This window comes from Paracoccus sp. SSK6, assembly GCF_039770665.1.
Lineage (GTDB): Bacteria > Pseudomonadota > Alphaproteobacteria > Rhodobacterales > Rhodobacteraceae > Paracoccus.
The window spans coordinates 1-43,921 of the sequence record NZ_JBDPNJ010000020.1 but is presented as its reverse complement, the minus strand read 5'-3'; the positions used below and the strand labels follow the sequence as shown (position 1 = coordinate 43,921).

The window sequence follows — 43,921 nt, the reverse complement described above, 5'->3', positions numbered from 1 at the left end:
CGACGATCTTCAGCCCGCCTTCGACCACATCCAGCACGCCCAGGTTGGTGATGATGCGGTCCACCACGCCCTTGCCGGTCAGGGGCAGGGTGCATTCGCGCAAGACCTTCGACTCGCCCGCCTTGTTGGTGTGGTCCATGACCACGATCACCCGGCCCACGCCGGCGACCAGATCCATCGCCCCGCCCATGCCCTTGACCAGCTTGCCGGGGATCATCCAGTTCGCCAGATCGCCGTTCTCGGCCACCTCCATCGCGCCAAGGATGGCGGCTGCGATCTTGCCGCCCCGGATCATGCCGAAGCTGGTCGCGCTGTCGAAATACGCCGTGCGGTTCAACTCGGTGATGGTCTGCTTGCCCGCGTTGATCAGGTCGGGGTCTTCCTCACCCTCGTAAGGGAACGGCCCCATCCCCAGCATCCCGTTCTCGGATTGCAGCGTGATGTCCTTGTCGCCCACATAGTTGGCGACCAGCGTCGGGATGCCGATGCCGAGGTTCACATACATGCCGTCTTCCAGCTCCTGCGCCGCCCGCGCGGCCATCTGGTTGCGGTCCCATGCCATGGCTCAGGCCTCCTCACGCTTGCGGGTCGTGCGCTGTTCGATGCGCTTCTCATGTTCGCCCTGCACGATGCGATGCACATAGATGCCGGGCAGGTGGATCATGTCGGGATCCAAGGAACCGCGCGGCACGATCTCCTCTACCTCGGCCACGCAGACGCGGCCGCACATGGCGGCGGGCGGGTTGAAGTTGCGCGCGGTCTTGCGGAACACAAGGTTGCCGGTGTCGTCGGCCTTCCAGGCCTTCACGATGGACAGATCCGCCACGATGCCGCGTTCCAGGATATAGTCCTCGCCGTCGAAGGCCTTGACCTCCTTGCCCTCGGCGATGACGGTGCCGACGCCCGTCTTGGTGTAGAAGCCGGGAATCCCGCAGCCGCCCGCGCGCATCCGTTCGGCAAGCGTCCCTTGGGGATTGAACTCCAGCTCCAGCTCGCCCGACAGGTATTGGCGCATGAATTCGGCATTCTCGCCCACATAGGAGGAGATCATCTTCCTGATCTGGCGCGTCTGCAGCAGGATCCCAAGGCCGAAGTCATCGACGCCGCAGTTGTTCGAGGCAACCGTCAAATCCTTCGTGCCCGCGTCGCGGATGGCCGCGATCAGCAGTTCCGGGATGCCGCAAAGGCCAAAGCCCCCCGCCGCGATGAACATCCCGTCATGCAGCAAGCCTTCCAAGGCCTCCGATGCACTGGCATAGACCTTTTTCATTGTCCCTCCCCAAATAACCGCTGCGGATTTGTCGCCCGCGCGCCGGGCCAAGTCAATGCGGCGGCGCAGCATGGTTGACTTTGCCACCGCCGGGCGCGATCAGGGGGCCATGAGAACCCGCAACGCTGCCTTCGCGATCTATTATCGCCCGCTGACATAGCGGGGGCAGCAGCATGTCAACCGCGCAAGGTGCGGTTGACCAGCGACATGACAACGACCTTTGCGCAAGCCCCGAAAGGTCCGTCTTATGTCCCGCCCCGAAACCCTCTCCATCATCGGCCTTGGCGCCTTTGGACAACTGATCGCCCGCCACCTGCGCCCGCACCTGGCCCTGTCCGTCTGCGATCCGCAGGTGCGGTCCAATGACCTGCCGCAGGCCGATCCGGTGCAGGCGGCCCGTGCCGACATCGTGGTTCTGGCCGTGCCCTTGCCGCAGCTTGAGGGCGTGTTGCGCGTCATTGCCCCGCATCTGCGGCCGGGAGCCCTGGTGATCGACGTGTGTTCGGTCAAGATGGAACCGGCGCGGCTGATGCTGGACCTTCTGCCCGCTTATGTAGAGATCGTCGCCAGCCATCCCCTGTTCGGCCCGGCCAGTGCGGCACACGGGCTTGCAGGCCACCGCATCGCCTGGTGCCCGCTGCGCGGAAGGGGCCACCGGCGGCTGGCGGTTTTCCTGAAGGCGCAGGGGCTGGAGGTCATCCCCACCACGCCCGATCAGCACGACCGCGAGATGGCGGTGGTGCAGGGGCTGACGCATCTGATCGCGCGCGCCCTGTCGCGGCTTGGCCCGCTGCCGCAGCGCATGGCGACCCGCAGCTTCGCGATGCTGGCCGAGGCTGCTGCCATGGTGCAGGACGATTCGCCCGAACTGCTGGCGACGATCCTGCGCGCGAATCCCCATGCGGCGGGGGTACGGTCGCGTTTCCTGGCGGAAGCCGCCGGGATCGCGGCGGAGGTTTAGGGCGGATCGATATCCATGACTGCACTGCCCTTGATCTGGCAAAGGCTATCGCCTTTGCCACACGTTAAGGGTGCCACCGGGCCGGACGGGCCTCAAAGGCCGGCGGGCGCCGGCCTCTCGTGCCCGTGGTGTGGCGCCGTCCCTGATGGAACCGACACACGCGGGCAGGGGAAGCGCAGTGCGTTTTCCGGTCCCGCCCGTTCATGGAACCGAAGTGCACCGCTTCCATATCTGCCGACTGGCGATCCACCCTAACCCTCGGCCGCCTTTTTTACGGCCTTTTTCGCGGGCGCCTTCTTCGCCGCCGGCTTCTTGGCCGCAGCCTTGGCCTTGGGCGCCGCTTTCTTCTTCGCAGGCGACTTGCCCGCCTTGGCCGCGATCAGTTCAAGCGCCTGCTCGACCGTCAGATCCTCGGGCGAGACATCGCGGGGCAGGGTGGCGTTCACCTTTTCCCATTTGACATAAGGACCATAGCGGCCATTCATCACCTGGATCGCGCCACCATCCGGGTGATCCCCAAGTTCGCGCAAGGGCGCCGCAGCCGCCGCGCGGCCGCGCGTCTGCTTGGCGGCCAGAACCTCGACCGCGCGGTTCATGCCGATGGTGAAGACCTCCTCCACGTCCGGCAGGTTCGCGTATTTCGACCCGTGCTTCACATATGGGCCGAAGCGGCCGATCCCGGCCTCGATCAACTCGCCATCCTCAGGATGAGCTCCGACGGATCGGGGCAGCGACAGCAGTTGCACCGCGCGGTCCAGATCCAGCGTCGCCGGGTTCCAGCCCTTGGGGATCGAGGCGCGGGCGGGCTTGGGATTGTCCTCGGTGGCCTCGCCACGCTGGACATAGGGGCCGAAGCGCCCGGTCTTCAGGCTGATCGGCTCGCCGTTGTCCTCTCCCAGGATGCGGTCGCCCACCGCTTCCTCGCCATCGGGGGCGGAAATCGGGCGCGTATAGCGGCATTCGGGATAGTTCGTGCAGCCGATGAAGGCCCCGCCCGACCGCGCGGTTTTCAGGTTCAGCCGCCCCTTGCCGCAAAGCGGGCATTCGCGCGGATTGCCGCCATCGGCGCGCGGAGGATAAAGGTGCGGGGCAAGCGCCTCGTCGATGGCATCCAGAACCTCGGTGATGCGCAGTTCCGACGTGCCCTCAAGCGCCTTTGAAAAATCCTTCCAGAAGCGCCCCAGAACCTCGCGCCACAGCAGGTCGCCCGCGCTGATCTCGTCCAGTTCGTTTTCCAGATCGGCCGTGAAGTCATAGCTGACGTAACGCGGGAAATACTTGGTCAAGAAGATCGTGACCAGTCGGCCCTTGTCCTCGGGGATCAGGCGGTTCTTGTCCTTGCGGACATAATCGCGGTCCTGGATCGTGGTGACGATGCTGGCATAGGTGGATGGGCGGCCGATGCCCAGTTCTTCCATCCGCTTGACCAGCGTGGCCTCGGTATAGCGGGGGGGCGGCTGAGTGAAATGCTGGCGCGCGGCGACGGCGGCCGTGTCGTTCAGCAGCAGGCCGGGTGCGGCGCGCTGGCCTGCGGGGGCAGCAGGAACCGGATCGTCCTTTTCCTTTGCCTTGGCGAACTCGGCCTCGAAGGCCTTGCCGACCAGCTTGGCGGCCTCGCCCTGCTGGATGGCGGGCAGGCGGGCGCTGTCCTCGCCGTCGTCATCGTCGCGGCCCTGGTCATAGACGCGCAAAAAGCCGTCGAACAGGATCACCTGACCGGTGGCGCGCAGGCCGACCTGATTGTCGGGGCTCGCGATCTCGACCGTGGTGCGCTCCATGCGGGCGGCTTCCATCTGGCTGGCGATGGTGCGCTTCCAGATCAGGTCGTAAAGCTTGCGCTGATCGTCCGCGCTGACCTTCAGCTTGTCGGGCGACAGCATCATGTCGGTCGGGCGGATACATTCGTGGGCTTCCTGCGCGTTCTTGGCCTTGTTCTTGTACATCCGCGGGCTTGACGGGACGTATTTGTCGCCGAACCTGGCCTTGATCGCGTCGCGCGCGGCATGGACCGCCTCGGGCGCCATGTCGATGCCGTCGGTCCGCATGTAAGTAATGAGTCCTGCCTCATAAAGCCGCTGCGCCGCCGACATGCAGGCCTTGGCGCCCATGCCCAGCTTGCGGCTGGCTTCCTGCTGCAGGGTCGAGGTCATGAAGGGCGGCCAGGGATTTCGGGTCGCGGGCTTGGCGGCCACGCTGGTGACGCGCAACGCGCGGCTGGCCACCGCGCTGATGGCCATCGCGGCCTTTTCGGCGGTCGGCAGGTCGAAGCGGTCCAGCTTCGATCCGGCCAGCGAAACCAGCGTCGCATCGTATTCCGCACCGCCCGGCGTCGCCAGGCGCGCATGGACCGACCAGTATTCGCGGGCCTTGAAGGCCTCGATCTCCATCTCCCGGTCCACGATCAGGCGCAGGCAGACCGATTGCACCCGGCCCGCCGACTTCGCCCCCGGCAGCTTGCGCCACAGGACCGGCGACAGGTTGAAGCCCACCAGGTAATCCAGCGCGCGGCGCGCCAGATAGGCATCGACCAGCGGCTGGTCGATCTGGCGGGGCTTGGCCATCGCCTCGGTCACGGCATTCTTCGTGATCGCGTTGAAGGTGACGCGGTTGACCGCCGCGCCCTTCTTCAGGGCGGGGGACAGCGCCTCCAGCAGGTGCCAGGAGATCGCCTCGCCCTCACGGTCGGGGTCGGTCGCCAGGATCAGGGTCTGGTCGTCCTTCAGGGCGTCCTTGATGGCCTTGAGGTGCTTGCGGCTGTCGGCCGCGACTTCCCATTTCATGGCGAAATCGGCGTCGGGATCGACGCTGCCGTCCTTGGGGGGCAGGTCGCGGACATGGCCGAAGCTTGCCAGCACGCGATAGTCGCCGCCGAGGTATTTCTCGATGGTCTTGGCCTTGGCCGGGGATTCCACGACGACGACGGGCATTCTTACCTCAGGGGATCTTGCGATGGGGCGGCAACATGGGTGCGGTCCCTGCCAGTGTCAACCGGGCGAAATCATCCGGCGCCTGTGCGGCCCTTACCCAAGCGCCAGCCGTCCGCCCGGCACGCGCAGCAACCTGCCCTGCAATTCCAGCGACAGGATCGCGGCACTTGCCGCCGCCGCAGGCAGGCCCAGGTCGCGGATCACGTCGTTTTCATCGGAAGGCGAGGGGCTGAGGCGCGAGAGGATCCGCGCCTCGATCTGTCCGGGCTCCACAGGCTCGGGCCGTGGGGTGGGGACGGGCACGGTCTCGGCCATGCCCGCAAGCGCTGGCTCGCGCTCCAGCGCCGCGCAGACATCGGCCGAGTTGCGCACCAGAAGCGCGCCGTCGCGGATCAACTGGTTGCAGCCCGAGGCGCGGGCGTCCATCGGATGGCCGGGCACGGCCATCACCTCGCGCCCCTGATCCAGCGCGTTCTTCGCCGTGATCAGCGTGCCCGACCGATGCGCGGCCTCGATCACGACCACGGCCAGCGACAGGCCGGACACGATCCGGTTGCGGGTGGGAAAATGCCGCGCCTGCGGTTCCGTCCCCGGCGGCTGTTCGGACACAAGCGCGCCCTTTTCCGCGATCTGCGCGGCAAGCACGGTGTTTTCGGCGGGATAGATGACATCCACGCTCCCCGCCATCACGGCGACGGTCCCGGTCGGCAGGGCGGCGTTATGGGCGGCGGTATCGATGCCCCGCGCAAGACCCGCGACAACGGTATGGCCGGCTTCCCCCAATCCCGCCGCCATGCCGCGCGCCATGCGCAAGCCCAGTGATGACGCGTTGCGCGCCCCGATCACCGCCACCGGATGCTTCGACAGCCAGGCCGGATCGCCCCGCACCCACAGGACAGGCGGCGCGCCGTCGATCTCGCGCAGCGCCGCCGGGTAAAGCGGCGAATCGCAGCGGATCAGCCGGGCGCCCGCCTTGCGGCCAGCGGCCATTTCGGCGGCGGCGACGCCTTCCGGGCAGGCTTCGTAATCGGTGATCCCCGCCGCCGCCGCGATGGAGGGCAAGGCGTCAAGCGCCGCCCGCGCGCTGCCGTGTTCGGCCAGAAGCCGGTGATAGGTCGCAGGCCCCACCCGGCGCGAGCGGATGAGGCGCAGGACGCTCAGGTCGTCGTCTTGCGCGGCGTGCCTGTCGAAATGCCCGGTATCCATGCTGCCTCCGCCTTGTGCGGGAATCAGGCTAACCGCAAAGGCATTAACAACTGGTTAGCAGCGCCTATGCCGCCGAGCCGCCCACCGTCAGCCCGCCGATCAGCAGCGTCGGCTGGCCCACGCCGACCGGCACCCATTGGCCCTGCTTGCCGCAATTGCCGATGCCGGGATCCAGCGCCATGTCATTGCCGATGGCGCGGACCTGCTGCAGCGCGGTCGCCCCGTCGCCGATCAGCGTGGCCCCCCGGATCGGGTCGCCGACCACACCATCCTTCACGCGGTAAGCCTCGGTGCAGGAAAACACGAACTTGCCGTTGGTGATGTCCACCTGGCCGCCGCCGAAGCCCACGGCATAGATGCCGTCGCGCAGATCCGCCAGGATCGCCGCCGGGTCCGCATCGCCGCCGGGCATGTAGGTGTTGGTCATGCGCGGCATCGGCGCATGGGCAAAGCTTTGGCGGCGCCCGTTGCCGGTCGGCTCCACCCCCATCAGGCGCGCGTTCTGGCGGTCCTGCATGTAGCCGACCAGGATCCCGTCCTCGATCAGCACATTGCGGGCGGGGGGCATCCCCTCGTCATCGACACTGACGCTGCCGCGCCGGTCGGGGATGGTGCCGTCATCGACCACGGTGACGCCCGGCGCCGCGACGCGCTGGCCCATCAGCCCCGCAAAGGCCGAGGCCTTCTTGCGGTTGAAATCCCCCTCCAGCCCGTGGCCCACGGCTTCGTGCAGCAGGATGCCGGGCCAGCCGGGGCCAAGCACCACGTCCATCACCCCCGCCGGGGCAGGGACCGAGCGCAGATTGACCAGGGCGATGCGCAGCGCCTCGTCCACGGCGGGTTTCCAATGCGCGGGATCCATCAGCCCGGCCAGGGACACGCGCCCGCCGCCGCCATGGCTGCCGGATTCGCGGCGGTCGTTGTTCTCCACGATCACGCTGACATTCAGCCGCGCCATGGGGCGGATGTCGGTCACCAGCCCGCCTTCGGGACGCAGGATCGCGACCTCTTGCAAGGAGGAAGCCAGCGACACCGTCGCCTGCACCACGCGGGGATCGCGGGAACGGGCGTAATCGTCGATCTGGCGCAGAAGCTCGATCCTTGTGGCGAAGGGGATGCCCTCGGCCGGATCAGTTGCCATGTACATCGGCACGACCTGCATGGGCGCCGCCTGCGCCAGGGTGCCGCCGCCCGCGCCCACGGCAAGGCGCGCGGTTTCGGCCGCGCGGCGCAGCGCGGCTTCGGAAATCTCGGTCGAATGGGCGTAGCCCGTCACCTCGCCCCGCACGGCGCGCAAGCCGAAGCCCTGTTCGGCGGTATAGCCCGAATTGCGCAGCCGCCCGTCGTCGAAGACCAGCGTTTCCGAAACCGAGCGTTCCAGGAAAAGCTCGCCATCCTCGGCCCCAGCCGTGGCATCGCGCAGGATCGCCAGGGCGCGGTCGCGGTCCAGGTGGGTGGCGAAGGGGTCGAAGGGGGTGCGGCTCATGGCGGAAGACGTCTTTCTGGCAGGGGCGGCGTGGGCCACAACTGGCACGATGCCGGGATTTTGCGCAGGCAATCTTAGGTATCACTTGCCCGTGCGGTCGAGATATGGTCATAGAGCGGGGATTGTTAAAGGAAAAGGGCCGCCTTCGGGCGCTTGCGGTCGCGCGGCCGCGTCAGGATAACGGGATGGAATGATGGCAATAGCGATGATTCGCCGTGGGGTCGCGGCAGCGTCCGGGCTTGCGACAGCGGGAATGATGGCCAGCTCTGCCTTGGCGCAGGACGTTCTGGGAGAGCTTCCGGTAATCGGCAAGCCCGAGCCGAGGGGCGTGAACTTCCAGCCCGCCGTGACCGAGATCGCGCGGGACCAGCAGTGGCTGGACCATTTCGTGCTGATCATCATCGCCGTGATCACGGCCTTTGTCTGCCTGCTGCTGCTGGCCGTGATCCTGCGCTACAACAGCCGCTCGAACCCGGTTCCGGCCAAGTTCACGCACAACACCCCGCTGGAGATCGGCTGGACCCTGGTGCCGGTGCTGATCCTGGTGACCATCGGCGCCTTCTCGTTGCCGGCGCTGTTCCGCAGCCAGGAAATGCCCGCCGATCCCGACGTGGTCATCAAGGCCATCGGCAACCAGTGGTACTGGTCCTACGAATACCCCGAAAACGGCATCAGCTTCGATTCGATCATGCTGACCAAGGAAGAGCTGGCAGACTACGGCTATTCCGAGGATGAATACCTGCTGGCCACCGATACCGCCGTGGTCGTGCCCGTCGGGAAGACGGTGCTGATGCAGATGACCGCCAATGACGTGATCCACAGCTGGACCATCCCGGCCTTCGCGATCAAGCAGGACGCCGTTCCCGGCCGGATCGCCCAGGCCTGGTTCAACGTCGAACAGGAAGGCGTCTATTTCGGACAGTGCAGCGAGTTGTGCGGCATCAACCACGCCTATATGCCGATCGTCGTGAAGGCGGTCAGCCCCGAGGTTTATGCCCAGTGGGTCGCCGAACAGGGCGGCACCCTGGAAGGCGAGGCCGCGACCGCAGCGGTGGCCGCGCCCGCAGCCGACGTGCAGGTGGCCAAGGCCGACTAAACGTTGGCCAGACCAGCGACAAAGCCAGGTAATTCGAAGACGACATGACCGACATCAACGCATATGAAGGCGCCCCCGAGGCCGAGTTCCGCGATTTCATCGCGCTTCTGAAGCCGCGGGTGATGTCGCTGGTCGTCTTCACGGCCTTTGTGGGTCTCTGGGTGGCGCCGGTCGATGTCCATCCCTTCATCGCCTTCTGCTCGGTCCTGTTCATCGCGCTTGGCGGCGGCGCCTCGGGCGCGCTGAACATGTGGTATGACGCCGATATCGACGCGGTGATGCGGCGCACCCAGAGCCGCCCCATCCCGGCGGGCCGGATCGACGGCAATGCCGCCCTGTCGCTGGGCCTGATCCTGGCGGGCTTTTCCGTGATGATGCTGGGGCTGGCGGCCAACTGGTTCGCGGCAGCCTTTCTGGCCTTCACGATCTTCTTCTATGCCGTGGTCTACACGATCTGGCTGAAACGCTCGACGCCGCAGAACATCGTCATCGGCGGCGCGGCGGGGGCCTTCCCGCCGATGATCGGCTGGGCCTGCGCCACGGGCGGGATCAGCATCGAATCGTTGCTGATGTTCGCGCTGATCTTCTTCTGGACGCCGCCGCATTTCTGGGCGCTGGCGCTGTTCATGAAGTCGGATTATCACGAAGCCAAGGTGCCGATGCTGACGGTCACGCATGGCCGCCCGGCGACCCGCCGCCATGTTTTCGCCTATACGCTGGTGCTGGCGCCCTTCGCGATCTGGCTGGGGCTGACCTCGGTCGGCGGGCCGATCTATCTCGCGGCCTCGGTGGTGCTGAACGCGCTGTTCATCCATGGCGGCTGGCAGATCCTGCGCCGATCCGAGGATGCGGCCATCGCCGATGGCTATGCGGTGGAAAAGCGCGTCTTCAAGCTGTCCCTGAACTATCTGTTCCTGCATTTCGTTGCCTTGCTGATCCAGAACTGGGTGGGGGCATGGTGATGCCGCTGCAGGCCGAACACGAAATCCACCGCCGCCGCCGGTCCCGCAATGTCGGCCTGGCCGTTGTCCTGGTCGCCTTTGTCGCACTGGTCTTCGGTCTGACGGTGGTGAAGGTCCAGCAGGGCGACATGATGGAGGCTTTCGATCACCAGCCCCGCGTGTCGGTCCTGCCGGAAGAACCCGGAACGAATGAGGCAGGCCAATGAGTCGTCAGATGTCGCGCGAGGGCAGGACCGCAGCCATGCTGGTCGGGATCCTTGTGACCATGGGGGCCTTGGCATGGGCGGCGGTTCCCTTCTATGACTGGTTCTGCCGGACGACCGGATTTGCCGGAACGACCCAGGTTGCCGCGGCAACGCCCGACCATGTCCTGAACGAAACCGTCCGTGTCCGCTTCGACGCCAATGTGGACAAGAACCTGGAATGGACCTTCCGGCCCATGCAGACCTCGATGGAGCTGAAGATCGGGGAAGACGGGCTTGCCTTCTATGAGGCGATCAACAATTCGGACGTGCCGATCACCGGCACCGCAAGCTATAACGTCGCGCCCGAGGTGGCGGGATACTACTTCAGCAAGATCGAATGCTTCTGCTTCACCGAGCAGACCTTGCAGCCCGGAGAGCGGATCGAGATGCCGGTCAGCTTCTTTGTCGATCCCGATCTGGTCAAGGACCGCGACGCAAGCTGGGTCAGGGACATCACCCTGTCCTATACCTTCCACCGGACCGAGCCGAAGCAGGCGGCGCTTGACGCCGCCCCGGCCGGTAACGTCAACTGAAGAACACGAGGAGCCGACGGGGACAGCTCATGGCGCACGCAAAGAACCACGATTACCACATCCTTCCGCCGTCGATCTGGCCCTTTGTCGCAGCGATCTCGGCCTTCCTGATGCTGTATGGCGCGGTCGGCTGGATGCACGCGGACGAGGTTCACCTCGTGGGCATTCCGGTCAGCGGGCCCTGGCTGTTCCTGATCGGCCTCGCTGGCGTCCTCTATGTGATGTACAGCTGGTGGGCCGACGTGGTCCGCGAAAGCCAGGCGGGCGATCATACCCCGGTGGTGCGGATCGGCCTGCAATACGGCTTCATCCTGTTCATCATCTCAGAGGTGATGTTCTTCGTCGCCTGGTTCTGGAACTTCATCAAGCAGGCCATGTATCCGATGGGGCCGGAAAGCCCGATCAAGGACGGCGTCTGGCCGCCCGAGGGGATCGTGACCTTCGACCCCTGGCACCTGCCTTTCATCAACACGCTGATCCTGCTGCTGTCGGGCGTGGCTGTCACCTGGGCCCACCATGCCCTGGTCCATGACAACGACCGCAAGACCACCATCAACGGTCTGATCGTCGCGGTGATCCTGGGCGTCGTCTTCTCGTTCCTTCAGGCCTATGAATACAGCCACGCGGCCTTCGGCCTGGCTGACACCGCCTATGCCGGGGCCTTCTACCTGGCGACGGGCTTTCACGGCTTCCATGTCATCATCGGGACGATCTTCCTTGCCGTCTGCCTGCTGCGCCTGCTGAACGGCCAGATGAGCCAGGAAAAGCACGTCGGCTTCGAGGCTGCGGCCTGGTACTGGCACTTCGTTGACGTGGTCTGGCTGTTCCTGTTCGCCGTGGTTTATGTCTGGGGCAGCTGAACCCCGCTTTGACTGACACGCAACGCGCGGGGACGGACCCCGCGCGTTTTTCTTTGCGACGGGCTTCATCTTCATGCGCCGCATCCTGTTTCCCCTGATCCTTGGCATCGTCGGCTGTGCCATCCTGGTCCAGCTTGGCCTGTGGCAGTTGCGCCGGATGGAGTGGAAGGAAGACATGCTGGCCCGGATCCAGGCCAGCATCGACGCGGATCCCGTGCCCTTGCCCGCCACTGTCGATCCGTCGATGAAATACCTGCCGGTGACGGTCAGCGGCACCACCACGGGGGCCGAGATCGACGTGCTGTCGGGCAGCAAGGAACAGGGCGGCGGCTATCAGATCGTGTCGCGCTTTATCACCGATGACGGCCGGGCGATCCTGCTGGACCGGGGTTTCGTGCCGCAGGAATTGCGCCATGTCGAACGCGGCCCCACGCGCCTGACGGTGCGCGGCAACCTGCACTGGCCGGACGAAAAAGGCAGCGCCACGCCCGATCCGAACCTGCAGGAAAACATCTGGTTCGCCCGCGACGTGCCCGCCATGGCCAAGGTGCTGGATACCGAACCCGTCCTGGTGGTCGCTAGCTTCGTCCAGGGCGACGCCCAGGGGGTCGAGCCGATCCCCGTCGCCATCGAGGGGATACCCAACAACCACCTGTCCTATGCCGTGCAGTGGTTCCTGATCGCGGCCACCTGGGCGGGGATGACAGTGGCCCTGATCTGGCGTATCAGGCAGCGGAAATACTGAGGGATACGTGATGCGCTACGTCTCGACACGGGGTCAGGCCCCGGTGCTGAACTTTGAAGGGGCGATGCTGTCGGGCCTTGCCCGCGACGGGGGCCTGTACCTGCCCGAGACGATCCCGGCGTTCAGCGGCCTGAACGAGCTTGACGGCCTGCCTTACGCCGAAGTGGCCTTCCGCGTCATCCGCCCCTTCACCGGCGACAGCTTCACCGACGAGGAACTGCGGGGCGCGATCGACCGTGCCTATGCGCGCATCGAACACACGGCCAAGGCGCCGCTGCGCCAGCTTGCCCCCGGCCATCACCTGCTGGAGCTGTTCCACGGGCCGACGCTGGCCTTCAAGGACTTCGCGATGCAGCTCATCGCGCAGCTGTTCGAGATCGCGTTGAAGCGGTCGGGCCAGCGGATCACCATCGTCGGCGCGACCTCGGGCGATACCGGGTCGGCCGCCATCGAAGCCTTCAAGGGCATCGACAACGTGGACGTGTTCATCATGTTCCCCCATGGCCGCGTCAGCGAAGTGCAGCGCCGCCAGATGACCACGCCTGACGCGGCGAACGTCCATGCGCTGGCCGTGACCGGGCATTTCGACGACTGCCAGGCGCGTCTGAAGGATCTGTTCAACGACCATGCCTTCCGCGACCAGGTGGGGCTTGCGGGCGTCAACAGCATCAACTGGGCGCGCGTGGTGGCGCAGATCGTCTATTACTTCACCGCCTGCGCGTCCTTGGGGATGCGCGAGACGGACTTCACCGTGCCGACCGGCAATTTCGGCGACATCTTCGCGGGGTCCATCGCGCGGGCCATGGGCCTGCCGATCCGCCGCCTGATCGTGGCGACGAACCAGAACGACATCCTGCACCGTGCGCTGACCACCGGCGAATACCGGGTCGGCACGGTCGAGCCGTCCATCAGCCCGTCCATGGACATCCAGGTCAGCTCGAACTTCGAGCGGGCGCTGTATCTGGCCTATGGCGGCGACACGGCGGCGATTTCGCAACTGATGGACGAACTGAAGGCGGGCGGCTTCACCATCAGCCAGGGCGCGCTGCAGGCCCTACGCGAACAATACCAGTCGGGCCGCGTGTCCGAGGGTGAAACGCTGGCGATGATCCGCACCATCCGCGCCGAGACGGGCGAGATCCTCTGCCCGCACAGCGCCGTGGGCGTTGCCGTCGCGCGCCAGCACCTTGAGCCCGGCGTGCCCATGGTGACGCTGGCGACCGCCCATCCGGCCAAGTTCCCCGACGCGGTGGAAGCGGCCATCGGGGTCCGCCCCCCGCTGCCGCCGCATATGGCCACCCTGTTCGACCTGCCCGAGCGGGTGACGCGGGTTGAAAACGACGTGCAGGCGCTTAAATCGCTGATCCTTGAGCGGAGAACCCAGTGAACAAAGACCCCCACCTGCAGATCACGACCCTGTCCAACGGATTGCGCATCGCCACGCGGCTGATGCCGGGCCTTCATTCCGCAGCCTTGGGCGTCTGGGTCAGCGCAGGCGGGCGCAACGAACGCAGCGAGCAGAACGGCATCGCGCATTTCCTGGAACACATGGCCTTCAAGGGCACCACGACCCGCACGGCCCTGCAGATCGCCGAGGCGATCGAGGATGTGGGCGGCTATATCAACGCCTATACCTCGCGCGATGCGACGGCCTATTACGTGCGCGTGCTGGAGGACGATGTCGATCTGGCCTTCGACGTGATGTCCGACATCGTGCTGAACCCGATCTTCGACGAACGCGAGATCGAGGTCGAGCGCGGGGTGATCCTGCAGGAAATCGGGCAGTCCATGGACACGCCCGACGACATCATCTTCGACTGGCTGCAAGAGGCGGCCTATCCCGACCAGCCGATGGGCCGCACCATCCTGGGTCCGGTCGAACGCGTCAGCCGCTTCGGGCGTGCCGATCTGGCGGGCTTTGTCGCGGAAAACTATGGCCCCGGCCAGATGATCGTGGCCGCCGCCGGGGCGGTCGATCACGACCGCATCGTGCGGCTGGCCGAACGCGCCTTCGGGCATCTGTCGCCCATTGGGCAGGCACCCAGAGAGGCCGCCCGCTGGCAGGGACTTGAGACGCGCCGGGTCAAGAAGCTGGAACAGGCCCATTTCGCGCTGGCCCTGGAAGGCCCCGGCTATCTGGCGTCCGACTTCTATGCCGCGCAGATCTTTTCGTCAGCCCTTGGCGGAGGCATGTCGTCCCGCCTGTTCCAGAAGATCCGCGAGGAGCGGGGGCTGTGCTACACGATCTTCGCGCAGTCGGGCTTCCATGACGATACCGGAATGCTGACCATCTATGCCGGGACGGGGGCCGAGGATCTGGCGGATCTCTCGACCCTGACCATCGACGAGATGAAGCGCGCGGCCTCCGACATGTCCGAGGCCGAGGTCGCCCGCGCCAAGGCGCAACTGCGCGCAAGCCTGCTGATGTCGCTGGAAAGCCCCTCGGCGCAGGCGGAACGCATGGCGCGGACGCTGGCGATCTGGGGCCGGGTGCCGGATGCCTCCGAGGTCGCCGACCGCATCGCCGCCGTCACCGTGGCCGAGGTGCGCGCCCATGCCGAAACCCTGATCGCGCAGGCCCGACCGGCGCTGGCGCTTTACGGCCCCGTCAAGGCCGCCCCCGCACGCGAGACGCTGGCCGAAAGGCTTGCCGCCTGATGTTCCTGCGCGCACGACCCGTAAGGCTGGAAACCGAACGGATCGTGCTGCGCCTGCCTGCCCACGGCGATTTCCACACCTGGGTGTCGCTGCGCCAGTCCAGCCGCGATTTTCTGACCCCGTGGGAACCCGTCTGGTCGCCCGACCACCTGTCGCGCAAAAGCTTCGTGAACCGCGTCTATTGGGCCGCGCGCGCCAGCCGGGGCGGCACCGCGCTGCCCCTGTTCCTGGTCCGCCGCGACGGCACGCTGCTGGGCGCGATCACGTTGGACAATATCCGGCGCGGCCCCGCGCAATCGGGCACCATCGGCTATTGGATCGGCCAGCCATTCGCCCGGCAGGGATACATGCGAGAGGCGATCGGCGTGTTGGTCCACTATGCCTTCACGGCCTTGGATCTGTCGCGGATCGAGGCCGCCTGCCTGCCGGAAAACGCGGCCTCTCGCGGAGTGCTGGAGAAGTCGGGCTTCAAGTATGAAGGCGTCGCGCAAAGCTATCTGCAGATCGACGGGCGCTGGCGCAACCATGTGCTTTACGCCAATCTGCGCAGCGACCGGCGCGGCCGCAGCGACGCACGCTAAGGGGAAACGATGCTGAACGACGCGACCGAGGCGCTTGCCCGCCTGCTGCCGCAAGGCGTGGTACGGGAAATCGCGCCGGCTTATCTTGAGGAACCACGCGGCCGCTTCCAGGGCCGGGCGGGGCTGATCGCCGCCCCACGCACGGTGGAGGAGGTCGCGGCCATCGTCCGCGCCTGCCACGACGCCCGCGTGCCCATCGTTCCGCGCGGCGGCGGCACGGGTCTGGTCGGCGGGCAGGTGATGCCCGACGGCGCCGTGCCCCTGCTTCTGTCGCTGGAACGGATGAACCGGGTCCGCGACATCTACCCGGAAGAAGGCGTGATCGTGGCCGAGGCGGGGGCCACCCTGCAGCAGGTGCGCGAGGCCGCGGCGGCGGTCGGGCGGCAGTTTCCGCTGGCGCTTGCCTCGCAGGGGTCCGCGCAGATCGGCGGCGTGCTGGGCACCAATGCGGGCGGCGTGAATGTGCTGCGATACGGCAATGCCCGCGCCCTGTGCCTGGGGGTCGAGGCGGTCTTGCCGCAGGGCCAGGTCATGCATGATCTGAAGCGGCTGCGGAAGGACAACACCGGCTACGACATCCGCGACCTGCTGATCGGCGCGGAAGGCACGCTGGGCATCATCACCGCCGCATCCCTGGTGCTGGCGCCCGTCCCGCCGGAAATCGGCGTTGCCATGCTGGTGGTCGAATCGCCCGAGGCCGCGCTGACCCTGCTGTCGCTGGCCCAGGCCCGGATGGCTGGGGGTGTCACGGCATTCGAGCTGATCTCGGGGCAGGGGCTGCGCTTCTTGGACGCGGCCTTCCCCGACCTGCGCCAGCCCTTCGCCGACCGCCCCGACTGGCTGGCCCTGATCGAGGTCGGCCTGCCGTCCGGCCTGTCAGCGGACGATGCGCTTGAAGGGCTGTTCACCGAGGCGGCCGAGGCCGGCCTTGTCAGCGACGGCGTGATCGCCCAATCCGGCCAGCAGGCCGCCGAGTTGTGGGCGATCCGCGAGACGATCCCCGACGCGAACCGCCATGTCGGCGCCATCGCCAGCCACGACATCAGCCTGCCCCTGTCGGAAATCGCCCGCTTCATCCGTGATGCCAGCGCCATGCTGGCAGGCATGGCCGATCTGCGGATCAACTGCTTCGGCCACCTGGGCGACGGCAACCTGCATTTCAACCTGTTCCCGGTCGAAGGGAAAACCCGCGACGCCTATGACGGGGTTCGTCGCGACCTGTCCCGCGCGGTGCACGAGATGGTCGTGGCGCGCGGCGGGTCGTTTTCGGCGGAACATGGGGTGGGACGGCTGAAAGCGGCGGAACTGGCCCGCTGGGGCGATCCCGCGCGGCTGGCCGCGATGCGGGCGATCAAGGACGCGCTGGATCCGGCGGGGATCATGAATCCGGGGGTGATTCTGGCGTAGGGTGCGTGCTTGCACGCACCACTCTCAACGGTGCGTGCAAGCACGCACCCTACGTCACGCCCCTTCAAACGCCGTCAGCGCATGAACCTCATGCCCCAAGCCTTCCAGCAGCCGCCGTCCGCCCAGATCCGGCAGGTCGATCACAAACGCACACCCGACGACCTTCGCGCCCAGGCGCTCGCACAGGCTGATCCCCGCCGCCGCCGTGCCGCCCGTCGCCAGCAGGTCGTCCACGATCAGCACCCGCTCGCCGGGCTTCAGGGCGTCGTCATGGATCTCGACCACGGCCTCGCCATATTCCAGTTGGTAGGCTTGCGAAATCACCGCGCCGGGCAGCTTGCCCTTCTTGCGGATCGGGACGAAGCCGGTGGAGAGCTGATGCGCCACGGCCCCGCCCAGGATGAAGCCGCGTGCCTCCAGCCCCGCGACCTTGTCGATCCGCGCGCCTGCATAGGGGGCCAGCAGCTGGTCGATCGCGATGCGGAAGCCGCGCGCGTCGGCAAACAGCGTGGTCACGTCGCGGAAGATGATCCCTTCATGCGGGAAGTCGGCGATGCTGCGGATATAGTCCTTGACGTTCAGGCTCATGCGGGGCGGTCCATCTGGAACAACTCGGTGACGGCGGCATAATCCTTGTAGCCGAGCCGCGCAATCCAGCCGCCTGCCGGACGCGGATCGAAGCGGCCCCCCACCACGCAATCGTCGCGGATATGCACGCCCGTGACCACGCCGAAAACGACATAGTTCGCCTCGCCCGCAAGCGGCAGCACGCGGGTCATCCGGCATTCCAGCGCAGCGGCGGCCCCGGCCACGCGCGGACAGGCGATGGTTTCGCATTCGGCGGCCCCGATCCCGGCGGCCTGGAATTCGTTGGTCCCGGCGGGCAGGGGGGCGGATGAGGCGTTCACCTGGTCGCGCAGGTCGCCGGTGGCGATGTTGACGCAGAAGACGCCTGTCTCGATGATCTGCGCCACGCTGTCCTTGGTGCCGCTGCGGTCCGCCTTGGCGCTTGTGGATGCGAACATCACTTGCGGCGGGACATAGGCCACCGCGTTGAAAAAGGAATAGGGCGCCAGGTTGTCGCCCGCCGACCCGCGCGTCGAAATCCAGCCGATGGGGCGGGGCGCGATGATCGCGTTGAAGGGGTTGTGGGGCAGCCCGTGGCCGGACTCGGGGCGGTAGAACATCGCGGGCCTCCTGTATGTGCCGGGCCAAACTGCCATCAGCGGCACGGTCCCGCAATGTCCCGCTGGCATGTTTCATCGCCGAAAAGCCCATGCTAAGGGGCCGCAAGAACCCGACAGGAGGCGCGATGTACGAGATCTGTCCCGAGACACCCGCCGACGAGCCCGAGGTCGAGGCCCTCTACGACCTGTGCTTCGCGCCGGGCCGGACCGCGCTGTCGTCGTACCGCCTGCGCGACGGCGTGCCCAAGGTGGCCGACCTGTGCCTGGTGCTGCGCGACCCAAGCGACATCCTGCTGGCCGCGATCCGCTTCTGGCCGGTGCGCGTGGCGGGCAAGCCGGTGCTGCTGCTGGGGCCGATCGCGGTCCATCCCACTGCGCAGGGCGAGGGGCTGGGGGGCCTTCTGATGCGCGACAGCCTGACCCGCGCGCGCCGTCTGGGGTGGGGCCGCGTGCTGCTGGTGGGGGATGCGCCTTACTACAGCCGCTTCGGATTTTCGCGCTTGGACGATGTGGTCATGCCGCCGCCCACGAACCCCGACCGGGTGCTGGGGCTGGAACTTCGCCCCGGCGCCTGGGTTGATGTGGCGGGGCCGGTGACGCGCGAGATATCGCCCGGCGTGCTGGAAGGCATGGCGGAAATGTCGCGCGGAACCAATGCCCTGTCGGCCTGCATCACGGTCGATCACCCGAAAGAGGATACCGATGGCGACCAATCCGCAGCTGGTGCTTCCGCCGATCAATGACCCGTCCGTCCATGCCCAGATCGACCGCCTGGCGCGGCGATACCTGGACGCGGGCGGCTTGGGGATGGAGGTCATGGCGGTCGTCGGCAACAGCGCCGAAGGCCTGATCGAGAAGCTGCCCGCCTTCGTGCGCAGCCGCATGGACCGCATCACCCGCGCGGCCCTTGGCCGGGCCTTCACGGCTGCCAGCGGTTCCCGGCGCATGGTGCGCGACCGGGGCGACTGGTTCAACCGCATGGCCTCGACCGTCAGCGGTGCGGCGGGGGGCATGGGCGGCTTTGCGGGCGCCATGATCGAACTGCCGGTGACGATCACGCTGCTGCTGCGGGCCATGCTGGACATCGCGGTGGAACACGGCCTCGACCCCGACAGCGAGGAGGTGCGGATGGAATGCCTGCGCATCTTCGCCGCCGCAGGCCCGATGGCTGAGGATGACACGACCGACCTGGGCCTCTTGGCCGCGCGCATGTCGGTGACGGGCCAGACCGTGCAGGGCCTGATCAGCCGCGTCGCGCCGCGCCTGTCGGTGTCGATGGGCCAGAAACTGGCCGCGCAGGCCGCCCCGATCTTCGGCGCGGTCGTGGGCGCCTCGATCAACTATGCCTTCACGCGCTATTACCAGGAACTGGCCCGCGTGCATTTCGGCATCATGCGCCTGTCGCACGAGACCGGCATCCCCAAGGAGGCCCTGGTCGAAGCGTTGCGCTTGTCCATCGACCGCCTAGACCACCGCAAGGCAGCGCGCTGACTTTCACTTTGGCCAAATATCCCACGGGGGTCCGGGGGTGTGAAACCCCCGGCTGCGGGACGCAAGCCGCGCTCACTCCTCCTTGGCCGCCAGTGCCAGGTCCACGACCGGCGCATCCAGATCTTCCGTTCCCAGCGGTGCCGAGGGCCGCGCCAGCCGCGCCTTCGTGACCCAGAACAGCCGTTCCTGCGCGCGGGTGATGGCGACATAGGCGAGGCGCTTCCACAGGGGGATCCCGGCCTCGGTCCGGTTCGACCACGCGGCGGCGCTGATGTCGGGGGCAAAGACCTGCACCTCGGGCCATTGCGACCCTTGGGACTTGTGGATCGTCACAGCCGCGCCGTGCAGGAAGGTCGCGCCCATGCGGGCGGCGAAGGGGATGAAGGGTTCATCCTCGTCCGGCAGTTCGATCTTGACGATGCTTGCGGCCGAGAGGCGCGGATCCTCGGCCCCGATGACATGCAGACGGGAAAAGCCCGGCTTGCGGCCGGGCCCCAGATAGACGACCTGCGCGCCCTTGATCAGCCCGCGCGCTTCCAGGTCGATGCGCTTCTTGCGGTGCTTCAGCGGCAGTTCCAGCCCGTCGCAGATCAGCGGCTCGCCCGGCAGCAGCGCGTCGCCCGGCGCGCCATAGGCGGCGCGGAAGGCCTGGATCAGCCGGATGCGCGTGGCATTGCGCCAGACCAGGACGGGGCTGCGGGCCATCAGGTCGCTTTCCACCCGTTCCGCCCAGACAACGCGATCATCGCGGCGGGCGGCGGCGCGGACCATGCTTTCGAAACCATCGAAGGTCAGGCTGTCATCGGCAAGCGCATGGGCCAGATCCAGGATCGGGCTGTCATCAGCCTGACGATGGATGCGGTTCAGGATCAGCCGCTGCGACGGTGCCAGCTTCTCGAATACCATCTCGCCCGATTGGCCGACGGGGGCCAACTGGGCCGGATCGCCGAACAGGACCAGGATCGGGAAGATCTCGCGCAGATCCTCGAACTGCTTTTCGTCCAGCATCGAGGCCTCGTCGATCAGCCCCACGTCCAAGGCATCCTCTCGCCGTTTCCAGCCACGGATAAAGTCCGACCCGCGCAACCCCGCCGCAGCCAGCGCGCCGGGGATCGAGGCATGCTGGTCGAAGAAAGCCTTGGCCCGGTCAAGTGCTGCATCCGTCATGCCCTCGACCGCAGGCCGGTCGCCGCTGCCGGTCAGCCATTCCGCCAGCTTTTCATATTCGGGATCATAGACGGGCGTATACAGGATCCGGTGGATCGTGGTCGCGGGCACGCCGCGCATCCGCAGCACGAAGGCCGCCTTGTTCGTCGGCGCCAGGATCGCCACGCTGCGCCGGTCCTTGCGGCGGCGGCCCTCGTAATCGCCGCTGACGACCTCGACCCCCGCGCCGCGCAGGGCCTTGGTGATCTGCGACAGAAGCAGCGTCTTGCCCGAACCCGCCTTGCCGATCACCGCCATGACGCGGCCCTTGCCAGGCTGGGGGGGCTGCACTTCCTCGGCGATCAGGTCGATGCCGGCGGCGCCAAAGGCCTCGGCCAGGGCGTCCCAGGCATCGGCCTGGTCGGGGGACAGGGTGGGGGCTGGGGCGGTCATGGCCATCCCTTACCGCGCCATGCGGCGATTGCCCATGCAACTTTTTCGGCCCCCGTGCGTGTAGGGGGATCAGCCGAAAGGAACGCCGATGATCGAGCTGTTCTTTGTCACCTGCCTGATTGCCGATCCGCAACGCTGCTCTGAGCACAGCCTGTTGTTCGAACAGCGAAACGGCCTGTTCACCTGCATGCTGTGGGGCCAGAACGAACTGGCGCGATGGGTGGCCGCCCATCCGAAGGATCAGGTCGTGGAATGGAAATGCCGCCTGCCGAAGACAGGCGACACGCAGATTTGAACGTCTTGCGCCGGCCTAGCCGCGGCGCGCCTCCAAGGCATCCTCGAAGGTGCGCAGGCCCGTGGTGGGCGCCTGGACCAGCACGGACATGTTACCCGGCTTGTGCTGGTTCTTCATCATTTTCACATGCGCGGCCGGGATTTCGGCCCAGGGGAAGACCTCGGACATGCAGGGATCGAGGCGGCGTTCCAGCATCAGCCTGTTGGCGGCGCTGGCCTGCTTCAGATGCGCGAAATGCGATCCTTGGATGCGCTTCTGGTGCATCCACAGATAGCGCACGTCGAAGGTGCAGTTGAAGCCTGTGGTACCCGCGCAGATCACCACCATGCCGCCCTTCTTGCAGACGAAGGTGCTGACGGGGAAGGTCGCCTCGCCCGGATGCTCAAAAACGATATCGACGTTGTTGCCCTTGCCGGTGATGTCCCAGATGGCCTTGCCGAACTTGCGGACCTCGTTGAACCACTCCTTGTACTCGGGGGTGTTCACGGTGGGCAACTGGCCCCAGCAGTTGAATTCCTTGCGGTTGATCACGCCCTTGGCGCCCAGGCCCATCACGAAGTCGCGCTTGTCTTCCTCGCTGATGACGCCAATGGCATTGCCGCCCGCCGCGTTGATCAGCTGGATGGCATAGGATCCCAGACCACCCGAAGCGCCCCAGACCAGCACGTTCATGCCGGGCTTCAACTCATGCGGTTCATGCCCGAACAGCATCCGGTACGCGGTGGCCAGCGTCAGCGTATAGCAGGCCGATTCCTCCCAGGTCAGGTGCTTGGGGCGGGGCATCAGTTGCTGCGATTGCACACGCGTGAACTGCGCGAAGCTGCCGTCCGGGGTCTCGTATCCCCAGATGCGCTGCGTGGGCGAATACATCGGGTCGCCGCCGTTGCATTCCTCGTCGTCGCTGTCGTCCTGGTTGCAGTGGATGACAACCTCATCCCCCACCTTCCAGCGCCGGACCTTGTCGCCCACGGCCCAGACAATGCCCGAAGCGTCCGATCCCGCGATGTGATAGGGCTGCTTGTGCACGTCGAACATACTGATCGGCACGCCAAGCCCGGCCCAGATGCCGTTGTAGTTGACGCCCGCCGCCATCACCAGGACCAGCACCTCGTTGCTGTCGATGCTGGGCGTGTCCACGACCTCAAGCTGCATGGCCTTGTCGGGTTCGCCCTGGCGTTCGCGCCGGATCGCCCAAGCGTGCATCTTCGCGGGCACATGGCCCAGGGGCGGCATCTCGCCAATGTCATACAGATCCTTCACGGGCGCGTCGTAAGGAGCGATCGAGGAGGGGGAGTCGAGGGCCATCAGCTTCTCCTTCACATCTGCTGCGGCGCAGAATCGCCGCGTGGCTGTCCCAAGTGGTAGGAAGAGATGCGCAACATTGCAACAACTATGATGCATGAATCGTAATAAAATGTCCGAAAGTCGCAGGCTGGTGCTGCGCTGCGGCGAATTGACGACGCATGTTTGTTTCGATATTGGTTAACTGACAGAAAGATTGTTGCGAGGCGCCTTATGGCCGAGAAGGACAAACCCTGGCTGTTCCGCACCTATGCGGGCCATTCGACGGCCGAGAAATCGAACGCGCTCTATCGTGGCAACCTAGCCAAGGGGCAGACCGGACTGTCAGTGGCTTTCGACCTGCCCACGCAGACCGGATATGACAGCGACCATATCCTGGCGCGGGGCGAGGTCGGCAAGGTTGGCGTGCCGATCTGTCACCTGGGCGACATGCGGGCTCTGTTCGACCAGATCCCGCTGGAGCAGATGAACACCTCGATGACGATCAACGCGACGGCGCCTTGGCTTCTGTCGCTCTATATCGCCGTGGCCGAGGAGCAGGGCGCGGACATTTCCAGGCTGCAGGGGACGGTGCAGAACGACCTCATCAAGGAATACCTGTCGCGCGGCACCTATATCTGTCCGCCGAAGCCGTCCCTGGCGATGATCACGGACGTGGCGGCCTATACGCGGCAGCACCTGCCCAAGTGGAACCCGATGAACGTCTGTTCCTATCACCTGCAGGAAGCCGGCGCGACGCCGCAGCAGGAACTGGCCTATGCCTTGGCGACCGCCATCGCCGTGCTGGACGACCTGAAGAACAAGGTCCCTCCCGAAGGCTTCCCCGAGATGGTCGGCCGCATCAGCTTCTTCGTGAACGCGGGCATCCGCTTTGTCACCGAGATGTGCAAGATGCGCGCCTTTGCCGAGCTGTGGGACGAGATCACGCGCGACCGCTATGGCATCGCAGAGGAGCGGTATCGCCGCTTCCGCTATGGGGTGCAGGTCAACAGCCTGGGGCTGACCGAGCAGCAGCCGGAAAACAACGTCTACCGCATCCTGCTAGAGATGCTGGCGGTCACGCTGTCGAAGAACGCGCGGGCGCGGGCGGTGCAGCTGCCCGCCTGGAACGAGGCACTTGGCCTGCCCCGTCCCTGGGACCAGCAATGGTCGCTGCGGATGCAACAGATCCTGGCCTATGAGACTGACCTGCTGGAATATGGCGACCTGTTCGACGGCAACCCGGTGATCGCCGCCCGGGTCGAGGAGTTGAAGCAGGGCGCGCGCGACGAATTGCGCCTGCTGGACGAGATGGGCGGGGCGATTGCCGCCATCGACTACATGAAGGCGCGGCTGGTCGAATCGAATGCCGAGCGTCTGGGCAGAATCGAAACGAACGAAACGGTCGTTGTCGGCGTGAACCGCTGGCAGGGAGGCGAGGACTCGCCGCTGACCGCCGGGGACGGCGGGATCATGGTGGTCGATCCGGCGGTGGAGCAGGACCAGATCGCCCGGCTGCGCGCCTGGCGCGAGGGCCGCGACGAGGGCGCGGTGCAGCTTGCGCTTGGCGCGCTGCGGGATGCGGCGCAGCGGGGCGAGAACGTAATGCCTTATTCCATTGCGGCGGCCAAGGCGGGGGCCACGACCGGCGAATGGGCGGGTGTCATGCGGCAGGTTCATGGCGAATATCGCGGCCCGACCGGGGTGTCCTCAAGCCCGTCGAACCGCACCGAAGGGCTGGAGGAGATCCGCGAGGCCGTGGATGCCGTCAGCGCCCGTCTGGGCCGCCGGTTGAAATTCGTCGTCGGCAAGCCCGGTCTGGACGGCCATTCCAATGGCGCCGAACAGATCGCCTTCCGCGCCCGCGATTGCGGCATGGACATCACCTATGAAGGGATCCGCCTGACGCCCGAGCAGATCGTGGCGCGCGCACAGGAAGAAGACGCCCATGTCATCGGGTTGTCGATCCTGTCGGGCAGCCACCTGCCGCTGATCGAGGATGTGATGACCCGCATCCGCGCAGCGGGGCTGGGCCATGTCCCGGTGATCGTGGGCGGGATCATCCCCGACGAGGACGCGGCACGGCTGCGCGCCCTGGGCGTGGCGCGGGTCTATACGCCCAAGGATTTCCAGTTGAACACGATCATGATGGATATCGTGGCCCTGGTGGAACCCAGCGTCGAGGCGGCGTGACGCCACCCTTTTCACCTTTGTCCAAATATCCCGGGGAGTCCCGCAGGGACGGGGGCAGCGCCCCTATCCTATGCCGCAAAAGAAAACGCCGCCCAGTCGGGGCGGCGTTTCACAAATCTGGCAGAGGCGATCAGAAGCCCAGGCCCGCGTATTTCGACTTGAACTTCGACACGCGGCCGCCGGTGTCCATCAGCTTGGCCGAGCCGCCGGTCCAGGCGGGGTGCGAGGTGGGGTCGATGTCCAGCGCCATGGTCGCGCCTTCCGAACCCCAGGTCGAACGGGTCTGGTAGGTGGTGCCATCGGTCATCTTGATCTCGATGGTGTGGTAATCGGGGTGGATGTCTTTTTTCATCGGTTGAACCCTCAGGCTTTCGCGTCGGACAGCGGACGGTAGTTGGTTTTCTCGACGATCCGGGCCGACTTGCCGCGACGGTCGCGCAGGTAATACAGCTTGGCGCGGCGGACCTTGCCGCGGCGCACGACCTCGATCGAGTCGATGTTGGTCGCATAGAGCGGGAACACGCGTTCCACGCCTTCGCCGAAGCTGATCTTGCGCACGGTGAAGCTGGCGGCCAGCGTGGCGCCGCCCTTGCGCGAGATGCAGACGCCTTCATACATCTGCACGCGGGTGCGGGTGCCCTCGGTCACCTTGTAGCCGACGCGCACGGTGTCGCCGGCCTTGAAATCCGGGATGGTCTTGCCGAGCTGGGCAATTTGCTCGGCTTCGAGTTCTGCGATCAGGTTCATCGCCTGGGTTCCTTGTCATGCTCGCGGTAGCTCCGCGATTGGTCTGATGCGCCCGAGAGCTGTCGGTCCTTTGCCGGGTCCATACCGTCCTGGTATGCCCGCCACAGGTCGGGGCGGCGTTCCTTGGTCAGCCTTTCGGCTTCACCGGCCCTCCAACGATGAATGGCCGCGTGATTGCCGGACAGCAGAACCTCCGGTATCTCGCGGCCTTCCCACTGGGCGGGCTTCGTGAACTGGGGGGCCTCAAGAAGCCCCCTGTTGCCGATGGAAAAGGATTCCTCGGCCAGAGAGTCGTGATTCCCCAGCACGCGCGGTATAAGCCGGACCGTCGCGTCGATCAAGACCTGAGCCGCGATCTCTCCGCCCGTCAGGACATAGTCGCCGATGCTGATTTCCTCGATATCATGGGCGTCCAGGACACGCTGGTCCACGCCCTCGAACCGGCCGCAGATCAGGGTGACGCCATTGCCCTGCGCCAGGTCGCGGGCGCGGGCCTGGGTCAGCGGCGCACCACGCGGGGACATGTAGATCACTGGGCGCGGCAGGCCCTGGCGGGCCTCGCGCAGGGCCGCGTCCATCACGTCGGCGCGGATCACCATGCCCGCGCCGCCGCCCGCGGGCGTGTCATCGACATTGCGGTGCCTGCCGATGCCGAAGTCGCGCAGGGGGATGGTGCGCAGGTTCCACAATCCCTGTTGCAGCGCCTTGCCGGTCAGCGACAGGCCCAGGATGCCGGGGAAGGCCTCGGGGAACAGGGTGACGATGCTGGCGGTCCAGGCGCCCTGCACCTGCGGTTCCGCCATCAACTCGCGCGGGCGCAGGCTGGCGGTGATGGACAGCCGGCCGTGGGATTTCGGCGTGTCACTCATCGGATGCCGGGGGGTCGGCCACGATGCGTCTTGCCGTCAGATCGACGGTCGGGACCGCCGCACGGGTGAAAGGCAGCAGCAGCACGTCCTTGCTGCCCACGATTTCCAAGATGTCGCCCGCGCCGTGGTCAAAGATTGCGCGGACCCGGCCCAAGACGACGCCGCCGGTATCGACGACCTCCAACCCGATCAGGTCGGCGTGGTAGAATTCATCATCGGGCAGCGAGGGCAGGGCAGACCGGGGCGCCCAGAGGGTGGCGCCCTTCAGCGCCTCGGCATCCTCGCGCGTGGCGACGCCCGACAGGCGCGCGCCAAGGCCGCCGGTGACGGGGCGGGTCAGGCGAATGGTGAAGTTGCGCTTGCCGTCCTCGGTCGTCAGGGGACCGTAGGTCGCGATATCCGCAGGCTCGGCGCAGAAGCTTTTCAGCCGCACCTCGCCCTGGACCCCGAAGGCCCCGGCGATCGCGCCCACGCAGATGCGGTCTTGTGACATGCGGCCCCCTTCAGACGAAAAGGGCGGGGTTGCCCCCGCCCGGTCGGTTTACTCGGCCTCGGCCGGAGCGGCGGCTTTCGCGGCCTTTTCCTCGGCGCGCTTCTTGGCCTTCGCGCCGGGCTCGGCCTTCTTCATGTTGGCGCGGGTGGCCTTTTCACGGACACCGGCGGCTTCCAGGAAGCGGGCCACGCGGTCGGTCGGCTGGGCGCCGTGGTCCAGCCAGTGCTTGGCGCGGTCCAGATCCAGCTTGATGCGGTCTTCGCTGTCTTTCGCCAGCAGCGGGTTGTAGGTGCCCAGCTTTTCCAGGAAGCGGCCGTCGCGCGGCATGCGCGAATCGGACACGACGATGGCATAGTGCGGGCGCTTCTTGCTGCCGCCACGGGCCAGACGGATTTTCGTTGCCATTGGGTTTCTCCTTGTAATGGCGGGTTTGGCGGGGATCCCGCCGTCAGGATTGGAAGGTTTCGTGGTGCCGGATGACTTCGGCGATCACGAAGTTCAGGAATTTGCGCGCGAATTCCGGGTCCAGGTCGGCCTCGCGCGCGAGGCGTTCCAGCCGCTCGATCTGCTGCGCCTCGCGGGCAGGATCGGACGGCGGAAGGTCGTGTTCGGCCTTGAGGCGGCCGACGGATTGGGTGTGCTTGAAGCGTTCGGCCAGCGTATAGACCAGGATCGCGTCCAGCCGGTCGATGCTGGCACGGTGGTCGCGCAGCAGCGCGGCGGCGCGAGCGACGGGATCATTCACGGCGTCCATCATTTCTTTCCGAACAGGCCCGACAAGCCGCCGGGCAGCCCGGCCTTGCCCAGTTGCCCGCCCAGGCCGCGCGGATCCTGCAGCATCTTCTGCGCTTCGGCCATTTTCGCCGGATCGAAGTTTTCCAGGTCGGGCAGTCCGCCGCCCTTGCCGGTCATGGCGCGCATGGCCTGCTTCAGCATCCCGCCCTTGCCCATCTTTCCCAGCTTCTTCATCGTGTCGGCCATCTGCTTCTGCATCTTCAGAAGCTTGTTCAGTTCCGACACGTCCATGCCCGCGCCCGCCGCGATCCGCTTCTTGCGGCTGGCCTGCAGCATGTCGGGATTGGCGCGTTCCTTTTTCGTCATCGAATTGATCAGCGCGATCTGCCGGGCGATGGCGCGGTCGTCCATGCCGGCAGCCTCGGCCTGCTTGGCCATCTTGGCCATGCCGGGCATCATGCCCATGATGGACTGCATGCCCCCCATCTTCTGCATTTGCTCAAGCTGGCCCCGAAGGTCGTTCATGTTGAACAGACCCTTCTGGAACCGCTTCATCATGCGCTCGGCCTGCTCGACCTCCAGCACCTGCTGGGCCTTTTCCACCAGGGCCACGATGTCGCCCATGCCGAGGATGCGGCCCGCGACGCGCTGCGCGTCGAAGGTTTCCAGGGCGTCCATCTTTTCGCCAAGGCCGACGAAGCGGATCGGCTTGCCGGTAATGGCGCGCATCGACAGGGCCGCGCCGCCGCGTCCGTCGCCGTCCATCCGGGTCAGCACCACGCCCGAGACGCCGACCTTCGCGTCGAACTCGGTCGCGACGTTCACCGCGTCCTGGCCGGTCAGGCCATCGACGACCAGCAGCGTTTCGCGCGGCTGGGCGATGTCGCGGACGGCCTGAACCTCGTCCATCAACTGCTGGTCGATGTGCAACCGGCCGGCGGTGTCGAGCATCACCACGTCATAGCCGCCAAGGCTGGCCTGCTGTTTCGCACGCTGCGCGATCTGGGTGGCGGTCTGGCCCGGCACGATAGGCAGGGTATCGACGCCGATCTGGCTGCCCAGGATCGCCAGCTGCTCCATGGCAGCGGGGCGGTTGGTGTCCAGCGAGGCCATCAACACGCGCTTCTTCTCGCGCTCCTTGAGGCGCAGGGCCAGTTTCGCGGTGGTGGTGGTCTTGCCCGAGCCTTGCAGGCCCACCATCAGGATCGGCGCGGGCGGGTTGTCGATGCGCAGGCTTTCGGGCGCGTCATCGCCCTGCAGGATCTTGATGAGTTCATCATGGACGATCTTGACGACCTGCTGGCCAGGCGTGATCGACTTGGTGACGGCGGACCCGGTGGCCTTCTGCGTGACCGATTTCACGAAGTTGCGCGCCACCGGCAGGGAAACGTCAGCTTCCAGCAGGGCCACGCGGACCTCGCGCATGGCGGCGGTCACGTCGTCCTCGGTCAGCGCGCCCTGCTTGGTCAGCCGGTCGAAGACGCCGCCCAAACGGTCGGAAAGGTTCTCGAACATCGCCGGGCCTCCTTCGGTCCAAAACAGGTTTGCCCCCGTGGGCGCGACGCGCTGACGGGGGGCGATCCCCGCCCAAGGCAGGGACCGGAAGGCCAATCCTTCCGGGAATCGTGGCTCACATAGGCAAAACCGGCGTCTGAGTCAACGCGGCATCGCCGTTTGCGGGTCAGCCCCTTCTGGTGCCGATCGGCAGCGGCAGGGTAATGCTGGGCATGTTCATGTCGGGGGTGAAGGCCGGGATGCCCTTGATACGGCTGAAATGGCGAATGAAGGCGGTATCCATGGCAGAGCTTCCGCTGGATTCCAGGATCTGCACGTTCGTCACGCTTCCATCGCGCGCAATGGTGATCGCCAGCGTGGTGGAATGAGGCCGGTTGCCCCCAGTGGTGTGCAGCGCGGAATCCGAGCGGCGCAGCGCGCGGCGGAAGTGCTGAAAAGTCTGTTCCGCCCAGTCGCGCGCGTTCCGGGGGCCTGTCTCCGCGAGGCGTCCGAACGATGACTGCGCCTGAACGGGCGCCGTCATGGAGCCTGCAACAACAAACAAAATTGCAAAGGCGGCAAGAAATCTTGAAAACATGGTCATATCCGTTTCGGTGTCAGAACCTTACAGGATACCTATAGCCAATCTGAAAATCGCCGCCACGCGTTAAATCATTAAGATTACAAGCAAGGCCGACGCTGTGTCAGCCTTGCAATCTGGCGTGCCTTACGCCGCCAGCTTTTCCAGCGCGTCCTGTGCGCGGGCCAGGCCCGCCTCGCGGTCCATCGCCAGGCGGTCTGCGGCGACGAAGTCCACATCCGTGATGCCCAGGAAGCCCAGGATGAAGCGGACATAGCCCGAGGCGTGGTCCAGATCCGACCCCATGGGCGTGCCTGCCGCGCTGTAGGCGACGATGGCGCGCTTGCCCTTCAGCAGGCCTTCGGGGCCTTCGGCGGTATAGCGGAAGCTCTTGCCCGCCCGCGCGATCTGGTCCAGCCAGTTCTTCAACTGCGCGGTCAGGGTGAAGTTATAGATCGGCAGGCCGATCACCAGCACATCCGCCGCCTGGACCTCGGCCAGATAGGCGTCGGAAATATCGATCAGGCGCTGCTGGTCGGCGGTGGGGTTTTCCGGCATCAGGCGGACGGCCTTGAACCAGTCGGTGTCGATGGCGGGCACGCCGTCGTTCAGGTCGCGATAGGTCACCGTCGCGTCGGGGTTGGCAGCGGTCAGTTTCGCCACGATGTCGGCGGTCAGCTTGCGCGAGACCGAGGCCTCGCCGGTGATGGCGCTGTCGATATGCAGGATGTTCATAGGTCGGTCCATTCGGGTTATTCGTTGATGATGATTTAGGTCTATGCATTGCCGAACGGAAGGGCGATAAACGCGCAATATCTGTGCGGGGATGCACATGAGCATCGACAGTTGGGACGATCTTCGCATCGCGCTGGCCGTGGCGCGCAGCGGCACCGTCAGCGCCGCAGCCGAAGCCTTGGGCGTCCACCACGCCACCGTCATCCGCCGCATCGACGGGCTTGAGGCGCAGCTTGGCGTCAAGCTGTTCCAGCGCCATCCGCGCGGCTATGCCCTGACCGAAGCAGGGCAGGCCATGCTGAAGGTCGCGGGGGAGGCCGACGAACGCTTTGCCCAACTGGCATCCCGGATCGCGGGCGGGGGCGACCGGATCGAGGGGGAACTGGTCGTCACGTCCTTGCCCGACCTGTCCGATGTGGTCATGCCCCGGCTGATCCGGCTGATGCGCCAGCATCCAGGGCTGCGGCTGAATTACGTCACCGACGTGCGCCTGTTCCGCCTGGACGCGGGCGAGGCGCATGTGGCGATCCGCGCGGGCAGCCAGCCGACGGAACCGGATTACGTGGTCCGGTCCATGGGTGCCGTGCGGCAGGCGATCTATGCCGCGCCCGCCTATCTTGCGGCGCATGGGACCGTGACGGACATCGACGGCCATCCCCTGGCCCTGCCGGGGCCGCAGGCGCGCAATGCGCCGCTGATGGTCTGGCTGCGCGGCCGGATCCGGCCGGACCAGGCCGTCATCACCGCCAATGACGATGCCGCGCGCGAGGCCGCGATCCGCGCGGGCCTTGCCATCGGCCCCCTGTCGCCATCCCGCGCCGAAGGCCTGATCGAGGTCATGGCCCTGCCCGAATGGGATTCGCGGCTGTGGCTGGTCACCCATGTCGATCTGCACCGCACGCCCAAGGTGCAGGCGGCGGTCGCGGCGCTGCGGGGCGACTGATCCCCCTTCACTCTGTGCAGGCCCTCGGCCAAGGTATGCGGCAGGAGGAACCCCATGACCCATCCCATCAGCCGCTTTCCGGTGCCCGATCTTGCAGCCCTGCCCGACGACATGCGCGACGCCATCGACAAGGTCGCCGAAAAATCCGGCTTCGTGCCGAACGTCTTTCTGGCGCTGGCGCATCGGCCCGACGAATTCCGCGCCTTCTTCGCCTATCACCAGGCGCTGATGGAAAAGGACACCGGCCTGTCCAAGGCCGAACGCGAAATGATCGTGGTGGCCGTCAGCGGCATCAACAACTGCCAGTATTGCGTGGTGGCCCATGGCGCGATCCTGCGGATCCGGGCCAAGGATCCGCTGATTGCCGACCAGGTCGCGGTCAACTGGCGCAAGGCGGATCTGACGGACCGGCAGCGGGCGATGCTGGCCTATGCCGAAAAGGTGACGGTCGCGGCCTATCAGATCGGGGACGCGGATCATCAGGCGCTGCGCGACGCGGGCTTTGACGCGGATGAAATCTGGGACATCGGCGCCATCGCGGCCTTCTTCGGCATGTCGAACCGGATGGCCAATGCCGGGGATTTCCGTGCCAATGACGAATTCTACATGCTGGGCCGCCAGGCGCCGGATTTCCCGTGAACCGGACCGAGGCGCTGCGCGGCCATGCCGCGATGGGGCTGTTTTCGGCGCTTGTGGCGGGGTCGTTCTCGCTGGGCGTCCGGGCCGCGAACCTGATTGACCCGGCGGCGATCACCGTCGCCCGCTTCATCATCGCGGCGGGCGTGCTGGCGGGCATCGCGGCTCTGGTGCCCGGCCGCGGCAGGTCGCGCGCGCTGCTGGAGGCACCCTGGCGGTACCTGCTGCTGGGTGGGGCCTTCGCAGGCTATTTCGTGCTGATGTTCGAAGGGCTGAAGACCGCCCCCGCTGTGTCGGCAAGCGCGGTCTTCACGCTGACCCCGATCATGGCGGCGGGCTTTGGCTGGCTGCTTCTGCGCCAGCGGATGACCGGCCATCTGGCGGCGGCTCTGGCGCTTGGCGGGGCAGGGGCGCTGTGGGTGATCTTTCGCGGCGACCTGGCCGCCCTGACGCGGATGGAGATCGGACGCGGCGAGGGGATCTATCTTGTCGGCTGCGCGCTGCACGCCCTTTATACGCCGCTGGTCCGCAGGCTGAACCGGGGCGAGGGGCCGCTGATCTCGTCGCTGGGCACGCTGGTCGCGGGCGGAATCCTGACGGCGGTCTGGGGATGGGGCGCGTTGACGGCGACGGCCTGGGGGGCGCTGCCCGCGATCGTCTGGATCACCGTCTTCTATGTCGCGGTCTTCGCCAGTGCGTGCTCTACGATGCTGGTGCAATATGCGGCGCTGCGCCTGCCGTCGGCCAAGGTCATGGCCTATACCTATCTGACGCCCCTTTGGGTGATCGGGCTGGAGGCCGCGCTGGGCAGGGGCATGCCCGGCATCGCGGTTCTGCCGGGGATGCTGGCGATCCTGGGCGCGCTGGCGCTGCTGCTGGGTGGGGACGAGCCTGCGCGGTCTAGCTCACCCGTCCGCTGATCCGGGCCCAGAGGCTGCGGGCGGCGGGTTTCGGCGTGACGGGATGGCCGGTCAGCACGCGGCCGCCCGCCTCGACGCTGACGCGGCCATCGGGCAGGCGGGACACCACCGGCCCCTGCGCCTGCTGGCGGGCGCCGATGGCGATGGTGGCATAGCCCGGTTCGCGCCGATGATTGGGCAGGTCGTCCAGCCACAAGGCCGCCGGGCTGACGATGGCAGAGGCCGGGGGCAGCGCAAGGCCGGTGATGAAGTTGGGCGTCATGGTCTTTCCTCCCTTCGCCATGTGCTGGCCTTGGGACCATTAGGACAGATGCAGGCTTTTCGCGCAAGAAAAAACGACTTTAAAGGTCGTGATTGATTTCGGCGGATGGACAAGGCGGCGGGCGGGGCAGCAAGGCATCGGCGGCCGGCGTTCTGACAGCGGGCGCTTTCCTTCATGGTCTCGCCCCGCTACGGTCCCGCGCGGGAAAGACCGGCAAGGGGCGGCTTCGTGGCGCATATCATCGTTGTGGGCAACGAAAAGGGTGGCTCGGGCAAGTCCACCACCTCGATGCATGTGGCGACTGCCCTGGTCCGCATGGGCCATCGCGTGGGCGGGCTGGATCTGGACGTGCGCCAGCGCAGCTTTGGCCGCTATCTGGAAAACCGCGCCCATTTTGCGCAGCGCGAAGGGCTGGACCTGCCCATGCCCGTCATCGGCACCATGGGCGAGGGCAGCGATCCCCTGTCCCCCGCCCTGACCGCGCTGGAGGCCACCTGCGACTTCATCCTGCTGGACTGCCCCGGTTCGCACACGAAGCTGAGCCAGATGGCCCATACGCTGGCCGACACGCTGATCACGCCGATGAACGACAGCTTCGTCGATTTCGACCTGCTGGCGCGGCTGTCGCCCGAGGGCAAGATCCTGGGCCCGTCGATCTATGCCGAGATGGTCTGGTCGGCGCGGCAGATGCGCGCGCAGGCGGGCGCGGGGCCGATCGACTGGCTGGTGCTGCGCAACCGCTTGGGGACGCAGGCCATGCACAACAAGCGCAAGGTGGGCGGCGCGTTGCAGTCGCTGTCGAAACGCATCGGCTTTCGCGTGGCGCCGGGATTCTCGGAACGCGTCATCTTCCGCGAACTGTTCCCGCGCGGCCTGACCCTGCTGGACCTGAAGGACATCGGCACCGAACAGCTGTCCATGTCCAACATCGCCGCGCGGCAGGAGTTGCGCGACCTGATCGCGGAACTGAACCTGCCGGGCGTCGCGGTCAACTTCTAGGCAAGCCTTTCCGCCGCGCATTGTTGGCGGGGGCTTCAGCAATTATGTTGCCCCGCAGGTCATCATGGCAGGCTGTCCCATGCGCATCCTTTCCGTTCTGCTTGTCGCATTCGCCTTGCCGCTGACCGCATCGGCGAACGAGCCCGCGACCGCCTCCGAAGCACCCGCGCGGGTCGCGCCATCCGTGACTGTCGAACCCGCTGCCCGGTCCGAGGTGCAGGCCCGCGTTCCGGTTTCGGGCACAATTGTCGCCCGGCAGGAGGTGCAGGTCTTTCCGCAGGTGTCGGGCCATGAGATCACCGAAATCCTGGCCGAGGCGGGCGACAGCGTGACCAAAGGCCAGGTGCTGGCGCGGCTGTCCACCGACACGCTGTCAGCGCTGCTGGAACAGGCCCGCGCCGAATACCTGCGGGCCGAGGCGGGCGTGGGGCAGGCGCAAAGCACCATTGACAGCGCCGATGCGCTTCTGAAGCAGGCACGGACGACCCTGCAGCGGGTGCGGCAGTTGCGCGAGGCGGGCACGGCCGCGCAATCCGCCCTGGACGACGCCATCGCGGCCGAGGCGAATGCCCGCGCGCAGGCGGCCTCGGCCGCCGACGGGCTGGCCGTGGCCCGCGCCGCGCTGGCCCAGGCCGAAGCCGCGCGGCGCATTGCCGAACTGAACCTGGACCACGCCGAGATCACCGCTCCGGTCGCGGGCGTCATTGTCGCGCGCAATGCGGAATTGGGCGCACTGGCGGGGGGCGGCGCCGATCCGCTGTTCACCCTGCTGGCCGATGGCGCGGTGGAAATGTCGGCCGAGGTGATCGAAACGGCGCTTGCCAGCCTGGAGGTCGGCGATCCGGCGGAAATCACCGTGGCGGGGGTGGGTCCGATGGCGGGACAGGTGCGGCTGGTCCCGGCCTCGGTCGATCCGGTGACGCGGCTGGGGGTCATGCGCATCTCGCTGGATGCCAAGGGCATCCGAACCGGGCAATTCGCCAGCGGCTGGGTCATCACCGACCGGCGGCAGGCCGTCACCGTCCCCGCATCGGCGGTCCTGGCGGATGACAGCGGAGAGCGTGTGCAGGTCGTCAAGAACGGCGTGGTCGAAACCCGCCCGGTCCGCGCGGGGCTGCTGTGGAACGGGCGGCGCGAAATCATCGAAGGCGTGACGCCGGGCGAACAGGTCATCGCGCGGTCGGGCGCCTTCTTCCGCACCGGCGACCAGGTGCGCCCGGTCGCAGCCGAAGGGGCGGGGCCATGAACTTTTCCACCCTGTCGATCCGCCACCCGGTCCCGCCCATCGCCGTCTTCCTGGTGCTGGTGATCGTCGGGCTGTTCAGCTTCAATCGCCTGCCGGTCACGGCCATGCCGAACATCGACCTGCCCATCGTGCAGGTCACCATCGACCAGCCGGGCGCGGCGCCGTCCGAACTGACCAGCCAGGTCATCCAGCCGGTCGAGGACAGCATCGCATCCGTCACCGGGGTGCGGCACCAGACATCGACCGCGACGGACAGCACGGCGCAGATCGTGGTCGAGTTCGAGCTGGAAACCGACAGCGACCGGGCCGTGAACGACATCAAGGACGCGGTGTCCAACGTCCGCCAGCAACTGCCCGAAAGCATCAGCGAGCCGCTGGTGCGGCGGCTGGACGTGACCGGAATGCCGATTCTGACCTATGCCGTCAGCGACCCGACCCAATCCATCGAAGCGCTGTCGAAATTCGTGGACGACGTGATCGGGCGAGAGCTTTCGACCGTCCCCGGCGTCGGCAAGACCACCCGCATCGGCGGGGCCGCACGCGAGATCAAGGTGGAACTCGACCCCGACCGGCTGCTGGCCCATGGCCTGACGGCGGCGGATGTGTCGAACCAGCTTCGCGCGCGCAACATCGACCTGGGTGGCGGGCGCGGCGATCTGGCGGGGCGCGAATATTCGATCCGCACGCTGGGGGCCGCCGACAGCGTGGACCAGCTTGCCGGGGCGCCGATCTCCATTGCCGAGGGCCGGACGATCCGGCTGGACCAGCTTGGCCGCGTGATCGATGGCCCCGCCGAGGAACGCAGCTTCGCCCTGCTGGACGGCCAGCCGGTCGTGGCCTTCGGCATCTATCGCACGACCGGCGCATCCGACCTGGGCGCGGGCGACGACGCCAAGGAACGGCTGGCCCGGATCGCCGAGCGGTTTCCGAACGTGCAGATCACCCTGATCGACGACGCTACCACCTATACCGAGGCCAGCTATCACAGCGCCATGGACACGCTGTATGAAGGCGCGGCGCTGGCGGTGGTGGTGGTCTTCCTGTTCCTGCGCAACTGGCGCGCCACGCTGGTCGCCGCCGTGGCGCTGCCCCTGTCGATCATCCCGACCTTCTTCGTCATGCAGTGGCTGGGCTTCACCCTGAACGGCATCAGCCTGCTGGGCATCACGCTGGTCACCGGCATCCTGGTCGATGACGCCATCGTCGAGATCGAGAACATCGTCCGCCATATCGGCATGGGCGTGCCCCCCTATGAGGCCAGCGAGGAAGCCGCGAACGAGATCGGGCTGACGGTGATCGCGATCAGCTTCTCCATCGTCGCGGTCTTCGCGCCGGTCAGCTTCATGGGCGGCATTCCGGGGCAGTATTTCAAGCAGTTCGGGCTGACGGTCGCGGTCTCGGTGCTGTTCTCGCTGCTGGTGGCGCGGATCATTACGCCGATGATGGCGGCCTATCTGATGCGCGGCACGGTGCATGGCACGGAACAGCGCGACGGGTTTGTCATGCGCGGGTTGATGCGCGTCGTGGGCTGGACCCTGCGCCATCGCGGGCTGACGCTGCTGACGGGGCTGGGGATCTTCGCCGGGTCCATCTATTCCGCGACGCTGCTGCCGACCGAGTTCATCCCCGCATCGGACATCGGCCGCAGCCAGATCGAGGTCGAACTGCCCCCCGGCGCCACCATCGACAATACCGAGGATGCCGCCCGCCGCCTGTCCGCCCGGATCGACGAGGTGCCCGAGGTGCAATCGGTCTTCGTCTATAGCGACGGGTCCGACGTGACCGAGGCGCGGGTGATGATAAATTACGGCAAGAAGGAAACCCGCGAACGGTCGCAATTCGTGCTGGAGGAGGAGTTGAAGCAACGCCTGTCCGGCACGCCCGACATGCGCATCAACTTCCAGAACGAGAACGGCCAGAACGACCTGACCATCAACGTCCTGGGCACGACCGAGGATGGCGCGGCGCTTGCCGCCGAACGCCTGGCCACGGCCATGTCGGGGCTGCCGTCCCTGGAAAGCGTGACCACCACGGCGCGGCTGCAGCGGCCTGAAATCCAGATCAGGCCGCGCGCCGATGTGGCGGCGCAGCTTGGCGTCTCGGCCAGCGACATGGCGACCACGCTGCGGGTGGCGACGCTGGGCGACGTGGAATCGAACCTGGCCAAGTTCAACGCGGGCGACGAGCAGATCCCAATCGTCGTGCGGCTGTCTGCCGATGCCCGCGCCGACCTGATGAAGGTGCAGAACCTGCGGGTCAATTCATCCCAGGGGCAGGTGCCGCTGGACGCGGTGGCCGATGTCACCCTGTCCGCCGGCGCGACCGAGATCGGGCGATACGACCGCCAGTTCCAGACCACGGTCAACGCGAACCTTGCCGACGGGCAATTGTTGGGCCCGGTCAGCGCGCAGGTCACGGAATTGCAGAACCGGATCGAACTGCCCCCCGGCACACGCATCCAGCCGTCGGGCGATGCCGAGATCATGGGCGAGGTCTTCGGCGCCTTCGGCACCGCCATGGGCGCGGGGGTGATGCTGGTCTATGTCGTCCTTGTGCTGCTGTTCCACAACTTCATCACGCCGGTGACGATCCTGATGTCGCTGCCGCTGGCGATCGGCGGGGCGATCCTGGCGCTGTTCGTCACCGGCCATTCGATCAGCATGGCTGTGGTGATCGGTTTCCTGATGCTGATGGGGATCGTCACCAAGAACTCGATCATGCTGGTGGAGTTCGCGCTGTCGGCCATCGAGACGGGCGTGGCGAAACGCGACGCGATCCTGGATGCCGTCCACAAGCGGGCGCGCCCCATCGTGATGACCACCATCGCGATGAGCGCGGGGATGATTCCGTCCGCCCTGGCGACCGGGGAAGGCGGTGAGTTCCGCGCGCCCATGGCGATTGCGGTGATCGGGGGGCTGCTGCTCTCTACCGTGCTGTCGCTGCTATTCGTGCCTTCGCTGTTCTCGCTGATCCATGGCGGGCAGGGGCGGCTGGCGGGGTGGATTTCGCGGCGTATCGGCTTGAACCGGCCCCGGCAGGCGGCGGAGTAGCTTTGCGTCCCGCGGCGGCCGGGGGCGCTTCGCCCCCCGGACCCCCAGAGGATATTTGGGCAAAGGTGAAATGAAAAAGGGGCGCCCTGCGAGCGCCCCCTCATGGAACCTGCGGCAGGATCAGGCCAGCATCCCCATCGGGTTTTCCAGATGGTTCACGATGGCTTCCAGCAGTTGCGCGCCAAGCGCGCCGTCGATGACGCGGTGATCGACCGACAGGGTCATCGACATGACGTTGCGGATGACCACCTCGCCATTCTCGACCACGGGCGTCTGGATGCCCGCGCCGACGGCGAGGATCGCGCCGTGGGGCGGGTTGATGACCGCGTCGAAGTTCTCGATCCCGAACATGCCGAGGTTCGAGATCGCGAAGCTGCCGCCCTGGTATTCGTGGGGGGCGAGCTTCTTGGTCTTGGCGCGGTTCGCCAGATCCTTCATCTTGGTCGAGAGTGCCGACAGCGTCTTCTGGTGCGCGTCCTTGAGGACCGGGGTGAACAGCCCCCCTTCGATGGCGACGGCGACCGCCACGTCCGAGGGCTTCAGCTTCAGGATCCGGTCGCCCGCCCAGACGGCGTTTGCATCGGGCACCTGTTGCAGCGCAAGCGCGCAGGCCTTGATGATGAAGTCGTTGACCGACAGCTTCACGCCCCGCGATTCAAGCTGCTTGTTCAGCATGGCGCGGAACTTCATCAGTTCGTCCAGCTTGGCCGAGCGGCGCAGGTAGAAATGCGGGATGGTCTGCTTGGCCTCGGACAGGCGGGCGGCGATGGTGCGGCGCATGCCGTCCAGCGGCACCTCGGTCGTTTCGCGGTCCGCATACATCTTGAGGATCGCGTCGGCCGAAGGCGCTTTCGGGGCCTGAGCGGCCGGAGCCGGGGCGGCGGCAGCCGGTGCGGCGGCGGGGGCCGGGGCAGGCTTTGCCGCGCCGGGCTGCGCGCCTTCGACATCGGCCTTTACGATGCGGCCGCGCGGGCCGGTGCCGGTGATACCCGACAGGTCGATGCCCTTTTCAGCCGCGATCCGGCGGGCGAGGGGGGATGCGAAGACGCGGTTGCCACCTTCACCCTTGGCGGGCGCGGGCTTGGCGGCTCCGGCATCCCCGGCGATGGGCGGGTTGACGGGGCTGCCATAGCTTTTTTCGGCAGCGGCCTTTTCCTCGGCCGCAGGCGCGGCCTTGGCGGGTGCGGGGCTGGCTGCGGCCGAGGCATCCTCGCCTTCCTCCAGCAGCACGGCGATGGGGGTGTTGACCTTCACGCCCTGCGCGCCTTCGGCGATCAGGATCTTGCCGATGGTGCCTTCGTCCACGGCCTCGAACTCCATCGTGGCCTTGTCGGTCTCGATCTCGGCGATGATGTCGCCGGACTTGACGGCGTCACCCTCTTTCACCAGCCATTTGGCAAGCGTCCCTTCCTCCATGGTGGGGGACAGCGCAGGCATCAGGATTTCTGTCGGCATGATGCGTTCCCCTCAGCGGTAGGTGACTTTTTTCACGGCTTCCACGACCTCGGGGGCGGTGATCAGCGCGTGCTTCTCAAGGTTGGCGGCATAGGGCATGGGCACGTCCTTGCCGGTGCAGTTGATCACGGGCGCATCCAGGTAATCGAAGGCGTTTTCCATGACATAGGCCGACAGGTGGTTGCCGATGGAGCCCACGGGGAAGCCTTCCTCGACGGTGACGACGCGGTTGGTCTTCTTCACCGATTCGATGATCGTGCCATAGTCGATGGGGCGCAGGGTCCGCAGGTCGATCACCTCGGCGTCGATCCCGTCCTGGGCCAGCATGTCGGCGGCCTCCAGCGCGTGCGACATGCCGATGCCGAAGCTGATGATGGTCACGTCCTTGCCGGTCCGCGCGATGCGGGCCTTGCCGAAGGGGATGGTGAAGTCCTCAAGGTCCGGCACCTCGAAGGACCGGCCGTAGAGGATCTCGTTCTCCAGGAAGATGACCGGGTTCGGGTCGCGGATCGCCTGCTTCATCAGGCCCTTCGCATCCGCCGCGCTGTAGGGCATCACCACCTTCAGGCCGGGGACCGAGGCGTACCAGGCGGCATAGTCCTGGCTGTGCTGGGCCGCCACGCGCGCGGCGGCGCCGTTCGGACCGCGGAAGACGATGGGGCAGCCCATCTGGCCGCCCGACATGTAGAGCGTCTTCGCGGCCGAGTTGATGATGTGGTCCATCGCCTGCATGGCGAAGTTGAAGGTCATGAACTCGACAATGGGGCGCAGGCCGGCAAGCGCCGCGCCGGTGCCGATGCCGGCAAAGCCGATCTCGCTGATGGGCGTGTCCACGACCCGGCGGGGACCGAAGCGGTCCAGCAGGCCTTGGCTGATCTTGTAGGCGCCCTGGTATTCGCCGACTTCCTCGCCCATCAGGAAGACGGTCTCGTCGCGTTCCATTTCCTCGGCCATGGCCTCCCGCAGGGCTTCCCGCACGGTCATGGTCTTCATCTTCGTCCCCTCGGGCCAGTCGGGGCTGCGGTCAGGCTCGGGGGTCTTGACCTGTTCGACGGCGGATGCGGCGGGCGCTTCAGCCTTTGCCTCGGCGGGCGCGGCGGCAGCCGGAGCCTCGGCCTTCACGTCATCGGCGGATTCGCCTTCCTCGACCAAAACGGCGATGGGGGTGTTCACCTTCACGCCCTGCGAGCCTTCGGCGATCAGGATCTTGCCCAGGATGCCTTCATCCACCGCCTCGAATTCCATGGTGGCCTTGTCGGTCTCGATCTCGGCGATGATGTCGCCGGATTTCACCGCGTCGCCTTCCTTCTTCAGCCATTTCGCCAGGGTGCCTTCCTCCATCGTGGGGGACAGGGCGGGCATCAGGATTTCGGTTGCCATATACTCAGCCCTCCCTCAGGCGACTTCTTCGGCGCTGCCCTGGGGCAGGTCTTCGGCGTAAATGTCGGTCCACAGCTCTTCCAGCGCGGGTTCCGGGCTTTCCTTGGCGAACTCGGCCGAATCGTTCACGATGTCCTTGATCTCCTTGTCGATGGCCTTCAGGTCATCCTCGGACGCGTGGCTGCCCTGCAGCAGCAATTCGCGCACATGTTCGATGGCGTCGCGTTCGTCGCGCATCTTCTGCACTTCCTCGCGCGTGCGATACTTGGCCGGGTCGGACATCGAGTGGCCGCGATAGCGATAGGTCATCACCTCAAGGATGTACGGCCCCTTGCCCGCGCGGCAGTGTGCCACGGCCTTTTCGCCCGCCGCCTTCACGGCCAGCACGTCCATGCCGTCCACCTGTTCGCCGGGGATGCCGAAAGCCTCGCCACGACCGAACAGGGTGGTCGAGCGCGTGGACCGCTTCATCGACGTGCCCATGGCATACTGGTTGTTCTCGATCACGAAAATGACCGGCAATTCCCAGATCATCGCCATGTTGTAGGTCTCGTAGACCTGGCCCTGGTTGGCCGCGCCATCGCCGAAATAGGCGAAGGTCACGTTGTCATTGCCCAGGTACTTATCGGCAAAGGCGAGGCCCGCGCCCAGCGGCACCTGCGCCGCGACGATGCCGTGACCGCCATAGAAGTGCTTTTCGCGGCTGAACATGTGCATGCTGCCGCCCTTGCCCTTGGAGTAACCCCCCTCGCGCCCGGTCAGTTCGGCCATCACGCCCCGCGCGGACATGCCGCAGGCCAGCATGTGGCCGTGGTCGCGATAGCTGGTGATGCGCTTGTCGCCTTCCTTCGCGGTCGCCTCCAGCCCCACGACGACCGCTTCCTGCCCGATATACAGGTGGCAGAAGCCGCCGATCAGGCCCATGCCGTAAAGCTGGCCCGCCTTTTCCTCGAACCGCCGGATCAGCAGCATGTCACGGTAATATTGCAGCAGCTCGTCCCTGGATACGTTGGACAGCGTCTCCGGGGTCTGTGTTTCGGCTGCGGGGGCAGGCTTCCTGGCCATGCGGGGGGTCCTCCTCAAAGCGCGGTCAGAATAGTTCAGCGTTAAACTACCCGTAACCGATCACAAAAGGAGGCGCAATCCGCGAACGTGACGGAGGGTCAGCGCAGGATCACCTCGCCTGCGCGGATGAGGCCCAGCACCTCTCGGGCGCGTTCGTCCAGCAGGTCGAGGTCCAGGTATTCGTCCGACATCCGCCGGGTCAGGTTCTGCATCTGCTGCACCTCGGTCTTCAGCTTGTCGCGCTGGATGGCCAGTTCGGCGGTCTCGGCCTCGATCTGGATGCGGCGCAGGATGCCCGACGGACCCTGCACGGCGGCAAAGGCGAAATACAGGCCCAAGGCCACGGCCAGGGCCAGAAGGATGGTGGCGCTGAGGGAGAGACGCTGCGACATGACAAGGGCCGTGTTGGTGTGCCGGGCGATCATGGCACAAGGGCGGGGCCGGGGAAATGCCCCGGATCAGGCGTTCCGGCGAAAGATCGCCTCGATTCGCGCGGCTTCATCCGCCAGGCCGAAGGGGGTGTTCAGCACCCACATGCCGGATCCCGCCATGGAATGGCCGGGACGGGCAGGGGCAAAGGCTACCTCGGATCGCAGGGCGTCGGGATGGGTGTCCATCAGCGCCTCCAGCATCGGCGCGTGGCGATTGTCGGTCAGGACCGGATACCACAGCGCGATGACCCCCACGTTCCATTTCCGCGCGATCAGCCCGATCTGGCGCGGGATCGCGGCATAATCGGCCTTCACCTCATAACTGGGATCGATCAGGATCATGCCTCGCCGGGGCGTGGGCGGGCAGACCGCCTGCGCCATCTGGAAGCCGTCCTGCCGGTGCAGCGTGGCAAAGCCCGCGACCGCCGACAAGGCATCGTATTCCGCCGGGTGCAGTTCGGCCAGATGCGCGGAATCGCCCCGCCGCAGGAAATGCGCGGCGATCAGCGGCGATCCGGGATAGGCTTGCGGACCGTAACTGCGGCGGACCTGCGCCAGCGCCACCAGCAGCGGGTGACCGGCGGGCAGCCAGCCCTCGGCCTCGGCGCGCTGGATGCCAGCGCGAGCCTCGCCTGTTTTCGCGGCCTCGGCCCCGTCCAGGGAATAGAGCCCGCGCCCGGCATGGGTTTCCAGATAGGACAGCGGCTTGTCCTTGCGCGTCAGGTAATCCAGCGCGGCGGCCAGCAGAGCGTGCTTGTGCAGGTCGGCCAGATTTCCGGCGTGATAGGCGTGTTGATAGCTGAGCATGACCCGCCCTTAGCCCGCAGCCGTTCGGGGCGAAAGGGCTATGTCGCCTTTCGCCGTCGCGGCGGCCCGGCAGAACCGATGTCCGAAAATG

At 66.5% G+C, this 43,921-nt stretch carries 44 protein-coding genes and 1 pseudogene; 21 read left to right on the top strand and 24 right to left on the bottom strand.

The window, feature by feature from the left end; all coding sequences use genetic code 11:
* Nucleotides 1–562 (bottom strand): 3-oxoacid CoA-transferase subunit B (locus AAIL68_RS12935; protein WP_347140196.1); only part of this gene is annotated, 562 nt, incomplete at its 3' end.
* Between the two features lie 3 nt (nt 563–565).
* On the bottom strand, nt 566–1,270 hold the full coding sequence (locus tag AAIL68_RS12930; RefSeq protein ID WP_347140195.1) for a CoA transferase subunit A: 705 nt from the start codon (nt 1,268–1,270) through the stop codon (nt 566–568).
* A 247-nt stretch (nt 1,271–1,517) separates the two neighbouring features.
* On the opposite strand from AAIL68_RS12930, the gene AAIL68_RS12925 reads away from it, so the two are divergent.
* The gene (locus AAIL68_RS12925; protein WP_347140194.1) at nt 1,518–2,231 is read left to right on the top strand and encodes a prephenate dehydrogenase; all 714 of its coding nucleotides are present in this window, start codon (nt 1,518–1,520) and stop codon (nt 2,229–2,231) included.
* 251 nt (nt 2,232–2,482) lie between these two features.
* Here the strand turns inward: AAIL68_RS12925 and topA are convergent, their stop codons facing one another.
* The 3 genes from topA to tldD all read right to left on the bottom strand — a co-directional run bounded on the left by topA (nt 2,483) and on the right by tldD (nt 7,850).
* Nucleotides 2,483–5,158, bottom strand: a complete 2,676-nt coding sequence (gene topA, locus AAIL68_RS12920; RefSeq protein WP_347140193.1) for a type I DNA topoisomerase — start codon at nt 5,156–5,158, stop codon at nt 2,483–2,485.
* A 93-nt stretch (nt 5,159–5,251) separates the two neighbouring features.
* Nucleotides 5,252–6,364, bottom strand: coding sequence for a DNA-processing protein DprA (dprA, locus tag AAIL68_RS12915; protein ID WP_347140192.1), 1,113 nt, complete (start codon nt 6,362–6,364; stop codon nt 5,252–5,254).
* 64 nt (nt 6,365–6,428) lie between these two features.
* Entirely contained in the window at nt 6,429–7,850 is a 1,422-nt protein-coding gene (gene tldD / locus AAIL68_RS12910; protein WP_347140191.1) for a metalloprotease TldD, read from the bottom strand.
* A 253-nt stretch (nt 7,851–8,103) separates the two neighbouring features.
* On the opposite strand from tldD, the gene coxB reads away from it, so the two are divergent.
* From coxB to AAIL68_RS12860, 10 genes are all read left to right on the top strand, one after another.
* Nucleotides 8,104–8,946: a cytochrome c oxidase subunit II gene (gene coxB, locus AAIL68_RS12905; RefSeq protein ID WP_347140190.1), complete on the top strand. Its 843-nt coding sequence runs from the start codon at nt 8,104–8,106 to the stop codon at nt 8,944–8,946.
* A gap of 44 nt (nt 8,947–8,990) precedes the next feature.
* A complete protein-coding gene (gene cyoE, locus AAIL68_RS12900) occupies nt 8,991–9,908 on the top strand; it encodes a heme o synthase (protein ID WP_347140189.1) in 918 nt (305 codons plus the stop codon).
* Nucleotides 9,902–10,114 (top strand): hypothetical protein, encoded by a 213-nt coding sequence (locus tag AAIL68_RS12895; RefSeq protein ID WP_347140188.1) that lies wholly within the window; start codon nt 9,902–9,904, stop codon nt 10,112–10,114. The genes cyoE and AAIL68_RS12895 overlap by 7 nt, the downstream gene beginning before the upstream one ends.
* A complete protein-coding gene (locus AAIL68_RS12890) occupies nt 10,111–10,686 on the top strand; it encodes a cytochrome c oxidase assembly protein (RefSeq protein WP_347140187.1) in 576 nt (191 codons plus the stop codon). Before AAIL68_RS12895 ends, AAIL68_RS12890 begins: the two co-directional genes overlap by 4 nt.
* A gap of 29 nt (nt 10,687–10,715) precedes the next feature.
* Complete coding sequence (locus AAIL68_RS12885) at nt 10,716–11,546, top strand: cytochrome c oxidase subunit 3 (RefSeq protein ID WP_347140186.1); 831 nt, start codon at nt 10,716–10,718, stop codon at nt 11,544–11,546.
* Nucleotides 11,547–11,619: 73 nt separating this feature from the next.
* Complete coding sequence (locus AAIL68_RS12880; protein WP_347140185.1) at nt 11,620–12,291, top strand: SURF1 family protein; 672 nt, start codon at nt 11,620–11,622, stop codon at nt 12,289–12,291.
* Nucleotides 12,292–12,301: 10 nt separating this feature from the next.
* Nucleotides 12,302–13,678: a threonine synthase gene (gene thrC / locus AAIL68_RS12875; RefSeq protein WP_347140184.1), complete on the top strand. Its 1,377-nt coding sequence runs from the start codon at nt 12,302–12,304 to the stop codon at nt 13,676–13,678.
* Nucleotides 13,675–14,949, top strand: coding sequence for a pitrilysin family protein (locus AAIL68_RS12870; RefSeq protein WP_347140183.1), 1,275 nt, complete (start codon nt 13,675–13,677; stop codon nt 14,947–14,949). Before thrC ends, AAIL68_RS12870 begins: the two co-directional genes overlap by 4 nt.
* On the top strand, nt 14,949–15,530 hold the full coding sequence (locus tag AAIL68_RS12865) for a GNAT family protein (protein ID WP_347140182.1): 582 nt from the start codon (nt 14,949–14,951) through the stop codon (nt 15,528–15,530). Before AAIL68_RS12870 ends, AAIL68_RS12865 begins: the two co-directional genes overlap by 1 nt.
* Before the next feature lie 9 nt (nt 15,531–15,539).
* Nucleotides 15,540–16,937 carry an FAD-binding oxidoreductase gene (locus AAIL68_RS12860; RefSeq protein WP_347140181.1) on the top strand — a complete coding sequence of 466 codons (1,398 nt, stop codon included), beginning with the start codon at nt 15,540–15,542 and terminating at the stop codon, nt 16,935–16,937.
* 54 nt (nt 16,938–16,991) lie between these two features.
* On the opposite strand, the gene AAIL68_RS12855 is transcribed toward AAIL68_RS12860, so the two are convergent.
* Together AAIL68_RS12855 and AAIL68_RS12850 are read right to left on the bottom strand one after the other, a co-directional pair.
* A complete protein-coding gene (locus tag AAIL68_RS12855; protein WP_347140180.1) occupies nt 16,992–17,525 on the bottom strand; it encodes an adenine phosphoribosyltransferase in 534 nt (177 codons plus the stop codon).
* Nucleotides 17,522–18,124, bottom strand: a complete 603-nt coding sequence (locus tag AAIL68_RS12850) for a flavin reductase family protein (RefSeq protein ID WP_347140179.1) — start codon at nt 18,122–18,124, stop codon at nt 17,522–17,524. Before AAIL68_RS12850 ends, AAIL68_RS12855 begins: the two co-directional genes overlap by 4 nt.
* A gap of 125 nt (nt 18,125–18,249) precedes the next feature.
* Between AAIL68_RS12850 and AAIL68_RS12845 the strand changes: the two are divergent.
* Nucleotides 18,250–18,726: pseudogene (locus AAIL68_RS12845) on the top strand (N-acetyltransferase); the annotation flags it as partial.
* Between the two features lie 100 nt (nt 18,727–18,826).
* Complete coding sequence (locus tag AAIL68_RS12840) at nt 18,827–19,615, top strand: EcsC family protein (RefSeq protein ID WP_347140178.1); 789 nt, start codon at nt 18,827–18,829, stop codon at nt 19,613–19,615.
* 72 nt (nt 19,616–19,687) lie between these two features.
* On the opposite strand, the gene AAIL68_RS12835 is transcribed toward AAIL68_RS12840, so the two are convergent.
* Nucleotides 19,688–21,214: an AAA family ATPase gene (locus AAIL68_RS12835; RefSeq protein WP_347140177.1), complete on the bottom strand. Its 1,527-nt coding sequence runs from the start codon at nt 21,212–21,214 to the stop codon at nt 19,688–19,690.
* Nucleotides 21,215–21,302: 88 nt separating this feature from the next.
* Here AAIL68_RS12835 and AAIL68_RS12830 point away from each other — a divergent pair, with 88 nt between their 5' ends.
* Complete coding sequence (locus tag AAIL68_RS12830) at nt 21,303–21,509, top strand: hypothetical protein (RefSeq protein ID WP_347140176.1); 207 nt, start codon at nt 21,303–21,305, stop codon at nt 21,507–21,509.
* Between the two features lie 15 nt (nt 21,510–21,524).
* On the opposite strand, the gene ccrA is transcribed toward AAIL68_RS12830, so the two are convergent.
* On the bottom strand, nt 21,525–22,814 hold the full coding sequence (gene ccrA / locus AAIL68_RS12825) for a crotonyl-CoA carboxylase/reductase (RefSeq protein ID WP_347140175.1): 1,290 nt from the start codon (nt 22,812–22,814) through the stop codon (nt 21,525–21,527).
* A gap of 210 nt (nt 22,815–23,024) precedes the next feature.
* On the opposite strand from ccrA, the gene AAIL68_RS12820 reads away from it, so the two are divergent.
* Complete coding sequence (locus AAIL68_RS12820; RefSeq protein WP_347140174.1) at nt 23,025–24,983, top strand: protein meaA; 1,959 nt, start codon at nt 23,025–23,027, stop codon at nt 24,981–24,983.
* A gap of 130 nt (nt 24,984–25,113) precedes the next feature.
* On the opposite strand, the gene rpmE is transcribed toward AAIL68_RS12820, so the two are convergent.
* From rpmE to AAIL68_RS12775, 9 genes are all read right to left on the bottom strand, one after another.
* Nucleotides 25,114–25,335, bottom strand: a complete 222-nt coding sequence (gene rpmE, locus AAIL68_RS12815) for a 50S ribosomal protein L31 (protein ID WP_347140173.1) — start codon at nt 25,333–25,335, stop codon at nt 25,114–25,116.
* A gap of 11 nt (nt 25,336–25,346) precedes the next feature.
* A complete protein-coding gene (gene rplS / locus AAIL68_RS12810; protein WP_347140172.1) occupies nt 25,347–25,730 on the bottom strand; it encodes a 50S ribosomal protein L19 in 384 nt (127 codons plus the stop codon).
* On the bottom strand, nt 25,727–26,599 hold the full coding sequence (trmD, locus tag AAIL68_RS12805) for a tRNA (guanosine(37)-N1)-methyltransferase TrmD (RefSeq protein WP_347140171.1): 873 nt from the start codon (nt 26,597–26,599) through the stop codon (nt 25,727–25,729). The genes rplS and trmD overlap by 4 nt, the downstream gene beginning before the upstream one ends.
* The gene (gene rimM / locus AAIL68_RS12800) at nt 26,592–27,092 is read right to left on the bottom strand and encodes a ribosome maturation factor RimM (RefSeq protein WP_347140170.1); all 501 of its coding nucleotides are present in this window, start codon (nt 27,090–27,092) and stop codon (nt 26,592–26,594) included. Before rimM ends, trmD begins: the two co-directional genes overlap by 8 nt.
* A gap of 48 nt (nt 27,093–27,140) precedes the next feature.
* Entirely contained in the window at nt 27,141–27,497 is a 357-nt protein-coding gene (gene rpsP, locus AAIL68_RS12795; protein WP_347140169.1) for a 30S ribosomal protein S16, read from the bottom strand.
* Nucleotides 27,498–27,540: 43 nt separating this feature from the next.
* Nucleotides 27,541–27,837: a chorismate mutase gene (locus tag AAIL68_RS12790; RefSeq protein WP_347140168.1), complete on the bottom strand. Its 297-nt coding sequence runs from the start codon at nt 27,835–27,837 to the stop codon at nt 27,541–27,543.
* Nucleotides 27,838–27,845: 8 nt separating this feature from the next.
* The gene (gene ffh / locus AAIL68_RS12785; protein ID WP_347140167.1) at nt 27,846–29,342 is read right to left on the bottom strand and encodes a signal recognition particle protein; all 1,497 of its coding nucleotides are present in this window, start codon (nt 29,340–29,342) and stop codon (nt 27,846–27,848) included.
* 166 nt (nt 29,343–29,508) lie between these two features.
* Nucleotides 29,509–29,925 (bottom strand): TonB family protein, encoded by a 417-nt coding sequence (locus AAIL68_RS12780; RefSeq protein ID WP_347140166.1) that lies wholly within the window; start codon nt 29,923–29,925, stop codon nt 29,509–29,511.
* A gap of 123 nt (nt 29,926–30,048) precedes the next feature.
* Nucleotides 30,049–30,648: an NAD(P)H-dependent oxidoreductase gene (locus AAIL68_RS12775; protein ID WP_347140165.1), complete on the bottom strand. Its 600-nt coding sequence runs from the start codon at nt 30,646–30,648 to the stop codon at nt 30,049–30,051.
* A gap of 85 nt (nt 30,649–30,733) precedes the next feature.
* On the opposite strand from AAIL68_RS12775, the gene AAIL68_RS12770 reads away from it, so the two are divergent.
* Genes AAIL68_RS12770 through AAIL68_RS12760 form a run of 3 tightly spaced genes read left to right on the top strand, consistent with a single transcriptional unit; the run spans nt 30,734 to nt 33,135 of the window.
* Nucleotides 30,734–31,579, top strand: a complete 846-nt coding sequence (locus AAIL68_RS12770) for a LysR family transcriptional regulator (protein ID WP_347140164.1) — start codon at nt 30,734–30,736, stop codon at nt 31,577–31,579.
* Between the two features lie 54 nt (nt 31,580–31,633).
* Nucleotides 31,634–32,218, top strand: coding sequence for a peroxidase-related enzyme (locus AAIL68_RS12765; RefSeq protein ID WP_347140163.1), 585 nt, complete (start codon nt 31,634–31,636; stop codon nt 32,216–32,218).
* Nucleotides 32,219–32,250: 32 nt separating this feature from the next.
* Nucleotides 32,251–33,135 carry a DMT family transporter gene (locus AAIL68_RS12760; RefSeq protein ID WP_347140198.1) on the top strand — a complete coding sequence of 295 codons (885 nt, stop codon included), beginning with the start codon at nt 32,251–32,253 and terminating at the stop codon, nt 33,133–33,135.
* Here the strand turns inward: AAIL68_RS12760 and AAIL68_RS12755 are convergent.
* Nucleotides 33,116–33,397 carry a hypothetical protein gene (locus tag AAIL68_RS12755; RefSeq protein ID WP_347140162.1) on the bottom strand — a complete coding sequence of 94 codons (282 nt, stop codon included), beginning with the start codon at nt 33,395–33,397 and terminating at the stop codon, nt 33,116–33,118. The two genes, AAIL68_RS12760 and AAIL68_RS12755, sit on opposite strands and share 20 nt — an antisense overlap.
* 228 nt (nt 33,398–33,625) lie before the next feature.
* Here AAIL68_RS12755 and AAIL68_RS12750 point away from each other — a divergent pair, with 228 nt between their 5' ends.
* The 3 genes from AAIL68_RS12750 to AAIL68_RS12740 all read left to right on the top strand — a co-directional run bounded on the left by AAIL68_RS12750 (nt 33,626) and on the right by AAIL68_RS12740 (nt 38,692).
* Nucleotides 33,626–34,396, top strand: a complete 771-nt coding sequence (locus AAIL68_RS12750; protein WP_347140161.1) for a division plane positioning ATPase MipZ — start codon at nt 33,626–33,628, stop codon at nt 34,394–34,396.
* 79 nt (nt 34,397–34,475) lie between these two features.
* Complete coding sequence (locus AAIL68_RS12745) at nt 34,476–35,642, top strand: efflux RND transporter periplasmic adaptor subunit (RefSeq protein WP_347140160.1); 1,167 nt, start codon at nt 34,476–34,478, stop codon at nt 35,640–35,642.
* The gene (locus AAIL68_RS12740) at nt 35,639–38,692 is read left to right on the top strand and encodes an efflux RND transporter permease subunit (protein ID WP_347140159.1); all 3,054 of its coding nucleotides are present in this window, start codon (nt 35,639–35,641) and stop codon (nt 38,690–38,692) included. Before AAIL68_RS12745 ends, AAIL68_RS12740 begins: the two co-directional genes overlap by 4 nt.
* Nucleotides 38,693–38,812: 120 nt before the next feature.
* On the opposite strand, the gene AAIL68_RS12735 is transcribed toward AAIL68_RS12740, so the two are convergent.
* From AAIL68_RS12735 to rlmJ, 5 genes are all read right to left on the bottom strand, one after another.
* A complete protein-coding gene (locus tag AAIL68_RS12735; RefSeq protein WP_347140158.1) occupies nt 38,813–40,147 on the bottom strand; it encodes a pyruvate dehydrogenase complex dihydrolipoamide acetyltransferase in 1,335 nt (444 codons plus the stop codon).
* Between the two features lie 12 nt (nt 40,148–40,159).
* The gene (locus AAIL68_RS12730; RefSeq protein ID WP_347140157.1) at nt 40,160–41,527 is read right to left on the bottom strand and encodes a pyruvate dehydrogenase complex E1 component subunit beta; all 1,368 of its coding nucleotides are present in this window, start codon (nt 41,525–41,527) and stop codon (nt 40,160–40,162) included.
* A 15-nt stretch (nt 41,528–41,542) separates the two neighbouring features.
* On the bottom strand, nt 41,543–42,592 hold the full coding sequence (pdhA, locus tag AAIL68_RS12725) for a pyruvate dehydrogenase (acetyl-transferring) E1 component subunit alpha (RefSeq protein ID WP_347140156.1): 1,050 nt from the start codon (nt 42,590–42,592) through the stop codon (nt 41,543–41,545).
* Nucleotides 42,593–42,690: 98 nt separating this feature from the next.
* Nucleotides 42,691–42,984, bottom strand: coding sequence for a septum formation initiator family protein (locus AAIL68_RS12720; protein WP_347140197.1), 294 nt, complete (start codon nt 42,982–42,984; stop codon nt 42,691–42,693).
* Nucleotides 42,985–43,050: 66 nt separating this feature from the next.
* Nucleotides 43,051–43,830, bottom strand: coding sequence for a 23S rRNA (adenine(2030)-N(6))-methyltransferase RlmJ (gene rlmJ / locus AAIL68_RS12715; protein WP_347140155.1), 780 nt, complete (start codon nt 43,828–43,830; stop codon nt 43,051–43,053).
* Nucleotides 43,831–43,921 lie beyond the last annotated feature (91 nt).

Coding starts and splice junctions, on each gene's coding strand:
- AAIL68_RS12930 (WP_347140195.1), bottom strand. CDS start 1,270: ATGAAAAAGGTCTATGCCAGTGCATCGGAGGCCTTGGAAGGCTTGCTG.
- AAIL68_RS12925 (WP_347140194.1), top strand. CDS start 1,518: ATGTCCCGCCCCGAAACCCTCTCCATCATCGGCCTTGGCGCCTTTGGA.
- topA (WP_347140193.1), bottom strand. CDS start 5,158: ATGCCCGTCGTCGTCGTGGAATCCCCGGCCAAGGCCAAGACCATCGAG.
- dprA (WP_347140192.1), bottom strand. CDS start 6,364: ATGGATACCGGGCATTTCGACAGGCACGCCGCGCAAGACGACGACCTG.
- tldD (WP_347140191.1), bottom strand. CDS start 7,850: ATGAGCCGCACCCCCTTCGACCCCTTCGCCACCCACCTGGACCGCGAC.
- coxB (WP_347140190.1), top strand. CDS start 8,104: ATGATGGCCAGCTCTGCCTTGGCGCAGGACGTTCTGGGAGAGCTTCCG.
- cyoE (WP_347140189.1), top strand. CDS start 8,991: ATGACCGACATCAACGCATATGAAGGCGCCCCCGAGGCCGAGTTCCGC.
- AAIL68_RS12895 (WP_347140188.1), top strand. CDS start 9,902: ATGGTGATGCCGCTGCAGGCCGAACACGAAATCCACCGCCGCCGCCGG.
- AAIL68_RS12890 (WP_347140187.1), top strand. CDS start 10,111: ATGAGTCGTCAGATGTCGCGCGAGGGCAGGACCGCAGCCATGCTGGTC.
- AAIL68_RS12885 (WP_347140186.1), top strand. CDS start 10,716: ATGGCGCACGCAAAGAACCACGATTACCACATCCTTCCGCCGTCGATC.
- AAIL68_RS12880 (WP_347140185.1), top strand. CDS start 11,620: ATGCGCCGCATCCTGTTTCCCCTGATCCTTGGCATCGTCGGCTGTGCC.
- thrC (WP_347140184.1), top strand. CDS start 12,302: ATGCGCTACGTCTCGACACGGGGTCAGGCCCCGGTGCTGAACTTTGAA.
- AAIL68_RS12865 (WP_347140182.1), top strand. CDS start 14,949: ATGTTCCTGCGCGCACGACCCGTAAGGCTGGAAACCGAACGGATCGTG.
- AAIL68_RS12860 (WP_347140181.1), top strand. CDS start 15,540: ATGCTGAACGACGCGACCGAGGCGCTTGCCCGCCTGCTGCCGCAAGGC.
- AAIL68_RS12855 (WP_347140180.1), bottom strand. CDS start 17,525: ATGAGCCTGAACGTCAAGGACTATATCCGCAGCATCGCCGACTTCCCG.
- AAIL68_RS12850 (WP_347140179.1), bottom strand. CDS start 18,124: ATGTTCTACCGCCCCGAGTCCGGCCACGGGCTGCCCCACAACCCCTTC.
- AAIL68_RS12840 (WP_347140178.1), top strand. CDS start 18,827: ATGGCGACCAATCCGCAGCTGGTGCTTCCGCCGATCAATGACCCGTCC.
- AAIL68_RS12835 (WP_347140177.1), bottom strand. CDS start 21,214: ATGACCGCCCCAGCCCCCACCCTGTCCCCCGACCAGGCCGATGCCTGG.
- AAIL68_RS12830 (WP_347140176.1), top strand. CDS start 21,303: ATGATCGAGCTGTTCTTTGTCACCTGCCTGATTGCCGATCCGCAACGC.
- ccrA (WP_347140175.1), bottom strand. CDS start 22,814: ATGGCCCTCGACTCCCCCTCCTCGATCGCTCCTTACGACGCGCCCGTG.
- AAIL68_RS12820 (WP_347140174.1), top strand. CDS start 23,025: ATGGCCGAGAAGGACAAACCCTGGCTGTTCCGCACCTATGCGGGCCAT.
- rpmE (WP_347140173.1), bottom strand. CDS start 25,335: ATGAAAAAAGACATCCACCCCGATTACCACACCATCGAGATCAAGATG.
- rplS (WP_347140172.1), bottom strand. CDS start 25,730: ATGAACCTGATCGCAGAACTCGAAGCCGAGCAAATTGCCCAGCTCGGC.
- trmD (WP_347140171.1), bottom strand. CDS start 26,599: ATGAGTGACACGCCGAAATCCCACGGCCGGCTGTCCATCACCGCCAGC.
- rimM (WP_347140170.1), bottom strand. CDS start 27,092: ATGTCACAAGACCGCATCTGCGTGGGCGCGATCGCCGGGGCCTTCGGG.
- rpsP (WP_347140169.1), bottom strand. CDS start 27,497: ATGGCAACGAAAATCCGTCTGGCCCGTGGCGGCAGCAAGAAGCGCCCG.
- ffh (WP_347140167.1), bottom strand. CDS start 29,342: ATGTTCGAGAACCTTTCCGACCGTTTGGGCGGCGTCTTCGACCGGCTG.
- AAIL68_RS12780 (WP_347140166.1), bottom strand. CDS start 29,925: ATGACCATGTTTTCAAGATTTCTTGCCGCCTTTGCAATTTTGTTTGTT.
- AAIL68_RS12775 (WP_347140165.1), bottom strand. CDS start 30,648: ATGGACCGACCTATGAACATCCTGCATATCGACAGCGCCATCACCGGC.
- AAIL68_RS12770 (WP_347140164.1), top strand. CDS start 30,734: ATGAGCATCGACAGTTGGGACGATCTTCGCATCGCGCTGGCCGTGGCG.
- AAIL68_RS12765 (WP_347140163.1), top strand. CDS start 31,634: ATGACCCATCCCATCAGCCGCTTTCCGGTGCCCGATCTTGCAGCCCTG.
- AAIL68_RS12760 (WP_347140198.1), top strand. CDS start 32,251: ATGGGGCTGTTTTCGGCGCTTGTGGCGGGGTCGTTCTCGCTGGGCGTC.
- AAIL68_RS12755 (WP_347140162.1), bottom strand. CDS start 33,397: ATGACGCCCAACTTCATCACCGGCCTTGCGCTGCCCCCGGCCTCTGCC.
- AAIL68_RS12745 (WP_347140160.1), top strand. CDS start 34,476: ATGCGCATCCTTTCCGTTCTGCTTGTCGCATTCGCCTTGCCGCTGACC.
- AAIL68_RS12740 (WP_347140159.1), top strand. CDS start 35,639: ATGAACTTTTCCACCCTGTCGATCCGCCACCCGGTCCCGCCCATCGCC.
- AAIL68_RS12735 (WP_347140158.1), bottom strand. CDS start 40,147: ATGCCGACAGAAATCCTGATGCCTGCGCTGTCCCCCACCATGGAGGAA.
- AAIL68_RS12730 (WP_347140157.1), bottom strand. CDS start 41,527: ATGGCAACCGAAATCCTGATGCCCGCCCTGTCCCCCACGATGGAGGAA.
- pdhA (WP_347140156.1), bottom strand. CDS start 42,592: ATGGCCAGGAAGCCTGCCCCCGCAGCCGAAACACAGACCCCGGAGACG.
- AAIL68_RS12720 (WP_347140197.1), bottom strand. CDS start 42,984: ATGTCGCAGCGTCTCTCCCTCAGCGCCACCATCCTTCTGGCCCTGGCC.
- rlmJ (WP_347140155.1), bottom strand. CDS start 43,830: ATGCTCAGCTATCAACACGCCTATCACGCCGGAAATCTGGCCGACCTG.